The sequence below is a fragment of the Streptomyces bambusae genome, from assembly GCF_020532645.1.
GTDB lineage: Bacteria > Actinomycetota > Actinomycetes > Streptomycetales > Streptomycetaceae > Streptomyces > Streptomyces bambusae.
Genome location: NZ_JAJAUZ010000018.1, coordinates 1 through 55,434 on the forward strand (window position 1 = coordinate 1; position 55,434 = coordinate 55,434).

General features: G+C 72.7%; 52 protein-coding genes, 1 tRNA gene, 1 pseudogene and 1 riboswitch. Of the genes and pseudogenes, 26 read left to right on the forward strand and 28 right to left on the reverse strand.

Annotated features, from left to right (window positions below; genetic code table 11):
* Nucleotides 1–402: 402 nt before the first annotated feature.
* Nucleotides 403–672, reverse strand: a complete 270-nt coding sequence (locus LG634_RS14910) for a DUF4031 domain-containing protein (protein WP_226734272.1) — start codon at nt 670–672, stop codon at nt 403–405.
* 7 nt (nt 673–679) lie between these two features.
* Nucleotides 680–1,051 carry a DUF8819 family protein gene (locus tag LG634_RS14915; protein ID WP_226734273.1) on the reverse strand — a complete coding sequence of 124 codons (372 nt, stop codon included), beginning with the start codon at nt 1,049–1,051 and terminating at the stop codon, nt 680–682.
* A 191-nt stretch (nt 1,052–1,242) separates the two neighbouring features.
* Between LG634_RS14915 and murQ the strand changes: the two genes are divergently transcribed.
* Nucleotides 1,243–2,160 (forward strand): N-acetylmuramic acid 6-phosphate etherase, encoded by a 918-nt coding sequence (murQ, locus tag LG634_RS14920; RefSeq protein ID WP_226734274.1) that lies wholly within the window; start codon nt 1,243–1,245, stop codon nt 2,158–2,160.
* A gap of 448 nt (nt 2,161–2,608) precedes the next feature.
* Nucleotides 2,609–4,060: a PTS transporter subunit EIIC gene (locus LG634_RS14925; RefSeq protein ID WP_226734275.1), complete on the forward strand. Its 1,452-nt coding sequence runs from the start codon at nt 2,609–2,611 to the stop codon at nt 4,058–4,060.
* Here the strand turns inward: LG634_RS14925 and LG634_RS14930 are convergent, their stop codons facing one another.
* Together LG634_RS14930 and LG634_RS14935 are read right to left on the reverse strand one after the other, a co-directional pair.
* A complete protein-coding gene (locus LG634_RS14930) occupies nt 4,061–4,396 on the reverse strand; it encodes a thioredoxin family protein (protein WP_226734276.1) in 336 nt (111 codons plus the stop codon).
* Nucleotides 4,397–4,478: 82 nt separating this feature from the next.
* Nucleotides 4,479–5,921, reverse strand: coding sequence for a hypothetical protein (locus LG634_RS14935; RefSeq protein ID WP_226734277.1), 1,443 nt, complete (start codon nt 5,919–5,921; stop codon nt 4,479–4,481).
* A gap of 166 nt (nt 5,922–6,087) precedes the next feature.
* On the opposite strand from LG634_RS14935, the gene LG634_RS14940 reads away from it, so the two are divergent.
* Entirely contained in the window at nt 6,088–6,924 is an 837-nt protein-coding gene (locus tag LG634_RS14940; RefSeq protein ID WP_226734278.1) for a LuxR family transcriptional regulator, read from the forward strand.
* A 39-nt stretch (nt 6,925–6,963) separates the two neighbouring features.
* On the opposite strand, the gene LG634_RS14945 is transcribed toward LG634_RS14940, so the two are convergent.
* A complete protein-coding gene (locus LG634_RS14945) occupies nt 6,964–7,245 on the reverse strand; it encodes a hypothetical protein (RefSeq protein WP_308072498.1) in 282 nt (93 codons plus the stop codon).
* 129 nt (nt 7,246–7,374) lie between these two features.
* Here LG634_RS14945 and LG634_RS14950 point away from each other — a divergent pair, with 129 nt between their 5' ends.
* The gene (locus LG634_RS14950) at nt 7,375–8,403 is read left to right on the forward strand and encodes a helix-turn-helix domain-containing protein (RefSeq protein ID WP_308072500.1); all 1,029 of its coding nucleotides are present in this window, start codon (nt 7,375–7,377) and stop codon (nt 8,401–8,403) included.
* Nucleotides 8,404–8,463: 60 nt separating this feature from the next.
* Here the strand turns inward: LG634_RS14950 and LG634_RS14960 are convergent, their stop codons facing one another.
* The gene (locus LG634_RS14960) at nt 8,464–8,937 is read right to left on the reverse strand and encodes a carboxymuconolactone decarboxylase family protein (RefSeq protein WP_226734279.1); all 474 of its coding nucleotides are present in this window, start codon (nt 8,935–8,937) and stop codon (nt 8,464–8,466) included.
* A 153-nt stretch (nt 8,938–9,090) separates the two neighbouring features.
* On the opposite strand from LG634_RS14960, the gene LG634_RS14965 reads away from it, so the two are divergent.
* The 4 genes from LG634_RS14965 to LG634_RS14980 all read left to right on the forward strand — a co-directional run bounded on the left by LG634_RS14965 (nt 9,091) and on the right by LG634_RS14980 (nt 11,536).
* Nucleotides 9,091–9,543 (forward strand): GNAT family N-acetyltransferase, encoded by a 453-nt coding sequence (locus LG634_RS14965; protein WP_226734280.1) that lies wholly within the window; start codon nt 9,091–9,093, stop codon nt 9,541–9,543.
* 399 nt (nt 9,544–9,942) lie between these two features.
* Nucleotides 9,943–10,911: a hypothetical protein gene (locus tag LG634_RS14970; RefSeq protein WP_226734281.1), complete on the forward strand. Its 969-nt coding sequence runs from the start codon at nt 9,943–9,945 to the stop codon at nt 10,909–10,911.
* A complete protein-coding gene (locus tag LG634_RS14975; protein WP_226734282.1) occupies nt 10,908–11,129 on the forward strand; it encodes a hypothetical protein in 222 nt (73 codons plus the stop codon). Before LG634_RS14970 ends, LG634_RS14975 begins: the two co-directional genes overlap by 4 nt.
* Nucleotides 11,126–11,536: a type II toxin-antitoxin system VapC family toxin gene (locus LG634_RS14980; RefSeq protein WP_226734283.1), complete on the forward strand. Its 411-nt coding sequence runs from the start codon at nt 11,126–11,128 to the stop codon at nt 11,534–11,536. The genes LG634_RS14975 and LG634_RS14980 overlap by 4 nt, the downstream gene beginning before the upstream one ends.
* A gap of 298 nt (nt 11,537–11,834) precedes the next feature.
* Here the strand turns inward: LG634_RS14980 and groL are convergent, their stop codons facing one another.
* The 4 genes from groL to thrC form a co-directional block, all read right to left on the reverse strand.
* Nucleotides 11,835–13,454 carry a chaperonin GroEL gene (gene groL / locus LG634_RS14985; protein ID WP_226734284.1) on the reverse strand — a complete coding sequence of 540 codons (1,620 nt, stop codon included), beginning with the start codon at nt 13,452–13,454 and terminating at the stop codon, nt 11,835–11,837.
* Nucleotides 13,455–13,812: 358 nt separating this feature from the next.
* Nucleotides 13,813–14,019 (reverse strand): cold-shock protein, encoded by a 207-nt coding sequence (locus tag LG634_RS14990; protein ID WP_030009783.1) that lies wholly within the window; start codon nt 14,017–14,019, stop codon nt 13,813–13,815.
* A gap of 431 nt (nt 14,020–14,450) precedes the next feature.
* Nucleotides 14,451–14,729, reverse strand: a complete 279-nt coding sequence (locus tag LG634_RS14995) for a MoaD/ThiS family protein (RefSeq protein WP_226734285.1) — start codon at nt 14,727–14,729, stop codon at nt 14,451–14,453.
* 32 nt (nt 14,730–14,761) lie between these two features.
* On the reverse strand, nt 14,762–16,045 hold the full coding sequence (thrC, locus tag LG634_RS15000; RefSeq protein ID WP_226734286.1) for a threonine synthase: 1,284 nt from the start codon (nt 16,043–16,045) through the stop codon (nt 14,762–14,764).
* A gap of 17 nt (nt 16,046–16,062) precedes the next feature.
* A riboswitch (SAM riboswitch) is annotated at nt 16,063–16,210 on the reverse strand.
* Between the two features lie 173 nt (nt 16,211–16,383).
* Here thrC and LG634_RS15005 point away from each other — a divergent pair.
* Together LG634_RS15005 and LG634_RS15010 are read left to right on the forward strand one after the other, a co-directional pair.
* A complete protein-coding gene (locus LG634_RS15005) occupies nt 16,384–17,349 on the forward strand; it encodes a glucosyl-3-phosphoglycerate synthase (RefSeq protein WP_226734287.1) in 966 nt (321 codons plus the stop codon).
* 118 nt (nt 17,350–17,467) lie between these two features.
* Nucleotides 17,468–18,835, forward strand: coding sequence for an alpha,alpha-trehalose-phosphate synthase (UDP-forming) (locus LG634_RS15010; protein ID WP_226734288.1), 1,368 nt, complete (start codon nt 17,468–17,470; stop codon nt 18,833–18,835).
* A gap of 71 nt (nt 18,836–18,906) precedes the next feature.
* Here LG634_RS15010 and otsB read toward each other — a convergent pair whose 3' ends face one another.
* The 3 genes from otsB to LG634_RS15025 all read right to left on the reverse strand — a co-directional run bounded on the left by otsB (nt 18,907) and on the right by LG634_RS15025 (nt 21,658).
* Nucleotides 18,907–19,707, reverse strand: coding sequence for a trehalose-phosphatase (gene otsB, locus LG634_RS15015; protein WP_226734289.1), 801 nt, complete (start codon nt 19,705–19,707; stop codon nt 18,907–18,909).
* Between the two features lie 226 nt (nt 19,708–19,933).
* Entirely contained in the window at nt 19,934–20,170 is a 237-nt protein-coding gene (locus tag LG634_RS15020) for a DUF3263 domain-containing protein (RefSeq protein WP_226734290.1), read from the reverse strand.
* Between the two features lie 222 nt (nt 20,171–20,392).
* Nucleotides 20,393–21,658: an ABC transporter substrate-binding protein gene (locus tag LG634_RS15025; protein ID WP_443729013.1), complete on the reverse strand. Its 1,266-nt coding sequence runs from the start codon at nt 21,656–21,658 to the stop codon at nt 20,393–20,395.
* Nucleotides 21,659–21,880: 222 nt separating this feature from the next.
* On the opposite strand from LG634_RS15025, the gene LG634_RS15030 reads away from it, so the two are divergent.
* The 3 genes from LG634_RS15030 to LG634_RS15040 all read left to right on the forward strand — a co-directional run bounded on the left by LG634_RS15030 (nt 21,881) and on the right by LG634_RS15040 (nt 25,049).
* Nucleotides 21,881–22,813 (forward strand): ROK family protein, encoded by a 933-nt coding sequence (locus LG634_RS15030; RefSeq protein WP_226734384.1) that lies wholly within the window; start codon nt 21,881–21,883, stop codon nt 22,811–22,813.
* Nucleotides 22,813–23,964: an N-acetylglucosamine-6-phosphate deacetylase gene (gene nagA, locus LG634_RS15035; RefSeq protein ID WP_226734291.1), complete on the forward strand. Its 1,152-nt coding sequence runs from the start codon at nt 22,813–22,815 to the stop codon at nt 23,962–23,964. The genes LG634_RS15030 and nagA overlap by 1 nt, the downstream gene beginning before the upstream one ends.
* A 164-nt stretch (nt 23,965–24,128) precedes the next feature.
* Nucleotides 24,129–25,049: a 1-phosphofructokinase family hexose kinase gene (locus tag LG634_RS15040; protein WP_226734292.1), complete on the forward strand. Its 921-nt coding sequence runs from the start codon at nt 24,129–24,131 to the stop codon at nt 25,047–25,049.
* Nucleotides 25,050–25,068: 19 nt separating this feature from the next.
* Here LG634_RS15040 and LG634_RS15045 read toward each other — a convergent pair whose 3' ends face one another.
* Nucleotides 25,069–26,109, reverse strand: coding sequence for a CBM35 domain-containing protein (locus LG634_RS15045; protein WP_226734293.1), 1,041 nt, complete (start codon nt 26,107–26,109; stop codon nt 25,069–25,071).
* Nucleotides 26,110–26,177: 68 nt separating this feature from the next.
* A complete protein-coding gene (gene cdgB / locus LG634_RS15050; protein WP_226734294.1) occupies nt 26,178–27,893 on the reverse strand; it encodes a diguanylate cyclase CdgB in 1,716 nt (571 codons plus the stop codon).
* Between the two features lie 326 nt (nt 27,894–28,219).
* Here cdgB and LG634_RS15055 point away from each other — a divergent pair, with 326 nt between their 5' ends.
* Entirely contained in the window at nt 28,220–28,828 is a 609-nt protein-coding gene (locus LG634_RS15055) for a flavin reductase family protein (RefSeq protein WP_226734295.1), read from the forward strand.
* A 171-nt stretch (nt 28,829–28,999) separates the two neighbouring features.
* Here the strand turns inward: LG634_RS15055 and arfB are convergent, their stop codons facing one another.
* Entirely contained in the window at nt 29,000–29,425 is a 426-nt protein-coding gene (gene arfB / locus LG634_RS15060; protein ID WP_226734296.1) for an alternative ribosome rescue aminoacyl-tRNA hydrolase ArfB, read from the reverse strand.
* A 151-nt stretch (nt 29,426–29,576) separates the two neighbouring features.
* On the opposite strand from arfB, the gene LG634_RS15065 reads away from it, so the two are divergent.
* Both LG634_RS15065 and LG634_RS15070 read left to right on the forward strand, forming a co-directional pair.
* Nucleotides 29,577–30,152 carry a TerD family protein gene (locus LG634_RS15065; protein ID WP_226734297.1) on the forward strand — a complete coding sequence of 192 codons (576 nt, stop codon included), beginning with the start codon at nt 29,577–29,579 and terminating at the stop codon, nt 30,150–30,152.
* A gap of 139 nt (nt 30,153–30,291) precedes the next feature.
* Nucleotides 30,292–30,804 (forward strand): GNAT family N-acetyltransferase, encoded by a 513-nt coding sequence (locus LG634_RS15070; protein ID WP_226734298.1) that lies wholly within the window; start codon nt 30,292–30,294, stop codon nt 30,802–30,804.
* 23 nt (nt 30,805–30,827) lie between these two features.
* Here the strand turns inward: LG634_RS15070 and LG634_RS15075 are convergent, their stop codons facing one another.
* Together LG634_RS15075 and LG634_RS15080 are read right to left on the reverse strand one after the other, a co-directional pair.
* Complete coding sequence (locus LG634_RS15075) at nt 30,828–32,237, reverse strand: M1 family metallopeptidase (protein WP_226734385.1); 1,410 nt, start codon at nt 32,235–32,237, stop codon at nt 30,828–30,830.
* A 61-nt stretch (nt 32,238–32,298) separates the two neighbouring features.
* Nucleotides 32,299–32,841 (reverse strand): GlcG/HbpS family heme-binding protein, encoded by a 543-nt coding sequence (locus tag LG634_RS15080; RefSeq protein ID WP_226734299.1) that lies wholly within the window; start codon nt 32,839–32,841, stop codon nt 32,299–32,301.
* Nucleotides 32,842–33,244: 403 nt separating this feature from the next.
* Between LG634_RS15080 and LG634_RS15085 the strand changes: the two genes are divergently transcribed.
* The 3 genes from LG634_RS15085 to LG634_RS15095 all read left to right on the forward strand — a co-directional run bounded on the left by LG634_RS15085 (nt 33,245) and on the right by LG634_RS15095 (nt 35,639).
* Nucleotides 33,245–34,432 (forward strand): sensor histidine kinase, encoded by a 1,188-nt coding sequence (locus LG634_RS15085; RefSeq protein ID WP_226734300.1) that lies wholly within the window; start codon nt 33,245–33,247, stop codon nt 34,430–34,432.
* Nucleotides 34,429–35,052 carry a response regulator gene (locus LG634_RS15090; protein ID WP_226734301.1) on the forward strand — a complete coding sequence of 208 codons (624 nt, stop codon included), beginning with the start codon at nt 34,429–34,431 and terminating at the stop codon, nt 35,050–35,052. The genes LG634_RS15085 and LG634_RS15090 overlap by 4 nt, the downstream gene beginning before the upstream one ends.
* 83 nt (nt 35,053–35,135) lie before the next feature.
* On the forward strand, nt 35,136–35,639 hold the full coding sequence (locus tag LG634_RS15095) for a hypothetical protein (RefSeq protein WP_226734302.1): 504 nt from the start codon (nt 35,136–35,138) through the stop codon (nt 35,637–35,639).
* A 16-nt stretch (nt 35,640–35,655) separates the two neighbouring features.
* On the opposite strand, the gene LG634_RS15100 is transcribed toward LG634_RS15095, so the two are convergent.
* Entirely contained in the window at nt 35,656–36,318 is a 663-nt protein-coding gene (locus LG634_RS15100; protein ID WP_226734303.1) for a pentapeptide repeat-containing protein, read from the reverse strand.
* Nucleotides 36,319–36,429: 111 nt separating this feature from the next.
* Between LG634_RS15100 and LG634_RS15105 the strand changes: the two genes are divergently transcribed.
* The gene (locus LG634_RS15105; RefSeq protein WP_226734304.1) at nt 36,430–37,617 is read left to right on the forward strand and encodes an FAD-dependent oxidoreductase; all 1,188 of its coding nucleotides are present in this window, start codon (nt 36,430–36,432) and stop codon (nt 37,615–37,617) included.
* Nucleotides 37,618–37,738: 121 nt separating this feature from the next.
* Nucleotides 37,739–38,140: pseudogene (locus tag LG634_RS15110) on the forward strand (alcohol dehydrogenase catalytic domain-containing protein); the annotation flags it as partial.
* 137 nt (nt 38,141–38,277) lie between these two features.
* Here LG634_RS15110 and LG634_RS15115 read toward each other — a convergent pair.
* Nucleotides 38,278–39,174 carry an aminoglycoside phosphotransferase family protein gene (locus LG634_RS15115; protein WP_226734305.1) on the reverse strand — a complete coding sequence of 299 codons (897 nt, stop codon included), beginning with the start codon at nt 39,172–39,174 and terminating at the stop codon, nt 38,278–38,280.
* Nucleotides 39,175–39,307: 133 nt separating this feature from the next.
* A complete protein-coding gene (locus LG634_RS15120; RefSeq protein ID WP_226734306.1) occupies nt 39,308–39,979 on the reverse strand; it encodes a DsbA family protein in 672 nt (223 codons plus the stop codon).
* 256 nt (nt 39,980–40,235) lie between these two features.
* Here LG634_RS15120 and LG634_RS15125 point away from each other — a divergent pair, with 256 nt between their 5' ends.
* A complete protein-coding gene (locus tag LG634_RS15125; protein WP_226734307.1) occupies nt 40,236–41,660 on the forward strand; it encodes an NAD(P)/FAD-dependent oxidoreductase in 1,425 nt (474 codons plus the stop codon).
* Nucleotides 41,661–41,754: 94 nt separating this feature from the next.
* On the opposite strand, the gene LG634_RS15130 is transcribed toward LG634_RS15125, so the two are convergent.
* The 5 genes from LG634_RS15130 to LG634_RS15150 form a co-directional block, all read right to left on the reverse strand.
* Nucleotides 41,755–43,488, reverse strand: a complete 1,734-nt coding sequence (locus tag LG634_RS15130; RefSeq protein ID WP_226734308.1) for an FG-GAP repeat domain-containing protein — start codon at nt 43,486–43,488, stop codon at nt 41,755–41,757.
* A 210-nt stretch (nt 43,489–43,698) separates the two neighbouring features.
* Nucleotides 43,699–45,429 (reverse strand): FG-GAP repeat domain-containing protein, encoded by a 1,731-nt coding sequence (locus LG634_RS15135; protein WP_226734309.1) that lies wholly within the window; start codon nt 45,427–45,429, stop codon nt 43,699–43,701.
* Between the two features lie 102 nt (nt 45,430–45,531).
* A complete protein-coding gene (locus LG634_RS15140; RefSeq protein ID WP_226734310.1) occupies nt 45,532–47,259 on the reverse strand; it encodes an FG-GAP repeat domain-containing protein in 1,728 nt (575 codons plus the stop codon).
* Nucleotides 47,260–47,465: 206 nt separating this feature from the next.
* The gene (locus tag LG634_RS38210) at nt 47,466–49,172 is read right to left on the reverse strand and encodes an FG-GAP-like repeat-containing protein (protein ID WP_226734311.1); all 1,707 of its coding nucleotides are present in this window, start codon (nt 49,170–49,172) and stop codon (nt 47,466–47,468) included.
* 88 nt (nt 49,173–49,260) lie between these two features.
* Nucleotides 49,261–50,025, reverse strand: coding sequence for a GntR family transcriptional regulator (locus LG634_RS15150; RefSeq protein ID WP_226734312.1), 765 nt, complete (start codon nt 50,023–50,025; stop codon nt 49,261–49,263).
* Between the two features lie 135 nt (nt 50,026–50,160).
* On the opposite strand from LG634_RS15150, the gene LG634_RS15155 reads away from it, so the two are divergent.
* Nucleotides 50,161–50,706 carry a hypothetical protein gene (locus LG634_RS15155; protein WP_226734393.1) on the forward strand — a complete coding sequence of 182 codons (546 nt, stop codon included), beginning with the start codon at nt 50,161–50,163 and terminating at the stop codon, nt 50,704–50,706.
* Nucleotides 50,707–50,752: 46 nt separating this feature from the next.
* On the opposite strand, the gene LG634_RS15160 is transcribed toward LG634_RS15155, so the two are convergent.
* Nucleotides 50,753–50,826, reverse strand: a tRNA-Thr gene (locus tag LG634_RS15160).
* A gap of 182 nt (nt 50,827–51,008) precedes the next feature.
* Between LG634_RS15160 and LG634_RS15165 the strand changes: the two genes are divergently transcribed.
* The 3 genes from LG634_RS15165 (at nt 51,009) to LG634_RS15175 (ending at nt 53,592) form a co-directional block, all read left to right on the forward strand.
* Nucleotides 51,009–52,097 carry an ABC transporter ATP-binding protein gene (locus LG634_RS15165; RefSeq protein WP_226734313.1) on the forward strand — a complete coding sequence of 363 codons (1,089 nt, stop codon included), beginning with the start codon at nt 51,009–51,011 and terminating at the stop codon, nt 52,095–52,097.
* A 198-nt stretch (nt 52,098–52,295) separates the two neighbouring features.
* Nucleotides 52,296–52,709, forward strand: coding sequence for a hypothetical protein (locus LG634_RS15170; protein WP_226734314.1), 414 nt, complete (start codon nt 52,296–52,298; stop codon nt 52,707–52,709).
* A gap of 91 nt (nt 52,710–52,800) precedes the next feature.
* Nucleotides 52,801–53,592, forward strand: a complete 792-nt coding sequence (locus LG634_RS15175) for a nucleotidyltransferase family protein (protein WP_226734315.1) — start codon at nt 52,801–52,803, stop codon at nt 53,590–53,592.
* A 168-nt stretch (nt 53,593–53,760) separates the two neighbouring features.
* Here the strand turns inward: LG634_RS15175 and LG634_RS15180 are convergent, their stop codons facing one another.
* Nucleotides 53,761–55,323 carry a DoxX family protein gene (locus tag LG634_RS15180; protein ID WP_226734316.1) on the reverse strand — a complete coding sequence of 521 codons (1,563 nt, stop codon included), beginning with the start codon at nt 55,321–55,323 and terminating at the stop codon, nt 53,761–53,763.
* Between the last annotated feature and the right edge of the window lie 111 nt (nt 55,324–55,434).

The window sequence follows — 55,434 nt, forward strand, 5'->3', positions numbered from 1 at the left end:
CGGGGCTGTTCCCCCACCCCGCCCCTTCCCGAACCGGGGCTCCGCCCCGGACCCCGGTCCTCAAACGCCGGACGGGCTGAGAGATTCGGGGCTCCGCCCCAGACCCCGCGCCTCAATCGCCGGACGGGCTGAGAGATTCGGGGCTCCGCCCGGGACCCCGCGCCGCAAACGCCGGCGAGGCCGGAGTGGCCGCCTCCAGGCCGCGGGCAAAGTCCGGGCAGGGGAAAATCAAGCCCGTCCGGCGATTGAGGACCAGGGGTGTGGGGGCGGAGCCCCTGCAAAGGAGGCCCCTCAGCAGGCCGACCCCGCAAGGGGCGACATCGGAGCCCGTCCGGCGCTTGAGGACCGGGGTACGGGGCGGAGCCCCGGTCTTGGGCCCCGCCAAGTCCAAGCCCGGCCGGGCTACGGGGCTGCGCGCCGTTTGGGGCGGCGGAGGCCGGATTCCGTGAGGCGGCGTACGAGCTCCTTGCTGCCGACCTCGACCGCCCCCGCCGACACCGCATCCGCATACCGGTACGACGGCACGTCGTAGTGATCCCCGTCGAACGCCCGCTCCGGCGCCCCGATCAACGCCGCAAACGCATGCAGCTCCTCGAACGAAACATCACTGACCAGGTGCGACCACATCCGCCCGTGCCCCGGCCAATTCGGCGGATCGATGTACAGCGTCATCCGGCGATCACCGCCCGAACACCCCTCCCAGCGCCCCCACGGACGCCACCTTCACCCCCGCCTTCCCGCACACCCAATGCGGATCCGGCCCCAACTCCGGCTCCACATCCAGCGCATGCGGATCCCCGTGCGCACACACCGGGCACAGCGGCCAGCGCCCGTACTTCTCCAGCAGCGCGTCCTGGACGTCCTGGGCGATCAGCCCGGCCAGGTAGTCGACGCCCTCCGGCCACTGCTCCACCCACCACCGGCGGTGCACGACCGAATCCTCGACGAGCGTCACGACATCGGCATCGGCGACCTCGCCCGCTACGAGGTCGGCGAGTACCAGGGCACGGGCGGCATGCAGCGCCTTCTCCAACGGGGTCGCGTGGTCCATGGGCCCATTTTCACCCCGAGGGGCCATTGGGGCGAAGACCCCCCTTTCCCCGGTACGAGAGATCCGGTGCCCGTCTCGGCTTGTGGCGCGTTGACGCCCGGATCGGCCGGAAAATACGGTTCTGTGGTGCCCCCGGGGCGTACGGACACCACCCCCGGGGACGTGCCACGCCGCCTCACGTCAGGACGCGTATGTACACCGAACTCCGCGCTCAGCTCGACGCCCTCACCACCGAGGCGGTCCGGCCCGAACTCGCCGAGATCGACCGGTGGTCCACGCTGGACATCGCCCGCACCATGAACGCCGAGGACGCCGGGGTCCCGGCCGCCGTCGCCGCGCAGCTCCCGCAGATCGCCGCCGCGATCGACGCCGTCGCGGAACGGATGGCGGACGGGGGGCGGCTGCTCTACGCCGGGGCGGGCACGGCCGGACGGATGGGCGTGCTGGACGCGAGCGAGTGCCCGCCGACCTTCAACACCGACCCCGCGCAGGTCGTCGGGCTGATCGCCGGCGGGCCGGAGGCGATGGTCCGGGCGGTGGAGGGGGCGGAGGATTCGGCGGAACTGGCGGCGGCGGATCTGGCGGGGCTGGACCTGACCCCCGCCGACACGGTCGTCGGCATCTCGGCCTCCGGCCGTACGCCCTACGCCGTCGGGGCGGTCCGGTACGCGCGGGAGGCGGGGGCCCTCACCATCGGGCTCGCCTGCAACGCGGGCAGCGAGCTGGGGGCTGCCGCGGAGCACGGCATCGAGGTGGTCGTCGGGCCGGAGGTCCTGTCCGGCTCCACCCGGCTCAAGGCGGGCACGGCCCAGAAGCTCGTCCTGAACATGCTGTCCACCATCACGATGATCCGCCTCGGCAAGACGTACGGGAACCTGATGGTCGACGTCCGCGCCACGAACGAGAAGCTGCGCGCTCGTGCGCGGCGGATCGTCGCGCAGGCGACGGGCGCCTCGCCGGAGGCCGTCGAATCGGCCCTGGCCGCCGCCTCCGGCGAGGTGAAACCGGCGATCCTCATCCTCCTGGCGGGCGTCGACGCCCCCGAGGCGACCCGCCTCCTCTCCGCCGCCTCCGGCCACCTCCGCCAAGCCGTTCCCCCACGCCCCTGACTCAGCCGGGCCCCAACCCCCGGGGCTCGCCCCAGACCCCGCGCCTCAAACGCCGGCGCGGCTGGAGGTCGGACGGGCTGGGCGTCGCGGCGGAGCCAAAAACCCCGGGGCTCCGCCCCGCACCCCGCGCCTCAAACGCCGGCGAGGCTGGATTTTTCCCCCGCAGCGTCCAGCCCGCAGGCAAAGTCCCGGCCGGGCAAACTCCAGCCCGTCCGGCGCTTGAGGCGCGGGATCCGGGGCGGAGCCCCACAACCAGCCCCGCCGGCGTTTGAGGCGCAGGGTCAGGGGCGGAGCCCCACAACCAGCCCCGCCGGCGTTTGAGGGGCAGGGTCAGGGGCGGAGCCCCACAACCAGCCCCGCCGGCGTTTGAGGCGCGGGGAACGGGGCGGAGCCCCGAATCTTGAGCCGCGCCGTCCCCCCACCCGCACAAACACAAGGCACGGACCCCATGGACCCCCACCACGACACCGCCGCCGCGATCCTCCCCCTGGTCGGCGGAGCCGGAAACGTACAGGCAGTGGCCCACTGCATGACCCGCCTCCGCCTCACCCTCCACGACCGCACCCTCGTCCGGGACGACGCGCTCCGCGCCCTCCCCGCCGTCCTCGGCGTCGTCGAAGACGACACGTACCAGATCGTCCTCGGTCCGGGACGGGTCACCCACGTCACCCAAGCCTTCGAAGCCCTCCTCGCAGAGGAAGCCCACAGAACGACCGCCACCACCCTCGCCGCCCACGGCACCGCCCTCCGCCAAGCGCAGAAGACCAAGAACGCCACCCCCCTCAAGCTCCTCCTCCGCCGCATCGCGAACGTCTTCGTCCCCCTCATCCCCGCCCTCATCGGCTGCGGCATCATCGCCGGCCTCAACGGCCTCCTGATCAACTCCGGCGCACTCCCCGGCGTCGTCCCCGCCCTCGCCGCGATTGCCTCCGGCTTCATGTCGCTGATCGCCGTCTTCGTCGGCTACAACACCGCGAAGGAGTTCGGCGGCACGCCGGTGCTCGGCGGGGCGGTGGCCGCCGTGATCGTGTTCCCGGGGGTCGCGAAGATCGAGGCGTTCGGGCATCCGCTCGTTCCGGGGCAGGGCGGGGTGCTCGGGGCGCTCGCCGCCGCCCTGCTCGCCGTACAGGTCGAGAAGTGGTGCCGGCGCCGCGTCCCGGAGGCCCTGGACGTGCTGGTCACGCCGACGCTCACGGTCCTCGTATCCGGCCTGGCCACCCTGTACGGCCTGATGTACGTCGCCGGCGAGGTCTCCCGCGCCATCGGCTCGTTCGCGAACCGGCTCCTCGACACCGGCGGCGCCCCCGCCGGCCTGGTCCTCGGCGGGCTCTTCCTGCCGCTGGTGATGCTCGGCCTGCACCAGGCCCTGATCCCCATCCACGCCACGCTCATCGAGCAGCAGGGCCACACCGTCCTGCTCCCGATCCTCGCGATGGCCGGCGCCGGCCAGGTCGGCGCGGCCCTCGCCGTCTACGCCCGGCTCCCCCGCAACCCCTCGATCCGCCGCACGATCCGCTCGGCCCTCCCCCCGGGCCTGCTCGGTGTCGGCGAACCGCTGATCTACGGCGTCTCGCTCCCCCTCGGCCGCCCGTTCGTCACGGCGTGCGCGGGCGGCGCGGCGGGCGGCGCGTTCGTGGGCCTGTTCCACCAGCTCGGCACCTCGTTCGGCGCCACCGCCATCGGCCCGTCCGGCTGGGCGCTGTTCCCCCTCCTGAACGGCTCCGCCGGCCTCCTCACCACCACCGCCCTCTACGCCGGCGGCCTCCTCACCGGCTACGCAACGGGCTTCCTCGCCACCTACTTCTTCGGCTTCACCCCCCAGATGCTGTCCGACCTCAACCCGGCCGCCCCCACCAACCCCACGCCCGATCCGGACGAGCAGCAGCCCGTGCGTGCGTGATCACAGCGCCCCGTCCAGGAACGCCCGGACCCCCGCCTCGTCCACCGCCTCCGTCGTGCGGGCAACCTCCGTGCCGTCCTTCAGCAGCACGAAGGTGGGGGCGCCGAGGACGGCCATACGCTTCACGGTCTCCGGGCAGCGGACGATGTCGGTGCGGACGACCGCGACCCGGCCCGCATACGCGCGGGCCAGGTCGCGTACGACCGGCTCCAGGGTCTTGCAGGGGGCGGACCAGACGCCCCAGAAGAAGGCGAGGACCGGCTGACCGGGCAGGTGCGCCAGGACGAAGTCGAACTCCGCGTCCTCCTTCGGGTGGTGCACTCCGACTGCTGCCATGCGGCTCTCTCCTCCGTGTCACGGCCGACCGAACGACCGGCCGCCGCCCCCATCCTCCCCCGGCGAGGCCCCCGCCCACGGCTCAGCGGGTCGTCGGGTTCACCCGCACCGGCGCCTTGTCGTTCGCGAAGTTCTGGTCCTCGTTGTCGTCCGTGAACAGCCGCGTCGAAAACGAGCCGGAAACGTTCTTGAGCGTCCGGTCCAGCTTCAGCGTGAAGGTGTACGAGAACTCCTCGCGCGGCTTCACGTAGCTCCGGCCGCCCGGCGGGACCGCCGCGCACCAGTGGTACTTCACGGTGCCGTCCGCCCGCTTGACCACCGTGCACGCGGGGTCGGCCTTGACCACCGTGACGCCCTTCGGCAGCTTCAGAATCCCCTGGGCCTTCTGCGCCGAGAAGTACGCGGGGCCGTGGTTGCGCAGCTTGACCGTGGCCTTCACCGTGTCGCCGGCCTTGCCCCGCACGGTGGTCCCCACCGTGCCGAAGTCCGCCCCCGCGCCCGCCACGAAGAGCGACCCGGAGTAGTGGCTGTTGTAGGGGTTCACGTCCCGGCCGTGCTCACCGATCTGCTGCGGCGCGGCCACGGGCACCTGCGTGGCGGTCAGCTCGGGTCCGGCGCCCTGGCGGGCCTTGTGCGCGTCCTGACGCCAGATCCTGCGGTGTTCCGCGTTGTCCTCGTCCACCCTGATCTCGAAGTACTCCCAGGAACTGGTCCACTCGGCGACGCGCATCGCGACCGGGGTGGCCACCCTGTAGGTCTTGCCGGGCCGGAAGACGCCCTTGATGCGGCACTGGTAGGTGTTCACGGTGTCGACGTCGCTCGTCGGGCGGCCCCGCATCGAGCCGACGCGGTAGGAGCAGTTCCGGTGGTTTCCGCCCAGCTGGATGCCATACGTGGCCTCCGCCGTCAGGAGGACGTCGGTGACGGGCTCGGTGCCCTTGTTGGTGAAGGTGAACGGCAGCGGGATCTTCGCGCCGGGCTTCTGCTTCTCCTTGTGCTTGGGCATCGTCAGGGCGAGGTCGGGGCCGCCGGCCTCGACCGTCGTGGTGACGGGCTCCACGGTGCGCCCGGGTGCGGTGACCGACACCGTCACGGCGCCCTTGTCGCCGACCTTGGCGCCGGGCAGGGTCCACAGGGCGATCGTGGCCATCTGGCCGTCGGCGGTGCCCTCGCGGATCAGGCCGAACTCCGGCTTGCAGGTGATCTTGGTGCCGGTGGCCTTGCAGTAGCGCGAGTCGGGCTCGTCGAACTCCGCCCTGATGAAGCCGGCCACGCCCGCGAGGTCGGCGGTGACGGTGTACCCGCCACGGACCTCCGGACCCGGGTTGTTATAGCGGATCTCCAGCCTCCGCCAGCCGCCGAGACCCACGTTCACGGGCGACGAGGTGAGCTTGATGACCGGGTGGGCCGAAGAGGAAGCGGCGGCCGGGACGGCGGAGGCGGCCGGCTCGGCGGCCGAGACCGGCGCCGTCAGCGCAAGGGCCGCCAGACCGGCCACGGCCGGCAGGAGGAGACGAGTCTTCATGCCCGGTTCGACCGGTTCGGCCCACCGGACGTTGTACGTCCCGTGATCACGAAACGAAGACGACTAACGGACCGTCTGCTTCCGTCCACAGCACGGCATCAGCCCCGTTACGCAGGGGGGCCGAAGGCCCACCCCCGTGGAGCCTTCGGCCATCCTTGACCCGGACGTGACGAACATCCGGGGGATTCCGCAGATGCCGCAGCAGTGGGAAACGAGTGCCGCAGATCCGCAGCAGGCGCTGAGGGAAGCCGCCTGGCACCTCGGTGAGCTGGCGAACCGGCTCACGGCCGGAGCGGACTCTCTCGCCCGCGCCGACAAGATCCCGCAGCCGCCGTGCGACGACCCCGGGTTCAGCTACGTACACGGCAAGCCGGAAATACTCGCTGCCATGCAGGACCACCTGGACGCCGCGCAGACGGAGATCCTGACCGCCCAGCCGGAGGGCCCCCGCCCGGGCGCGGTCCTGCAAGCGGCTCTGGAGGCCGTCCGCGGGCGGATCTCCGCCGGTGTCGCGATGCGCACGCTCTACCAGCACAGCACCCGTTTCGACGAGGCCACCAAGGACTACGTCCGCACGGCCACGGCGTACGGCGCCCAGATCCGCACCCTGGACGAGTTCTTCGACCGCCTGATCATCGTGGACCGCAGGACCGCGTTCCTGCCGGCCAACGCCGACCGTTCGATCGCCGCCGTCGTCACCGAGCCCGCCGTCGTCCGCTTCCTCACCGACACGTTCGAACGGGCCTGGGACCGCGCGGCCCCGCACCCCTTCGTTCCCGTACGCGCCGCCGAAGCCGCCGCCGACGTGGTCCCGGCGATCCGGGAGGCCATCGTCAAACTCCTCGCCGAGGGCCGCTCCGATCGTGAGATAGCCCGCCGGCTGGGACTGAGCCTGCGGTCACTCCAGTCACACGTCTCCCACCTGAAAACGGAGTACGGCGCCGAACACCGCTTCCAACTGGGCTTCCTCATCGGCCGCGAGAGCGCGTCCCCCAGCCGGTGACCGCCGTCCCCGGCCACACCCCGACTCTGCCACCGGCCCTCACTCCCGTACCACTGCCGCGATGCCTCGGGTCGCCGCATTGCACACATCCCGGGGGTCTGCTGCGGTACGCCGCACCGCGCGCAGGGTGGCGGCGAGCTGGGCGGCGGTCGCGGGGTTGCACCGGCCGAGGTCGATGAGCGGACGCGGGTCGTTCCCGGCGCTCGACACCGGGTCCAGCCGTACGGATGGCAACGCGATGCCCGCCTCCACCAGCTCGGTCCGCAGCTCCCCCAGCACCTCTTCCGCCAGCCGCATCCTGGCCGCCCAGTCCGTACCCATGCGCCTCTCCTTTCACTCCGCACTCTGAGTAGTGCGTTCACGCACACAGCGTGGCGGGCGCGACTACGGTGGGGCAGTGCGGCGGGGGCAACAACCCCAGGTGTTGGATGCAGCGTTGGGAGATCCCGAATGCCGGAACCGCGCAAGATCGACCCCTCCCGGTCCCCACGGGCGTTCTACGGAGCCGAACTTCGGCACCACCGCGAGCGGGCAGGGCTCACCCAGCAGGAGTTGGGCGAGGCGCTGTACGTGAGCGGCTCGTTCATCGGCCAACTGGAGGCTGGCACCAGGCGAGTTCAGGAGGAGTACGCCCGCCGCTTGGACGAAGTGCTGGACGCGAACGGGTTCTTCGTCCGGAACCTGGCGGCCGGGCAGACCTCTCGCTACCCGGATCACTTCGCGGACGTGGTCGAGCGGGAGGGCGAGGCCAACGAGATCCACGAGTACGCCCCGATACTCGTGCCTGGACTGCTCCAGACCGCCGATTACGCCCGGGCCGTCTTCCGTACGGCCAATCCAACCTGGCCACCGGACAAGATTGCTGAGAATGTCGATGCTCGGCTTGCACGGGCCCGCATTCTCGACGGTGAGGGCGCGGCGCTGGTGTGGGTGGTCCTGGACGAGGCCGTCATCCGACGCCCAGTGGGCGGACATGCGGCCATGACGGCACAGTTGCGCCACATCGCAGACCTCAGCGTGCGCGGCCGGATCATCGTCCAGGTACTCCCCTACGCGGAGGGTGCACACGGCGCCATGCAGGGCTCGGTGAAGCTGATGTCCTTCCCCGACGCGCCGTCGCTCGCCTACGTTCAAAGCATCGAAACAGGCCGGCTGTTGGACGACCCGCTCACGGTGGCCCAGTGCCGCCACCTCTACGATCTTGCAAGGGCCGCAGCCAAGTCCCCTGAACTATCCCTGGCCATGCTCGAAGCGGCAGCGGAGGCACACGAGATGCACAACGACTACGACTTGAGCCAAGCCCACTGGCGCAAGGCCAGCTACAGCGGCGGCGACGGCGGCGACTGCGTGGAGGTCGCCACAGTCGAGGGTGTCGTGCCCGTCCGCGACTCCAAGCGCCGCGGTACCGGTCCGGTCGTCGTGTTCCGGGCCGCCGCGTGGGCGCCGTTCGTGCGGGCCGTCGGGGCCGGGGCGCTCTGACCGGAGGCCGGCCCGGGGCTTGAGCCCCGGGCGGGACCGGCCGCCGCACACCCCGCCGGCTCAGCCGAACTGACCCGGCTGGTAGTCGCCCGCCGGCTGGCGGACCATGACGTTCAGGCGGTTGAAGGCGTTGATCAGGGCTATCAGTGCGACGAGCGCGGCCAGCTGCTCCTCGTCGTAGTGCTTGGCCGCGTTCGCCCAGACCTCGTCCGGGACGCCGCCGGCCGCGTCCGCGATCCGGGTGCCCTCCTCGGCCAGCTCCAAGGCCGCGCGCTCGGCGTCGGTGAAGCACGTGGCCTCGCGCCAGACCGCAACCAGGCTCAGACGCAGCGCCGTCTCGCCCGCGGCGGTCGCGTCCTTGACGTGCATGTCGGTGCAGAAGCCGCAGCCGTTGATCTGGCTGGCCCGGATCTTCACCAGCTCCTGGACCGCGTGCGGCAGGGTCGAGGCCTCCACGGCCTTCCCGGCGGCGACGAGGTGCTTGCCCGCCTTGCCGGCGATGGCGCTGGCGTGGAGGTTCATGCGAGCTTCCATGGTGGTGAACTCCTCTGTCGTGGTCCGTGACTTCACCCCCTTGACCGGACAGCCCGCCCGCCCCTGACACATCCCGCGTGTGACGCCGGTCACTCTGCTGTCGGCCGGGATTCTCGGATGCGCTCCGCGCCCCCGGCTCGTAGCGTCGACCGCATGAGCTCCCCTTTCGTACCTGACGACTTCACCGTTCCCCTCAACCTCGTCACCCCCGCGTTCCGCCTGGAGCCCCTCGGGCCGGAACACAATGAGCGCGACCTCGCCGCCTGGACCGGCAGCATCGAGTACATCCGGTCCCTGCCGGACTTCGCGGGCCGCAACTGGCCGCCGGCGGAGGGGATGTCCGCCGAGGCGAACCGCGCCGACCTCGTCGAGCACGCGGACGACTTCGCGCAGCGCAAGGGCTTCACGTACAGCGTGATCGAGGGCGCGGACGAGGTCATCGGGTGCGTGTACGTGTATCCGGCGCGCGGGGGTTCGCATCACGCGGACGTGAGGACGTGGGTGCGGGCGGACCGGGCGGAGCTGGACGGCGTGCTGCGGTCGGCCGTCGTCGCCTGGCTCACCGACGACTGGCCGCTCGGTCCGCTGAAGCACTCCGCCGGCTGAGCCCTTCGGGGGCTCCGCCCCCGGACCCCCGCGCCTCAAACGCCGGCGGGGCTGGAGTTTGCCCCGCAGCATCCAGAGCTCGGGCCGGATGCTGCCCCGTCGGGGCTGAAGCTTGCCCCGGCAGGGCTGGGGGTACTTCGGCGGGGCCGGGGGTGCTTCGCCGCCCGAAGCTCAAGTAACGGCGGTCGAGCGCTTTGTGCTTGAAATGGGTGGTGGGCGGAGCCCACCACCACCCACCACCCTTTTCCACCACCCACCGCACCCGGTATGACAATCCGTGATCGGCTTGCAACGGAGAGCCATGACCCTCTAGCTTGCGGCTGGAAACGTGAAAGGCCCCCGCAGGTGCTGACAACACCGACGAGGGCCGTGCCACCGCGAGATCAAAAAGGGATCCCCGTGGATGATGCTCAGCTTAGGCCTGCCCCGCACCCCCTCGCCAAGCCCGGCTACGGCAAAATCGCCGCACCGGAGCAACGGCCGCGCACCGCTGACGACTTCGCCCGCCTCCCCGCCCGCGAGGCCGCCGTCGCCGCGTACATCGACCGCCTTCCCGACGGCTCCGACATCAGCGTCAAGACGCTCGCCGCGGTCCTCCCCCTCTGGGGCCAGTGCGCCCTCCGCACGGCCCTCAACCGCCTGACCACCGCGGGCCACTTGCACCGCGTCCGGCAGCAGCTCTCCGGCCAGGACACCCGCTGGGTGACCCGCACCTTCTTCTCCCGCACGGCCCGCGACGGCGCCTGGTGGACGACGTTCACCCGCCGCGAGCGCCCGGCCCCGGGCCCCGCGCCGGGCCGTCCAGACGGGGGCCCGGCAATCCCAGCCCCTCCGGCGCTTGAGGAGCAGGTCCGGACAGAGCCCGGTGCCCGGCGCCCGCCGGGTTGCACTTCTTGGGGCTCCGCCCCAAACCCCGCTCCTCAAACGCCGGAGGGGCTGGATGTGCCCCCGGCCTACGACCTCCTCTCCTCGCTCACCCGCACCGCCCCGGCCCTGGCCCTCTCCAAGGCCGACTGCACGGCCCTCGCCCCGCTCCTCGTGCCCTGGCTGGACCGCGGCCTCTCCCCCGACCGGATCCGCCTCACCCTCACCGCCGGCCTGCCGCCCGTCATCCACCACCCGGCGGCCCTCGTCCGCAAACGCCTGGAATCCAAACTCCCGGCCGCACCTCCGCCCCGGGCCGAGCCCACGCCGGATCCCCCGGTCCGCGCCGAATGCACGGAGTGCCAGGCCCCCGGCCCGCCCACCGCCTTCACGGACGGCCTCTGCCGCGCCTGCCGCCCCCGCCCCGTGGTCTTCACCCCACCCCTCACCCCGCCCGAGGTCCACGCCCACGCGGCCCTGTGCCGCCGTACGCTGGGAGCATGAGCACTTTGCGGGATGAACTGCATGCACTCATCGACCGGCTCCCCGACGAGCAAGTCGCCCCGATACTGGCCATCGTGCGGGAGAGCACCATGGCCGAGGACGGCACGGAGGAATGGCCACTCCCCGACTTCGTCGGCATGCTCCGCAGCGGCAAGGGCGACCTCGCCGAGCGGTCCGGGGACATCCTCCGCGAAGAGATCGGTCGCCCCGCCGAGTGATCATCTGGGACACCGGTCCGCTTCTCGCCGCTCTCGACGCCGACGACAAGCACCACGCTCGCTGCGTCGACCTCATGCGCCGGACCCCGCGACCGCTTCTCGTGCCGTACCCCGTCCTGACCGAGGTCTGCTACCTGCTGGAGCGCGAGCACGGCTCGCGTGCCGAGGCCGCGTTTCTGCGTTCGATCGGCGCCGGGCAGATCACCTTGGTCCCGCTCGCCCGCGCGGACATCGACAGGGCGGCGGAGCTGGTCGAGATCTACGCCGACTTCCCCCTCGGCGCCGTGGATGCATCCGTCATCGCCATCGCCGAACGGCTGGGCGCCGATGCCATTGCCACGCTCGACCGACGCCACTTCACGGTGGTGCGGCCCGCCCGGACCACGCCCTTCGCCCTGCTGCCGTAAGCCCCGCCGCGATCGTCGGCGGGGCTCAAGGATTCGGGGCTCCGCCCCGGACCCCGCGCCTCAAACGCCGGCGAGGCAGGAGATTGCCCCCGCCGCAGCCGAAGTCCGGGCCGTGGCAACATCAAGCCCGTCCAGGGGGCACCTCCCAGCCCCTGGGGCTGGGGGAGACTGAGGACCGGGGTACGGGGCGGAGCCCCGGGGCGAAGGCCCCCGGAAGCGCCCGAGGGCGGCACCCCCTCCGCGTTGCGGAAAGGGTGCCGCCCTCGGCAAGAACAGCCGATCAACCCACAGGGGTCGATCAGAAGTCCATGTCACCGCCCGGCATGCCACCGGGGGCGGCCGCAGCCTTCTCCGGCTTGTCGGCGATGACGGCCTCGGTGGTGAGGAACAGCGCGGCGATGGAGGCCGCGTTCTGCAGCGCGGAGCGCGTGACCTTCGCCGGGTCGATGATGCCCTCGGCGATCATGTCGACGTACTCACCGGTCGCGGCGTTCAGGCCGTGGCCGACGGGCAGGTTGCGCACCTTCTCCACGATGACGCCGCCCTCGAGGCCGGCGTTCACGGAGATCTGCTTCAGCGGGGCCTCGAGCGCCAGCTTGACGGCGGCGGCACCGGTGGCCTCGTCGCCCTCGAGCTCCAGCTTCTCGAACACCTGGGAGGCCTGCAGGAGGGCCACGCCACCACCGGCGACGATGCCCTCCTCGACGGCCGCCTTCGCGTTGCGAACGGCGTCCTCGATGCGGTGCTTGCGCTCCTTGAGCTCGACCTCGGTCGCGGCACCGGCCTTGATGACCGCCACGCCGCCCGCGAGCTTCGCCAGGCGCTCCTGGAGCTTCTCGCGGTCGTAGTCCGAGTCGGAGTTCTCGATCTCGGCACGGATCTGGTTCACGCGACCGGCAACCTGGTCGCTGTCACCGGCACCGTCGACGATCGTGGTCTCGTCCTTGGTGATGACGACCTTGCGGGCGCGGCCCAGCAGGTCCAGGCCCGCGTTCTCGAGCTTGAGGCCGACCTCCTCGGAGATGACCGTGCCACCGGTGAGGATGGCGATGTCGCCGAGCATGGCCTTGCGGCGGTCGCCGAAGCCCGGGGCCTTGACGGCAACGGACTTGAAGGTGCCGCGGATCTTGTTGACGACCAGGGTCGACAGGGCCTCGCCCTCGACGTCCTCGGCGATGATCAGCAGCGGCTTGCCGGACTGCATGACCTTCTCCAGCAGCGGAAGGAGGTCCTTCACGTTGCCGACCTTGGAGTTCACGATCAGGATGTACGGGTCCTCCAGCGAGGCCTCCATACGCTCCATGTCGGTGGCGAAGTACGCCGAGATGTAGCCCTTGTCGAAGCGCATGCCCTCGGTGAGCTCGAGCTCCAGACCGAAGGTCTGCGACTCCTCGACGGTGATGACGCCTTCCTTGCCGACCTTGTCCATGGCCTCGGCGATGAGCTCGCCGATCTGGGTGTCGGCGGCGGAGATGGAGGCCGTGGAGGCGATCTGCTCCTTGGTCTCGACGTCCTTCGCCTGCTCCAGCAGCGCGCCGGAGACGGCCTCGACGGCCTTCTCGATGCCGCGCTTCAGGGCCATCGGGTTGGCGCCGGCGGCCACGTTGCGCAGGCCCTCGCGGACCAGGGCCTGGGCCAGAACGGTCGCGGTGGTCGTACCGTCACCGGCGACGTCGTCCGTCTTCTTGGCGACTTCCTTGACCAGCTCGGCGCCGATCTTCTCGTACGGGTCCTCCAGCTCGATCTCCTTGGCGATGGACACACCATCGTTGGTGATCGTGGGGGCGCCCCACTTCTTCTCAAGGACGACGTTGCGACCCTTGGGGCCAAGGGTGACCTTGACGGCGTCGGCGAGCTGGTTCATGCCGCGCTCCAGGCCGCGCCGGGCCTCCTCGTCGAACGCGATGATCTTGGCCATTGAAGTGGTCCTCCCGGACTGGGGTGGATTGCTTCGGACCGCGCTGGCGCCCGCGACGGACGGCCTGCAAGCCCAGTGGTTCCTTGCCCCACCGGCCTGCGGGCCTCACCGACCCGGTCCTCGTCTTTATCACTCTCACCCGGAGAGTGCTAACGCCAATGATTAGCACTCGACCCCCCCGAGTGCAAGCGGCTCTCACGACTCGGCAGGCCCCGGCACCGGGTGCCGTATGCACGCACGCGGCACGGGCCGGCACCCGCGGAGAGGGGGTCGCCGGGCACGCACGAGGGGCCCGCATCCGGTGTGGATGCAGGCCCCTCGTGCGTGTACGCGTCGGTGGTCGGTCGATCGCCCGGGGTCAGCCGAGAGCGAGCTTGACCATGTCCGCCTGCGGACCCTTCTGGCCCTGCGAGATCTCGAACTCGACTCGCTGACCTTCTTCAAGGGTGCGGTACCCGTCCATCTGGATCGCGCTGTAGTGGACGAACACGTCCGCACCACCGTCGACCGCGATGAAGCCGTAGCCCTTCTCCGCGTTGAACCACTTGACGGTGCCCTGAGCCATGGCTAACTCCCCTGTTACTGGCCCTTGCAACAGGACCGCACTTCGCGGTCCCGGGTCAGAAAGTGCGCCGGAACGCTTCGACCGCGGCTGAATGTATCTGCCCGACCGCGGTCTGCAACAGGTCATTCCGACGAGAATTCAAGACACGTCAATACATCGACATCGGACGAAAACCACGGAGATTCCCGGGCAAGTCGGGCGGGACAAAACGCACCTCAAGTGGCAAAGGGCGCACGCACATTGGCCCGATGTCGCCGTTCGGCGGCCGCACTCACACACGAGAGGCACAAACAACGCCGGGGACTACCCCAACCCTACCGCGCCCAATCAAGCAGAATTGCCCCCTCCGCTTTTGCGGAAGGGGCAATTCAGAAGAAGCTTGAGCAACTTCCGTTACGGCTCGGCAGTGCGGTGCGGCTCGGCGGTACGGCTCAGCAGCCGCCGGCGACCGCCGGGATGATCGACACGCCCGCACCGTCCGGCGTGGCCGTCTCCAGCCCGCCCTCGAAGCGCACGTCGTCGTCGTTCACGTAGACGTTCACGAAGCGGCGCAGCTTGCCCTGGTCGTCCAGGACGCGGGCGGCGATGCCCGGGTGGCTGCTCTCCAGGGAGGCGATGACCTCGGCGAGGGTGGCGCCCTCGGCGGGCACCTCGGCCTGGCCGCCGGTGTAGGTGCGCAGGATGGTGGGGATGCGGACGTTGACGCTCATGGCTCTACTGCCTTCCGTAGTGCAGGGGATGGTCAGGCCAGGCCGGCGGCGCGGAACGCGTCCAGGCTCGGGCGGATGGTCGCGGTCTGGCCGGTGCCGGAGAGCGCTTCCAGGGTCTTGAGGCCGTCGCCGGTGTTGAGGACGACGGTGGTGAGGGACGGGTCGAGGTGACCCTCCTCGATCAGCTTCTTGGTGACGCCGACGGTCACGCCGCCCGCGGTCTCGGCGAAGATGCCCTCGGTCCGGGCGAGCAGCGAGATCGCATCCACGACCTGCTCGTCGGTGACGTCCTCCACGTAACCGCCGGTGCGGCGCGCGATGTCGAGGACGTACGGGCCGTCGGCCGGGTTGCCGATCGCGAGGGACTTGGCGATGGTGTTCGGCTTCTGCGGGCGGACCACCTCGTGGCCGGCCTTGAAGGCGGTGGAGACCGGGGAGCAGCCCTCGGCCTGGGCGCCGAAGATCTTGTACGGCTTGTCCTCGACGAGGCCCAGCTTGATCAGCTCCTGGAGACCCTTGTCGATCTTCGTGAGCTGGGAGCCGGAGGCGATCGGGATCACGATCTGGTCGGGCAGCTGCCAGCCGAGCTGCTCGCAGATCTCGTACGCCAGGGTCTTGGAACCCTCGCCGTAGTACGGGCGCAGGTTGACGTTGACGAAGCCCCAGCCCTCGCCCAGCGGGTCGCCGATCAGCTCGGAGCAGAAGCGGTTCACGTCGTCGTAGTTGCCCTCGATGCCGACGAGGTCGCCGCCGTAGACCGCGGCCATGACGACCTTGCCCTGCTCCAGGTCGTGCGGGATGAACACGCAGGACCGGAAGCCGGCGCGGGCGGCCGCGGCGCCGACGGCGCCGGCCAGGTTGCCGGTGGAGGAGCAGGAGAGGGTGGTGTAGCCGAACGCGCGGGCGGCCTCGACGGCGATGGCGACGACGCGGTCCTTGAAGGAGTGCGTCGGGTTGCCGGAGTCGTCCTTGACGTAGAGCTTGCCGGTGACGCCGAGTTCCTTGGCGAGGTTCTGCGCGTCGACGAGCTTGGTGAAGCCGGGGTTCAGGTTGGGCTTGGTCGCCACGTCCGCGGGGACGGGCAGCAGCGGGGCGTAGCGCCAGATGCTGTTCGGGCCGGCCTCGATCCGCTTGCGCAGGGCCTCCGGATCGCCCGTGGGCAGCTCGTACGCGACTTCGAGCGGGCCGAAACACTCGGCACAGGCGAAGATGGGGCCGAGGTCGAACCGCGTGCCGCATTCGCGACAGGAGAGGGCGGTGGCGGGACCGAGGTCGACGGAAGCGACCGGCGCGGGGGTAACAGTCTGTACAGCCATGATGGCGAGGCCCTTTCTCCTCATCTTCCCCATGGCGGACGTCGCCATGAGACGGAATTGGCACCTTCCCTAGCCGGGAGCCTCGCGGCGACGATGCGCACGAGACCGGCTGGAGGGTTGCCGGGGCTTCAACGGGCCGTGTCCCTCTGCCCCTCTGGATGAGCGGTATTCGATTGTGGTCGCGGCATTCGACCCCCGACATGCGATGGTCGTCCGCGTTGTTCAAGACTGTAACCGAAGGGGCGGGCTGCCGAGACGGCTGTCCGAACCGCGAGATGGATCACTTTTCGGCCGCTGTGACGGCCGGGACGAGAGTCAGGAACAGGGGAGTACCGCCCGTGCTGGATGAGGTGGAGCGCTGGCTGGCCGGCCGTTCCTGGTCGGCCGCCGACCGTCCGCTCGACGTGCTGCTCGCGGCGAAGCAGGCGTCGGGGACGACGGTCAGCGTGGTGCTGCCCGCGCTCGACGAGGAGGCCACGGTCGGCGAGATCGTCGACGTCATCCGGCGCGAGCTGGTCGAGGCGGTGCCGCTGGTCGACGAGCTGGTGGTGGTGGACTCCGGGTCCGCGGACCGGACCGCGGAGGTGGCGGCGAAGGCGGGCGCGCGGGTGGTGCACCGGGATGCGGTCCTGCCGCGGCTCCCGGCGCTGCCGGGCAAGGGCGAGGTGCTGTGGCGGTCGCTGCTGGCGACCACCGGTGACGTCGTGTGCTTCGTGGACGCGGACCTGCGTGACTTCTCGGCCGATTTCGTGTCCGGGATCGTCGGGCCGCTGCTGACGGATCCGGACCTCCAGTTCGTCAAGGCGATGTACGACCGGCCGCTGCGGCTGTCCGGGCTGCCGGAGGGCGACTCGCCGGGGCAGGGCGGCCGGGTGACGGAGCTGGTGGCGCGCCCGCTGCTGAACCTGCACTGGCCTCAGCTGGCGGGCTTCGTGCAGCCGCTCGGCGGCGAGTACGCGGCCCGCCGGTCCCTGCTGGAGCGGCTGCCGTTCCCGGTCGGGTACGGGGTGGAGCTGGGGCTGCTGGTGGACGCGCTGCACACGGTGGGGCTGGACGCGCTGGCGCAGGTGGACGTGGGCGTGCGGATCCACCGGCACCAGGACGGGCAGGCACTGGGCCGGATGGCGGCCGCGATCTACCGCACGGCGCAGGTGCGGCTCTCCCGCGGGCACCTGGTGCGGCCGGAGCTGACGCAGTTCGAGCGCGGTCCGGAGGGCTTCGTGCCGCGGACGTATCCGGTGGACACGGAGGAGCGGCCGCCGATGCGGGAGATCGAGGAGTACGGGCAGCGCCGGGTGGCGTAACGGTTCTGCGTACGGGGGTACGACCGTTCGGCGGGGCGCGTGGCCGGAGCCGTACGCCCCTTGGCGGAGCGCGCGCCGGAAACGTTTGAGCGGGAGCGGGCCGGGCTAGGTTCGCCGCATGCCTTCTCACGTGCTCGTCGCAGCGAACCGTGGCCCGCTCTCGTACGCCCTCTCCGACGACGGGGAGCTGACGGCCCGGCGCGGCGGGGGCGGTCTGGTCTCCGGCCTGTCGGCCGCCCTCGCGGGCCGGCCGGAGGCGTTGTGGGTGTGCGCCGCCCTCGGCGACGGCGACCGCGAGGCGGTCCGGCGCGGGGTGTCCGAGCCGGGGGTGCGGATGCTGGACGTCCCCGAGCAGGTCTACGCGGACGCGTACAACGGGATCGCGAATTCGGTGCTGTGGTTCGTCCACCACCATCTGTACGACATTCCGACCGAGCCGGTCTTCGATGCGGAGTTCCGGCGCCGCTGGCAGGCGTACGAGGCGTACAACCTGGCGTTCGCGGAGGCGCTGGCGGCGGAGGCGGCGCCGGGCGCGGCGGTGCTGGTGCAGGACTACCAGCTGGCGCTGGTGCCGGGGCTGCTGCGGGAGCGCCGGCCGGACCTGCGGATCGGGCACTTCACGCACACGCCGTGGGCGGATCCGGCGTACTTCCGGGTGCTGCCGGCGGAGGTCCGGGAGCGGCTGCTGTGGGGGATGCTCGGCGCGGACCGGCTGGGCTTCCACACGGAGGGCTGGGCGGAGCTGTTCCGCCGGTGCGCGGGCCCGGAGCGGCTGGGCCGCACCGCGGTGGCCGCGTACCCGCTGGGGGTGGACGGCGAGGAGCTGCGGCGGCTGGCGCACCGGCCGGAGGTCGACGACCGGCTGGCGGGGCTGCGGGCGGAGGTCGGCGGCCGGCGCACGGTGGTGCGGGTGGACCGGACGGAGCTGTCGAAGAACATCGTGCGGGGGCTGCTGGCGTACCGGGAGCTGCTGGTGGAGCGGCCGGAGTGGCGGGGCCGGGTGGTGCACCTGGCGTCGGCGTACCCGTCGCGGCAGGACCTGGCGGTGTACCGGGCGTACACGGAGCGGGTGGCGGAGCTGGCGCGGGAGATCAACGAGGAGTTCGGCACGGCGGACTGGCAGCCGGTGCTGGTGTCCGTGCAGGACGACTTCGCCCGCTCGCTGGCGGCGTACCGGATGGCGGACGTGGCGCTGGTGAACCCGGTGCGGGACGGCATGAACCTGGTGGCGAAGGAGATCCCGGTGGTGTCGGAGGCGGGCTGCGCGCTGGTGCTGTCGCGGGAGGCGGGGGCGTTCCCGGAACTGGGCGAGGACGCGTTCGCCGTGAACCCGTACGACGTCTCGGAAACGGCCGCCGCCCTCCACGCGGCCCTGTCCCTCCCGGACCCGGAACGCGCGGAACGCACCAAGCGCCTGGCGGCCGCGGCCACCGCGCTGCCGCCGGAGGCGTGGTTCCTGCGGCAGCTGGAGGACCTGCTGGGGTGAGGGGCGGCCTAGGGTCTGTCGTCAAACTCCTGCCTGCCCCGCGGGCGACGACAGGAGTTTGACGACAGACCCTAGCCGGCGGAGGGATCTGCCGTGGTGATGGCGGCTGCGAGGGCCGCGAGGAAGGCGACGACGGCGGCGGGGCCGTCGAGGACGAGGTCGGCGCGGGCGGCGAGTTCCGGGACTTCCGAGGAGCCGCTGCAGACGAGGAGGCCGGGGAGGCCGTCGGCGCGGAGCTTTTCGACGGCGGCGAACGCGGCGAGGTCGCCGAGGTCGTCGCCGGCGTAGAGGACGGCCCGGGCGCCGGTCTCGGCGAGGTAGCCGGCGAGGGCCACGCCCTTGTCCATGCCGGGGGGACGCAGCTCCAGGACGGCCCGGCCGGGCTCCAGGACGAGGCCGTGGCGGTGGGCGAGGTGGGCGAGGGGGTCGCGCAGGGCCTCGAAGGCGGCCTCAGGGTCCGCGGCGCGGCGGGTGTGCACGGCGATGGCCCGGCCCTTTTCCTCGATCCAGGTGCCGTGCCAGGCGCCTTCCGCGTCGAGGACGCCGGGGAGTTCCGCTCTGGCCGCGGCCACGCCGGGGGGTACGGCGGGGGCGTGCACGCGGCCGGTCTCGGCGTCCCAGCGCTCTGCGCCGTAGTGGCCGAGGACGGTGAGGTGCCGGAGTTCGGGGACTCCGGCGAAGCCGCCGTAGCGGACGGCGACCCCTGCCGGCCTGCCGGTGATCACGGCCACGGAGGCGACGCGGGGGGCGAGGGCGGTCAGGGCGGTCACGGCTCCCGGGTGGGCCCTGGCGCGCTCCGGGTCGGGGACGATCTCTGCGAGCGTGCCGTCGAAGTCGAGCGCGATCACCGTCTGGGCGGGTGCGGTGAGCATCGCGTCGAGCGCGTGCCGGCCGGCCGCGGTGCGGGGCTCGGGCAGGGTCCCGCTGTCGGGGGCTCCGCCCCCGGACCCCCGCGCCTCGATCTCCCCCAGACTCCGTCCGGGGGGACCCCCTGGCGGGGCTGGATTCCGCCCGGCGGGATCTTGCCCGGGCTCGTGTGTGGGCTGGTGCGGATCCGGGTGGTTCGGATGGCTCCCCATGGTGTGACCCTACTGGGAGTCAGCGGCGGGCGCGGCGGTCCTCTCGGATCCGGCGGAGGCGGTTGACGGTGCCGGGGGCGTGGGCCAGGGCCCTGGGGTCGTCCATGAGGGCGTTGAGCAGCTGGTAGTACCGCACGGGGGACATCCCCAGCCCCTCCCGTATCGCCCGCTCCTTGGCACCCGGGCCGGCCCAGGTACGCCCTTCGTAGGCGAGCACCGCCATCTCCCGCTCCGAGAGCCCCTCATCATCGGTCATCCGTCCAACATAACCGCGGCCCCCGACACCGCCGCGGCTCCAAGCCGGGGCTCCGCCCCGCACCCCGGTCCTCAAACGCCGGACGGGCTGGATTTTCCCCCTGCCCGTCCTTCACCTGCGGCTGCGGCTGCGGCTGCGGCTGGGCAGAATCCAGCCCCGCCGGCGATTGAGGCGCGGGGGTCCGGGGCGGAGCCCCTGCGGCTTTGAGCTGCCCCGGCGCGCTCAGCGGGTGTCGTTGCGGCGGGCCGTCTGGGCGATGGAATCCAGCGTGGTGTCCGGGTTGCCGGTCGGCTGGACCGCCTTGCCGATGTTCTGCTTGATGTCCTCGCTGACCTGCGCCCAGGACTTCTTGCCCACGGGGTACAGGCGCGAGCCGGGCAGTGCGTTCAGGAACGTCCGCAGGTCCGACCCGCCGCCCTTGGCGGACTGCATCGCCCGGTACCCGCTCGTCGTCACCGGCAGCAGGTCGTACGTGCTCGTGAACGCCGTCACGTTCTTCGCCTCGTACATGAAGTCGAGGAACTTGCCGCTCGCCTCGGGGTGCCCGCCGCTCTTGAAGGCCATGACCCAGTCGGCCACGCCCATCGTCGGCTGCTCGCGCCCGTCCTGCGTCGGCATCGGCACCATGCCGAACTTCACGCCCTTGGCGGCGGCCTGCTTCATCAGCGTGGGGTGCCCGTTCAGCATCCCGACCTCACCCCGCGCGAAGGCGTCGAACGCGTCCTGCCGGTTCAGCGTCCACGGCGCCGTGGCCCCCGTCAGGCCCGCGTCGACGAGGTGCTCCTTCACCCAGGTCAGCGTCTTCGTGTTCTCGGCGGAGTCGATGCTGTACGTCTCGTCGCTGTCGACGTAGCCGCCGCCCCCGGACAGCAGCCACATCATCGTCTCGGCCTGTGCCTCCTCGCGCCCCAGCGGCAGCGCGAACGGCGTCTTGGCCGTGCCCTTCAGCTTCTTGGCGGCGGCCTCCAGCTCGGCCCACGTGGTGGGCGCGGCGGTGACCCCCGCCTTGTCGAAGAGCTGCTTGTTGTAGAAGAGCAGGCGCGTGCTGGACACGAACGGCATGCCGTACTGGATCCGGCGGATCTTGCCGGCCTCGGCCAGCGGCTCCAGGAAGTCCGCCTCGGTGGTCACCGACAGCAGCTGGTCGGTGGAGTACAGCTTGTCCGCCGCCGCGTAGTCCGCGTACGCGCCGATCTGCGCGATGTCCGGCGCCTTCCCGGCCTTGTCCATCTCGGCGACCTTCGCGTCGACCTCCTCCCAGGAGTAGACGCTGACCTCGACCTTGATGCCGGGGTTGGCCGCGGTGAAGGCGGCGGCGAGCTCCTCCCAGTACTTCTTGGAGGAATTCGACGGATTGTCCCCGTAGTCGGCCGCCACGAGGCGCAGGGTCACCTCGTTGGACCCCGTGAGGCTTCCGCAACCGGTCAGGGTCGCCGTCATGCACAGCGCCGCTGCTGCGGCGGCCAGGTTCCGGTAGCGCGGCTTCACAGTGTTCCCACCCTTGTCTTCCCCGGTTCTCGTCCCGTTCGTCGACCGTAAGGTCTACACCACCTGGGCACTCCGCTTCCAAGTGAGGTGGCCTACAGGGGCGCTTACCGGCAGCGGCCTGCGCAGATCCGGGCGTCCGGATTTGTATGGCCGCTCAACAATCCCTTCCAGTGGACTAGACCTTTCCCCTCCCCACGCGCGAGACTGTCCCCCGTGAAACCCGTGAAACACGTCATCGCCCTCGATGTGGGCGGCACCGGGATGAAGGCCGCCCTGGTCGGGGCGGACGGCACGCTGCTCCACGAGGCGCGCCGGGCCACCGGCCGCGAGCGCGGCCCCGATGCCGTCGTCGAGTCGATCCTGGCCTTCGCCGCCGACCTGCACGCCCTCGGGCGGGAGCGGTACGGGCAGCCGGCGTCCGCCGCGGGCGTCGCCGTGCCCGGCATCGTCGACGCCGAGACCGGCACCGCCGTGTACGCGGCCAACCTCGGCTGGCGTGACGTACCGCTGCGCGCGATGCTCAGCGACCGCCTCGACGGGATCCCGGTGGCCCTCGGCCACGACGTCCGCACCGGCGGCCTGGCCGAAGGCCGGATCGGGGCCGGCCGGGGCGCCGACCGCTTCCTGTTCGTCCCCCTGGGCACCGGCATCGCCGGCGCCATCGGCATCGCCGGCGCCATCGAGGCCGGCGCGCACGGCTACGCGGGCGAGATCGGCCACATCGTGGTCCGCCCCGGCGGCCCCGCCTGCGGCTGCGGCCAGCACGGCTGCCTGGAGACCCTCGCGTCGGCGGCCGCCGTGACCCGTGCCTGGGCCACCGCGAGCGGCGACCCGGACGCGGACGCCGCGGACTGCGCGAAGGCCGTCGAGTCCGGCGACCCGCGCGCGCTGGCCGTCTGGTCCGAGGCCATCGGCGCGCTCGCGGACGGGCTGGTGACCGCCCTCACCCTGCTGGACCCGCGCACCCTGATCATCGGTGGCGGCCTGGCGGAGGCCGGGGAAACCTTGTTCACACCCCTACGGGCGGCCGTCAAGGAGCGCGTGACGTTCCAGCGGCTGCCGAACATCGTGCCGGCGGCCCTCGGGGACACCGCCGGCTGCCTGGGCGCGGGCCTGCTCGCCTGGGATCTACTCGCCACGGAGGTATCCGCCTGATGTCCGGAAGCGCACACAGCACCGTCCTGTCCGGCGCCAGGGTGGTGCTGCCGACCGGAACCGTGGAGCACGGCCGCGTCATCGTCGACGGGTCCCGGATCGCCGGCGCGGCCGGGGCGGACGCGCCGGTGGTCGACCTGTCCGGGCACTGGGTGGTGCCGGGCTTCGTCGACATGCACAACCACGGCGGCGGCGGCGCGTCCTTCACCTCCGGGACCGCCGAGGACGTCCTGACCGGCGTGCGCACCCACCGCGAGCACGGCACCACCACCCTGGTCGCCTCCACCGTCACCGAGGACCTGGCCGAGCTGGCCCGCCGCGCCTCGCTGCTCGCCGAACTGGCCCAGCAGGGCGACATCGCGGGCATCCACTTCGAGGGCCCGTTCATCTCCCCGTGCCGCAAGGGCGCCCACACCGAGGGCCTGCTGCGCGACCCCGATCCGGCCGAGGTCCGCAAGCTGATCGACGCCGCCCACGGCCAGGCCCGGATGGTGACCCTGGCCACCGAGCTGCCCGGCGGGCTGGACTCCGTACGGCTGCTCGCCGAGCACGGGGTGATCGCGGCCATCGGGCACACCGACGCCAGCTACGAGCAGACCCGCGCGGCCATCGACGCCGGCGCCACCGTCGCCACCCACCTCTACAACGCGATGCCCGCCCTCGCCCACCGCGAGCCCGGCCCGATCGCGGCGCTGCTGGAGGACGAGCGGGTCACCGTCGAGCTGATCAACGACGGCACCCACCTGCACCCCGCGATGCTGGAGCTGGCGTTCCGGCACGCCGGCGCCCACCGGGTCGCGCTCATCACCGACGCCATGGACGCGGCCGGGTTCGGCGACGGGACCTACCACCTGGGGCCGCTGGCCGTCGAGGTCAAGGACAGCGTGGCCCGGCTGGTCGAGGGCGGCTCCATCGCCGGCTCCACCCTCACCCTGGACACCGCGTTCCGGCGCTCGGTGACCATCGACGGGCTGCCGGTGGAGTCCGTCGTCCAGGCCATCTCCGCCAACCCGGCCAAGCTGCTCGGCCTCTACGACGAGGTCGGCTCGCTGGAGCCCGGCAAGTACGCCGACCTGGTCGTCCTCGACGCGGAGTTCCACCTCAAGGGCGTGATGCGCCGCGGCGAGTGGATCGTCGACCCGCGCGGCTGACGCACCGCGGCCCCGGACCGGCCCCGACCCGCCGAAGGGCTGGTCAAACCGTCCCGAACGGGCAGGCGGGCGGCCCTGGACTGGGCCGCCCGCCTTCTGTTTGGCATGATCCCGGCACCGAACACGAAATTCCGATTGCCCCAGCGGGACCCGGGAGTGCGCCGATGATCCTGACCGTGACGCTGAACACCGCACTGGACGTCACGTACCACGTGCCGCGGATGCGCGCCCACGCCTCGCACCGGGTGTCCGACGTCATCGAACGGCCCGGCGGCAAGGGCGTGAACGTGGCCCGGGTGCTGGCCGCGCTCGGCCACGAGGTCACCGCCACCGGCTTCGCGGGCGGCCCGGTCGGCGCGGTGCTCCGCAGCTCGCTGGCCGGCTCCCCCGGGGTCCGCGACGCGCTGGTGCCGTGCGCGGGCAACACCCGGCGCACCCTCGCCGTCGTCGACGAAACCACCGGCGACACCACCCAGTTCAACGAGGCCGGGCCGGTCGTCACCGCCGCCGAGTGGGCCGCGTTCCAGGCCCGCTACGAGGAGCTGCTGGCGGGCGGGGTCCGGGCCGTCGCCCTGTGCGGCAGCCTGCCGCCCGGCGTCCCGGTCGGCGCGTACGCCACCCTGATCCGGACCGCCCGGGCGGCCGGGGCGGCGGTGCTGCTGGACACCAGCGGGGAGCCGCTGCGCCGCGGGGTCGCGGCGCGCCCCGACATCGTGAAGCCGAACGCCGCCGAGCTGGCCCAACTGACCGGCTCCCGCGAACCGTTGCCCGCCACCCTGGCCGCCCGCCGCCGCGGCGCCCACGCGGTCGTCACCTCCCTCGGCCCGGCCGGCCTCCTGGCCGCCACCCCCCACGGCATCTGGCAGGCCGCACCGCCCGCCCCGATGTCCGGCAATCCCACCGGCGCCGGCGACTCGGCGGTGGCCGCCCTCCTCTCGGGCCTGGCCCACGACCAGGACTGGCCCACCCGCCTCACCCACGCGGTCGCCCTGTCGGCGGCAACAGTAAAGGCCCCCGCGGCGGGCGAATTCGACGCGGGGACCTATGAACTGCTGCGCGAGACGGTCAGGGTGACGGCGGGTTAGCCCGGCCCTGACCCCGGGATCAGGACTTGACTTCGCCCTTGATCAGGCGGAGCTGGTCGATGATCGCCTCGCACTTGTTGTTCGACTCACAGGACAGCTTCAGGGCGTTGGTGCCCTTGGAGAGCTTGATGTAGGAGTAGCTGTAGGTCCAGCCCTTCTCCCACTCGCCGTCGCCGGCCTTGGAGAAGTTCTTGAGGCTGATCGCCCGGTCCTGGCGCTCGCCGTTGATGGTGAGCGTGCCGTCGCCGTCCTTGCCGGGCACGCCGTAGTTCACGAGGAACGTGTACGTCCCGGTCTCCGGCACGTCCACGGTCCACGTGATCGCCGCACCGACCTGGTTGAAGCCGCCCACGTACTGGCCGCCGGCGCCCTTCGCGCCCGGCACGTGGTTCTGCGGGGTGGCGCCGCCGCTCAGCACGATGCCCGGGCCGGCCGCCGCGTCCGCGACCGGGATCTCGGAACTCTTGACCGGCTTCTTCGTCGGGTCGTTCTTGCCGGGGGTGGGCTGGGCTCCGGTGGACTGGCCGACGGGGGTGTTGGACGAGGTGTCCTTGCCCTTGTCCTTGTCCTTGTTCTGGTCCGAGATGAGGGCCACACCGATGCCGATGACGACCGCGCCGACCACGGCGATCGCACCGATCAGCAGGCCGCGGCGGTTCGAGCCGCGGGCCGGCGGGGCCGGCTGGGCGGGCGGGGCGTAGGACTGCTGGCCGCCGTACGTCTGCTGCGGCGGGACCCCGTAGCCGCCGGCCGCCTGTATGGCCTCGGGGGCCTGGTAGTGCGGCTGCGGCTGGTGCCCGGGCTGCGGGTGCGGCTGCTGCTGCGGCACGTGGCCGCGCTGGCCGCCGTACGTCCGCTCGCCGACCGTCCGCACCTGGTTGTACGAGGTCCTGGGGACGCCCGGCTGACCGCCGCCCTGACCCGGGTAGCCGTAACCGCCGCCCTGCGTGGGCGGGGTGGCACCGGCCGCCTGGCCGTCCGCGTAGAGGTAACCGAACGGGTCGTCGTCTTCTGGCGTGTTCGCGCCGTTGTTCGGGCCGTTGTTCGCGGGCGTCGTCATCGCAGGTCACTCCTTTCGACCCCGGGGAGCCTACCTCGAACAGGCGCTCCCCCGGGCTCCGGATGACCTCAGCCGGCCCTGCGGTGCGCCTTGGAACGCGACCTTTTCTCGATGTACATCCGCTGGTCGGCCGAGCGGAGCACCTCGTCGGCGGACATTCCGCAGCTGGCCCATCCGATGCCGAAACTCGCTCCGACCCGCACCGCACGGCCGTCGACCCGGATCGGCGGGATGATCGCGTTGCGCAGCCGGACCGCGAGGTCGGCGGCGTCCGCGGCACCGAGCCCGTCGGCGAGGACGACGAATTCGTCACCACCCAGCCGGGCGACGGTGTCACCGTCGCGCACCCCCGTCGTCAACCGGCGCGCGACCTCGATCAGCACGGCGTCACCGGTGTGGTGTCCGAACCGGTCGTTGATCGACTTGAAGCCGTCCAGGTCGCAGAAGAGGACGGCCAGCCCCTTGGTGCCGTCGTCGATGTCCGTGGCCGGCGCCACCGTGTGCACGTGGTGGTCGAAGGCCCCGCCGCCGGGCCCGCCCGGCCCGCCGCCCGCCGGGTCGAAAGGGTCCGCGTAGCCCCCGGCCGGGTAGCCGTCCACCGGGTAGCCGTCGGCCGTCATTCCGTGGCCGCCGGGCCCGTGCCCGCCCGCGTCCGCGCCCTCGTAGGCCGCGTCCAGGGCCTCCACGGCCGTCGCCCGCACGGACTGCGGCCGCCGGCACAGCCGGGCCGCGAGCCGGGAGCGCAGCTCGGCGCTGTTGGGCAGGCCGGTCAATGAGTCGTGGCTGGCGCGGTGCGCGAGCTGCAGCTCGTGCCGCTTGCGCTCCTCGATGTCCTCGACGTGCGTGAGCAGGAACCGCGGCCCGTCGGCGGCGTCCGCGACCACCGAGTTCCGCAGCGAGACCCACACGTACGTGCCGTCCCGGCGGCCCAGCCGCAGCTCGGCGCGGCCGCCCTCGGCGGAGGTCCGCAGCAGGGTCCCGATGTCCTCGGGGTGGACCAGGTCGGAGAACGAGTAGCGGCGCAGCACCGAGGCGGGGCGGCCGAGCAGCCGGCACAGCGCGTCGTTCGTGCGCAGCAGCCGGCCGTGCTGGTCGCCGCCCATCTCGGCGATCGCCATGCCGCTGGGCGCGTACTCGAAGGCCTGCCGGAAGGACTCCTCGCTGGCCCGCAGCGCCTGCTGCTCGCGTTCCAGCCGGACCAGGGCGCGCTGCATGTTCGCGCGCAGGCGCGCGTTGCTGATCGCAATGGCAGCCTGGAATGCGTACATCTGGAGGGCTTCGCGGCCCCAGGCCCCTGGTCGGCGCCCGTTGCGCGGCTTGTCGACCGAGATGACGCCCAGCAGCTCGCCGCCGGTGGCGTACATGGGGGCGTAGAGGCGGTCCTCGGGGTGCCACTCGTCCTCGAACCGCGGATCGGGGCCCTCGGTGTGCCACTGCGGTACGTCGTCCTCCAGCAGCACCCAGCCCTCGGTGTGCGGGATGAACCGCAGGCCGCCCCAGGACTCGCCCATGGCCAGGCGCCGGTCCCAGGAGGTGCGGGAGCCGACCCGGCCGGTGATCAGCGCTTCGGCGGCGGGGTTGCCCGCGAAGGCGGCGACGACGAGGTCACCGTCGGGGCGGACGAGGTTGACACAGGCGAGCTCGTAGCCGAGGCCCACGACAATGCCGTCCACGACGGTCTGCAGAGTGTCCGCCAGGCTGCGGGCCGTGTTGAGTTCGGCCACCACCTGGTGCAGCTGCCGCAGGGTCGCAAGACGGACGTACGGCTCCGACTCGGTCTCCATTGCTCGCTCTCCCCGAGACCTCGACAGCAACTCCAGGTTTGTCATCGTCGTTTCGTTGCGGTGTCCATTCCACTGAATCACAGTGAGCTGTTCCGCCGGTACACAGGGTCAACAAATCTTGCCCTCTGTGACTCAAGTCACATGAGATGAATTATCCGGGGGCTGGCGGGCTGCCGGTCGCCGGGGCTCGCCGGCGCGAGGCTGGGAGCGCTCCCCCTCGTTCTCAGGAGCAAAAGATACGCGGCCGGGTAGGCCGCCGGCCCTAGGCCGCGGCTCGGTCCCGGGCCCGATGCGCCGCACGGGAGGGCGAGACTAGCGTTCCGGACGTGCTGAAGACGAGACCCCTGACGGCCCCTTCCGCCGGACCCGCGGCCACCGGCAGCCCTCATGCTGAGGGGGTGAGCAATGACGAGTTCCGCGCCGCGATGTCCCGGCTCGCGGCGGGCGTGGTCCTGGTCACCGCCCAGGAGCCGCCGCTGGACGAGCCCGTCGGCATGACGGCCACCGCGTTCATGTCGGTGTCCCTGGACCCGCCGCTGGTGCTGGTCGGCCTGCGCGAGGGGTCCCGGATGGACGACCTGCTGGCGGAGCAGCCGCTGTGGGCGGTGTCGGTGCTGGCGGAGAGTCAGCGGCACGTGGCCGCGCGGTTCGCCATGAAGGGCCGGATCAGCGACCGGCTGCTGTTCGCCGACGTACCGCACGAGCGCGGGTCCCTGACGGGGGCGCCGCTGGTCTCCGGGGCGCTGGCCACGCTGGAGTGCCGTACGGAGTCCCGGGTCGAGGCCGGGGACCACACACTGGTGATCGGCCGGGTGCTGGCGGCGGGACTGCCGCCGGTGGCGGGGACGGGGGCTGCGGTTGTGGACGATCCGCTGCTGTACTTCCGCGGGCGGTACCGGCACCTGGGGGGCGCTTCCGGCCCCGCCGGCGCTTGAGGCGCGGGGTCCGGGGCGGAGCCCGGAGGGGTGACCCTGCTCGGCAGACCGACCCGGCGGGGCAAAATCCAGCCCCGCCGGCGTTTGAGGCGCGGGGTCCGGGGCGGAGCCCCGAGGCTTTGAGCCCAGCCGACCCAAGGGCCGCGGCCCGTGACGGCGCGTCCGGTGCCGTCACCAATCGCGCCCGGAGCGCCCCCGCTTCGTGTCGGAGCGGGCCTTCTTCTCGCGCAGCCGCCGCTCGTTGATCCCGCGCGGGATCTTCGTGGCCCGGCGCGGCTTGGGCGGCGGCGCGGTCGCCTCGGCGAGCAGCGCGGCCAGCCGCACGGCGGCCATCTCGCGGTTGCGCCACTGAGAGCGGTGCTCCGAAGCGCGAACGGTGATCACCCCGCCGACCAGCCTCCCGGCCAGCCGCTCCAGCGCCCGGTCCTTCCACACCTCCGGCAGCGCCTTCGTCGCGCCGAGGTCGAAGCTCAGCTCGGCCTTCGAGTCGGACGTGTTGACGTGCTGCCCGCCCGGCCCCGACGAACGCGAGAAACGCCAGACGAGCTCGGCCTCCGGAAGGACGACCGAACCGCGGATGACATAGGGACCAGGCATGCCCCTATGATCCCGGCCCGCCGCGCCCCCGTCACGCCGATTTCGCGACCCTGGAACCCGCCGGGCCTCTCCCCGCGTTATGACAGACAGCGGTAGCTTGACCATGGCCGGGAACCCAAGGCCACGGACGACGAAAAAGGGGACTTCTCCAATGGCGGTAAGCCTGTCCAAGGGCGGTAACGTCTCGCTCACGAAGGAGGCCCCGGGCCTCAGCGCCGTCACGGTCGGCCTCGGCTGGGACGTCCGCACGACCACCGGTGTGGACTTCGACCTGGACGCCTCGGCCATCGCGGTCAACGCAATGGGCAAGGTCGTGTCCGACGGCCACTTCGTCTTCTTCAACAACAAGTCCACCCCGGACCAGACCATCGTGCACACCGGTGACAACCGCACCGGCGAGGGCGCGGGCGACGACGAGGCCATCAACGTCAACCTGGCCGGCCTCCCCGCCGACGTCGACAAGATCGTCTTCCCGGTCTCCATCTACGACGCAGACTCCCGCGGCCAGAACTTCGGCCAGGTCCGCAACGCGTACATCCGCGTCGTGAACCAGGCCGGCGGCACCGAGATCGCCCGCTACGACCTCTCCGAGGACGCCGCCACCGAGACCGCCATGGTCTTCGGCGAGCTGTACCGCAACGGCGCGGAGTGGAAGTTCCGCGCGGTCGGCCAGGGCTACGCCTCCGGCCTGACGGGCATCGCCCAGGACTTCGGCGTCAACGTCTGACCGTCCGACCCGGCTCCGGACGCGCTCCGTCCGGGGTGGCCGGACCCGTTCCGGCCGTACCCCGGACGTACGCGGACACCCCCTGCGGCGGCATGCCGCGGGGGGTGCGGCGTACCCGGGCCGGGATAGGTTTCGGCGCATGATCCTCGAACCGCTGCCGCGGGCGGACGGCGCGCTGCCCGGGCCCGTCCTCACCGAGGTCGCCGCGCTGTACGCCGCCAACCGGGAGTTCTTCGAGCTCAGCGGGGACTTCCCGGACCCCGCGCACATCACCCTCGGGCAGGTGGCCGCGGCCCTCGCCGACGAACTCGCCGCACCTGGCTCCGAAGTGCTGCTCGCCCGGTCCGAAGGCCGCCTCGTCGGCCTCGCCGCCACCCTGGCGCACCACCCGTCCGGTACCGACCCCGACCCGTGGATCGGCCTGCTGCTCGTCGACGCGGCCGTCCACCGGCAGGGCCACGGACGGCGGCTGGCCGGCCTGCTGGAAGACGGCTTCCGCACCGCCGGGCGCACCGGCGTACGGCTGGCCGTACTCGACGACAACCCGCGCGGGCTGGCGTTCTGGACCGCGCAGGGCTACCGGCTGCTGCGGCGCTCGCAGGACCTGGCGCTCGGCCGCCCCTGCCGGGTGCTGCGGAAACCCCTGGTCTGACGGGCCGACCCGGAAGACGGGCCCTACTCCTCCGCCGGCTTGCCCTCCCCGTACAGCCACTCGTCCCACACGTCCGTGAGGTCGTGGCCGGTGGACTCCTCGGCGAACTCGGTGAAGTCGTCCGTGCTCGCGGTGGCGTGCCGGTACTCGGCGGCCCAGCCCTTCACCATCCTGAAGAACTCCTCGTCGCCGACCTCCTGGCGGATCCGGTGCAGCACCATCGCGCCGCGGGTGTACACCGGCGGCTCGGAGATGTTCTCGGCGCCGGGCGGCTCCGCGGGCGGGAACGCCCAGAAGTCCTCGTCCGCATCGTGCACGGTCTCCGTGTCGCCCTCGTAGTAGGCGTCGAAGGTCTCCTGGGCGGTGAGGCCCTGGTGGTCCTCGGTCCACAGCCACTGCGCGTACGTGGCGAAGCTCTCGTTGAGCCACATGTCCTGCCAGGTCGCCGGCGACACCGAGTTGCCGAACCACTGGTGGGCCAGCTCGTGGACGATCAGCTCCTCGCTGGGGGCGCTGGAGTACACCGGCCGGGTCTGGGTCTCCAGCGCGTACCCGAGGGTGTCGCGGGGCACGACGATCGAACCGGCGGATCCGAAGGGGTAGCGGCCGAACTTCTTCGCACCCCAGTCGACGACCTCCGGCACCTTCGCCAGCACCGGCCGGCTCGCCTTCGCCTCGGCGGGGGCCACCGCCGAGTACAGCGGCACGCCGCCGGGGCTGCGGCCGGTGGAGATCTCGAACCGGCCGATGGCGAGGGTGGCCAGGTAGGTGGCCATCGGGTCACCGCCGCGCCACCGGAAGGTGGTGCCGCCGGGGTGCACGACACGGGAGGCCAGGCTGCCGTTGGAGACGGCCTCGTAGCCGGCCGGGACGGTGATCCGGACGTCGTGGACGGCCTTGTCGGACGGATGGTGGTTGCCGGGGAACCAGGCCATGGAGCCGACCGGTTCGCCGACGGCGACGGCGCCGTCGGCGGTCGGGATCCAGCCCTCCTTCGACCCGTCGGGGTCCGTGAGGGTCTTCGGGCTGCCGGAGTAGCGGACGACGGTGCGGAAGACGGCGCCCTTCTCCACCTCGTCGGGCGGCCGGACCGTCAGCTCCTGGCCGACCCGGTTGAAGCGGGCGCCCTTGCCGCCGACGGTCACCGAGTCCACGGTCAGGCCGGCGAGGTCGAGGTTGAACGCGCTGAGGTCCTGGGTGGCGGTCGCGGTGATCTCGGCGGTGCCGGTCAGCTCGCGGGTGCGGGGCTCGTAGTCCAGGACGAGGCCGTAGCGGCTGACGTCGTAGCCGCCGTTCCCCGCCTTCGGGAAGTACGGGTCGCGCAGCCCGGACGCACCCGGGCGCCCCTGCACCGCACCGCCGGTGCAGGCGCTCAGGGCGGTGAGCGCGAGCACGGCAGCGGCTGCGGCGGCAGGGGCGCGGCGGGGGGTCATACGGGTGCGGTCCACGCATTTGATCCTAAGCGGGTCCGCGGCGCGGGCACGGGGCCGTGGATCAGTTCTGGACGGCCTCGACGCCGGCCTTGGCGAACTTCTCGTCCAGGTCGCCGCTGGGGGCGCCGGCCACGCCGATGCCGGCGATCGGGGCGCCCTTGACCTGCACGGGGGCGCCGCCGCCGAGGAAGAGGGTGCCGGGGATGTCCTTCAGGTTCGGGGCCTGGGCGAGGCGGCCCGCGAGCACGGAGGTCGGGGCGTTCCAGGACACGGCGGTGAACGCCTTGCGCTCGGCGGACTCGTACGACTGCGGGCCGGCGCCGTCGCCGCGGAGGGTGACGACGGTGTTGCCGTTGCGGTCGACCACGGCGACGCTGACCCGCTGGTTCTCGGCCTCGGCGGCGTCCAGCGCGGCCTGGGCGGCGCGGGTGGCGGCCTCGATCGACAGGTGCGTCGAGGTGACGTACGTGCCGTTGTCGTCCTTCTTCGCGAGGACCTGCGAGGGGGCGGCCGGGGCGGCGCTGGCCTGCATCGCACCGAAGGTGCCGGCGGCGAGGGCGGTGGCGAGGGCGGCACCGGTGAGTACGCGGGTACGGGTCTTCATGGCGGGGATCTCCTTGCGTTGTCCTTGGGGCGGCCTGCCCTTCCATCGTGGGCCTGGGCCCTCTCCATCCCCGTCGTCGTACCGGCTCGCTCCCCTCCGCCGTTCCGGCTGACCCGGGGGTCAGCCGATCGGCTGATGCGCCCGCCTGTGCCCCCGTGTTCCCTTGACCCCGGGGCTCCGCCCCGGCCCCCCGCGCCTCAATCGCCGGCGAGGCTGGTTTTCGGGGCTCCGCCCCGGACCCCGGCCCTCAATCGCCGGACGGGCTGGATTTTCCCCCGGCAGGTACCGGTGGCTGACCGCCGGCGGGGGAAAATCCAGCCCCGCCGGCGTTTGAGGCGCGGGGGTCCGGGGGCGGAGCCCCCGGTTTTTGGCTCAGGCCGGTCGCGGCCGGGAAGGTGGAGAGATGGCCCCCGCAGCAGGAGACGGCACCAGGACCCTGGCGACGGTGGCCCACACCGCGTTCTTCCTCCTTCTGGCCGCCTCCCTGACACGGTTCCTGCTCCGCCACCCCGGCGAACCCCGCACCCCCTGGATCCTCGCCCTCAGCCTCACCCTCGCCGTGCTCTACGTCCTCGGCCCGGCCCTCGGCGCCGCCCCCACCCGCCCCCGCCTCGCCTGGTTCGGCCTCGTCCTGGCCACCTGGATGGTGCTCGTGCTGCTCGCACCGAGCTTCGCCTGGTGCGCCGTACCCCTGTTCTTCACCGCCCTGCGCACCCTGCCCGCCCGCGCCGCGATCGTCCTCGTCGCCCTGCTCACCGCGTTCGTCGTCGTCGCCCAGCTCCGCCTGGCCACCTCGTTCGACCCGAACCTGCTGCTCGCCCCGCCCGCCGTCGCCGCCCTCGCCACCGCCGTCTTCGTCCACATGGAGCGCCAGGCACAGGCCCAGCGGGACCTGATCGACGACCTGATCCGCACCCGCCGCGAGCTGGCCGCCACCGAGCGGCGCGAAGGCACCCTCGCCGAACGGCAGCGGCTGTCCATGGAGATCCACGACACCCTCGCGCAGGGCCTCTCCAGCCAGCAGATGCTGCTGCAGGCCGCCGACCGCACCTGGGACACCGACCCGGCGACCGCCCGCGCACACGTCCGCACCGCCACCGGGATCGCCGCCCGCGGCCTCGCCGAGGCCCGCCGGCTCGTCCACGACCTCGCGCCGCCGCAGCTCGACGGCGGGGCGGGGCTCGCCGAGGCGCTGAAGGCACTGGACGCGGGCCCGGAGGTCACCGTCCGGTTCCACCTGGAGGGCACGCCGGTGCCGCTGCCCGGCCGTACGGAGTCCGCGCTGCTGCGCATCGCCCAGGGCGCGCTGGCGAACGTACGGGAGCACGCGGAGGCCCGTAACGCCGCCCTGACCCTGTCCTTCCTCGGCGACCAGGTCGTCCTGGACATCGCCGACGACGGCCGCGGCTTCACCGCCCCGCCGTCCGGTACGCCGTCCCCCGGCGCGCCCGGGCGCGGGCACGGGCTGCCGGCGGTACGGGCGCGGGTCGCGGCGCTGGGCGGCACCCTGGCGGTGGAGTCCGCGCCGGGCGAGGGCACCGTACTGTCCGTCTCGATCCCCGTCACCCCGGTTCCGGAGGACCCGTCATGACCACGAAGATCCTGCTGTGCGACGACCACGCGGTGGTACGGGCCGGGCTGCTGGCCCTGCTCGGCAGCGCGCCCGGCTTCGAGGTGGTCGGCGAGGCCGGCAGCGGCGAGGAGGCAGTGGCGCTGGCAGCGAAGCTGCGGCCGGACGTGGTCCTCATGGACCTCCAGCTGGGCCCGGGCATCGACGGCGTCGAGGCGACGCGGCGGATCACGGCGGGGGCGGACTCACCGCACGTGCTGGTGCTGACGACGTACGACACCGATGCGGACATCACCCGGGCGATCGGGGCCGGCGCCACCGGGTACCTCCTGAAGGCGGAGCGGCCCGAGGAGCTCTTCTCCGCGATCCAGGACGCGGCGCAGGGGCGGACGGCGCTGTCGGCGCCGGTCGCCAGCCGGGTGATGGCGCACATGCGGGGGGCGCGGCCCACGCTCACCGATCGCGAGCTGGACATCCTCGGGCAGCTGGCGCACGGTCTGGGCAACCGGGAGATCGCCCGGGCGCTGTTCATCAGCGAGGCGACGGTCAAGACGCACCTGGGGCGGATCTACGACAAGCTCGGCGTCGACACCCGTGCGGGTGCGGTCTCCGTGGCCAAGGAACAGCGCCTCCTCCCCTGACGGGGCTCCGCCCCGAAGCTTCGCGGCCGGCCGGCGACAGGGCGGAGCCCCGGGGCGGGGAGGGGCCGTGTCACCATGAAGGCGTGCTTGACATCGGCTACTCGCTCTCCCGCCGCTTCCCCGACCCCCCGCAGACGGACTACCGCACCGCGGACGTCCACACCCTCCGGCACGACCTGTTCTGCGGCGACGTCTACCTCGCGGACACCAAGGAAGACCGCGAGGTGTCCACAGCCTGGGGATGGGTGCCCGTACTGGACTTCGCATGGGCCCTGTGCGACATCGTCGAACGCCTCGACCAGGACCCGCGGGGCAGCCGGTCGGCCGAGCGGCAGTACGCCGAGCTGGACTTCACCGAGTCGACGGACTGCATCCTGTTCGAGCGGCGCTTCGGGTGGGTGGACATCGAGGCGGACTGGATGGACGCGGAGGAGCCCCCGCTGACCTTCAGCCACCGCCTGCTGCGGCGCGAAGCACGGGACTTCCTGCACGACCTGATCGCGGACCTCACCGACATGCACGAGGGCCTGGCCGACAACCCCACCATCTGGACCCTCCAGTCCCGCTTCCCCCGGATTCCGGCCTGACCCCTCCGGGACGCTCCTACGGCTCGACCCGCAGGCCCAGGTGCTCGGCCAACGCCGGTGCCAGGTCGATGAGTTGGAGCGGGGTGACGGTCGCACCGGAGAGGCGGTCGAGCCCGGCCGAGACCTCCAGCGGAGCCGCTCCGCGGAGGTCGACGTCGAGCAGGCGGGCCGCCGTCAGATCCGCACGGACCAGCGCGCAGTCGACGAACGCGACACGGGTCAGTTCCGCCGCCCCGAAGTCCACGTCCGACAGGACGCACCCTTCGAACACGACGTCCCGGAGCCGCGCCGCCCGGAAGTTCGCGTAGTCGATCTTCCCGCCGCGGAAGAGCACCCGCTCCAGCACCGCCCCGTGCAGCTGGACGCCGCCCAGCCTCGCCTCGTGCACCTCGACGTCCCGCAGCAGCGCCCCGCCCAGCTCCGCGCCCACGCCCCGGACCCCGTCCAGCACGGAGTCCAGCACCCGCGCCGCCGGCAGCCGCACCCCGTCCAGCCCGCACCGCACCAGCCGGCAGTCCAGGAACCGCGCCCCGCCCCCGTCCTGCCCCGCCAGGTCGAGCCCCGCGAACTCCAGCCCGTCGTAATCCCCGTCGCGTTCCAGCGCCCCGCCGTCGTACGCGGGCAGTGCCGACGGCAGCCGCACCTCCGGCCGCTGCGGTGCCCATCCGTTCCGTGCCATTCCCCCATGGTGAGGGCCGCCACCGACAATTTCCGGCAGCCGTGTCACATCCGCACCCCCGCCATCCGTCCTCCCCGTGTCAGAGACGCCACGGCACAGGAGACCCGGATCATGGACCAGCTCACCGTCATCGGAGGCGGCTTCGCAGGGCTCGTCGCGGCCATCAGCGCGGCCGAGGCCGGCGCGAAGGTCACCGTGTACGAGTCGCACCACACCCTCGGCGGCCGCGCCCGCACCGCCGACGGCCCGTACCGCACCAACGAGGGCCCGCACGCCCTCTACAACGGCGGCCCGCACTGGGGCTGGCTCACCGCCCGCGACCTCGTCGGCCCGCTCGCGCCGGTGTCCGCGGTCGACAGCACCCGGCTGCGCGTCCACAGCGGCGGCAGGCTGCGGATGCTGCCGCCGCTCGCCCTGTTCCGGCTGGCCCGCCGCCCGCTCGCCGACGCGCCCGTCGACCGGGACTTCCACGGCTGGGCCGCCGGCATCGTCGGCGAGGACGCCGCGCGGGCCGTCGCCACCTCCCTCGCCGTCGCGCTCTACCACCACGACGTCGGCTCGCTGTCGGCCGCGTTCGTGCAGGAACGGCTGCGGCGGGTCGCCAAGTTCCCCCCGGAGGCCCGCTTCCCGCGCGGCGGCTGGCAGTCGGTCATCGACCGGATGGCCGCCCGGGCCCGCGAACTCGGCGTGACCGTCGAGACCGGCGCCCGGATCACCGAGGTGCCCGCCGGCCGCGGCCCGGTGGTCGTCGCCACCTCCCTCGCCGCCGCCCGCACCCTGCTCGGCGACCCGTCGCTGACCTGGGAGAGCGGCCGTACGGTCCTCCTCGACCTGGCCATGCGCAGCCGCCGCGGCGACCTGTACGCGCTGTCCGACCTGGACGAGCCGGCCTGGATCGAGCGGTTCACCACCCAGGACAAGGGCCTCGCCCCGGCCGGCGAGGAACTGGTCCAGGCGCAGCTGCCGATCGGCCCCGACCAGGCCAAGGCCGTCGGCATCGCGCGCGCCGAACGCCTCCTCGACCTCGGCTTCCGGGGCTGGCGCGAGCGCACCACCTGGCGGCGGGAGGCGGTGGCCACCGGACGGACCGGGGCCGTGGACCTGCCGGGCACCACCTGGCGGGACCGCCCCGCGGTGCACCGCGGCGACGGCGTCTACCTGGCGGGCGACCAGGTGGCCGCGCCGGGCGTGCTGTGCGAGGTGTCGTTCAACAGCGCCATCGAGGCGGTCGCACTGGCCATGCGCGCGGCGCGGCGGACGGGCTTACGGCGGACGGACCTTGACCTCAAGTCAGCTTGAGGTGTTTGTCTCTCCCTCGTACCGGACCGGTTCCCCCGTCGCGGGGGTGTGGGGGAACCGGCCCACCCCGGCCCGGGTCCCGACCCGGTCCCGGCCCGGTCCCGACCCGAGGGAGACAGCCATGCACGCCGTACGCCTCCACGCCTTCGGCCCCGCCGAGAACCTCACGTACGAGCAGGCCGAGACGCCCGTGCCGGGCCCCGGGCAGGTGCGGATCGCCGTGACCGCGGCCGGCGTGCACCTGCTCGACACCAGCCTGCGGGCCGGTGTGCAGGGCGGCCCGCAGGCCCTGCCGGAGCTGCCCACGGTGCCCGGCCGGGAGGTCGCCGGTACGGTCGACGCGCTCGGGCCGGGCACCGATCCGGCCTGGCTGGGCCGCCGGGTGGTCGTCCACCGGCGCATGGTGCCCGGGGGGTACGCCGAGCACGCCGTCACCGACGCCGACCGGCTGCACCCGGAGCCCGACGGCCTCGACGAGGCGGCCGCGGTCGCGATGATCGGCACCGGGCGCACCACCATGGGCCCCAGCCTCGCCGGCGTTTGAGGCGCGGGGGCCCGGGCGCAGAGCCCCCGAAACCCCCGACCCTGCGGGGCCATTTCCCCACCCCGCCCCTTCCCGAACCGGGGCAGAGCCCCGGTTCGGGAAGGGGCGGCGCGGGGTCAGAGGAGGAGCGCGGCGATGGTGAGCTGGCGGTCGGACAGCTCGGCACCGTAGCCGTCCGGCCCGCCCTCGTCGTCCTCCAGGTCCCACAGGCAGTTCTGCAGCACCCGCCCCAGCGTCCAGGCGCGGGCCCGCTCGCGGTCCAGGTCCAGGACGTCCGTCATCAGGTCGAAGCGCCACCGGACCTCGTCGGCGGCGAACCGGTTGGCGAGCGCGGGCAGCAGCTCGAAGCCCGGGTCGCCGACGAGCGGCTTCGGGTCGATGGCCAGCCACGGCGCACGGTCGCCGGCCAGCACGTTGTCCTCGTGCAGGTCCCAGTGGAGCAGCCGGTCACCGGGCTCGCCCGCCACCTCGGCCAGTGCCGCGGCGCAGTCCCGCAGCAGGCCGGCCGGACCGTCGGGCAGCCCGCGCACGGCTTCCGGTACGGCGTCCAGCAGGTCGGCGGCGATGTCGCCGAGGCGGCGCAGCCCGGGCGGGGCCGGGACCGCCGTCAGCTCGGCCAGCAGCTCGGCGAGCACCCGTACGGACTGCCGGGAGTCGGGGAGGGAGGAGAGCGGGCGGGTCGCGTCGAGACGTTCCAAGAGCAGTGTTCCCGTTTCGGGCTCGTGCTCCAGAAGGCGAACACTGCTCCGGCCGGCCCAGGCGCGCAGGGCGATCGGCTCGCCCGCGGTCTCCTCGTCGAGGAGCTGGAGCTTGAGTGCGGCCGGGGTGCCGTCGGCACGGTCGACCGGCAGGACCAGGGCGCACACCCCGTGCCGGGAGGGGCCGGCCGGGCGGAGGTCCCAGGCGGCGAGGAACCTCTCCGCGCGGGCAGGCAGTTCCTCGATGAAGGCCCGCCCGGCGGCCCCGTTGTACTCGCCCTGCGCCTCGGCCAGCCCCTGCGGAATCTCGATCACCGCTCCAGCGTAGGCCGCCGCCCACCGCCACCGACCGGCTTCGGCCACCGGCGAGGCCCCCGACGGCCGCCCCCGCCCCGCAGCCGGAGCCGGAGCCGCACCCGCACCCCGCCCCCGCGGCCCGGCGCCCGCCTCACCCGATCCCCGCCCCCTTCAGCGTCGCCGCGAACGCCTCGCGGTCGAACATCGACCGGTCCTCGGCCCCGATCTGCCTGCCGTCGACGAGCACCGCCGGCGTGCCCTGGACGCCCGTCTCCTCGAATGCCCGCTCCACGCGGTCCACCCACTCCCGGTACGTGCCCTCCCGCACCGCCCCGTCGAAGGCCGGGCCGCGCAGGCCGGGCACCTCGTCGGCGACGGCGAGCAGGTGCTCGTCCGTGAACGCCCCCTTGGGCCGACTGGCGAACACGGCCGCCTGGTACTCGGCGAACCTGCCCCGCTCGGCCGCCGCCCGCAGCGCGTTCACGGCCTTCACCGAACCGCTGCCGCCCTGGTCGAGGAAGGAGGCCAGCACGTACTCGATCTTCACCTGTCCGGCCGCGGCCGCCTTCAGCAGTGCCTCGCCGCCCTCCTTCTCGAAGAGGGCGCAGTACCCGCAGTGCGGGTCCACCAGCACCTGTGCGGTCCGCGGGGCCGCCGGGTCGCCCACGACCACGCCCGTCCCGACCACCTCGGCCGGCAGCTTCGCGAGTTCCGCCGCCCTCGGACTGGTCCGTACGGCGGTCGCGGCCGTCCCGCCGCCGTCGCCGCCGTCCGCCGAGCCGCAGGCCGCCGCGGAGGCGCCGAGCAGCACGGCCGCGGCCACCGCCACCGCGGTCCGCCGCGCCCGACCCGCGCGGCCGGCCCGACCCGCGCGGCCCACCGTACAAACGCCCCTCGCCACCATCAGAACAGAACCCCTCAATAGGCACACCCATGCCAAATAGACCCTAAACGGTCAGCAAGTGCAGGCTCCCCGGCCGTACGGCCTTCGATTCGAGCCCATGGACCTGCAACCACCCCACCCCGAACACACTCCCGATCTCTGGACACGTATACGGAGCGCGGTGTACCACTCCCCCATGACGCGCACGACGATCACCACCGCCCAGACCGCCGGCACGGTCAACGGCGGCATCTCCTTCTGGTACGCCCAGGACGGCACCCCGCCGCCGCGCGAGCCGCTGCCCGGCGACACCACCGCGGACGTCTGCATCGTCGGCGGCGGCTACACCGGCCTGTGGACGGCGTACTACCTCAAGCAGGCCGCCCCGTTCCTGCGCGTCACCGTCCTGGAGCAGAAGTTCTGCGGCTACGGAGCCTCCGGCCGCAACGGCGGCTGGCTCTACAACGGCATCGCCGGCCGCAACCGGTACGCGAAGCTGCACGGCCACGACGCCGCCGCCCGCCTCCAGCAGGCCATGAACGCCACCGTCACCGAGGTCGTCGACACCGCCGCCAAGGAAGGCATCGACGCCGACATCCACCAGGGCGGCGTCCTCGAAGTCGCCTACACCCCCGCCCAGCTGACCCGCCTCAAGGCCTTCCACGAGGCCGAGACCGCCTTCGGCGAGACCGACCGGCTGCTGCTCGGCGCCCGCGAGACCGCCGACCGGATCCGCGTCACCGGCGCCGTCGGCGGCGCCTGGACCCCACACGGCGCCCGCATCCACCCCGTGAAGCTCGCCAAGGGACTGGCCGCAGCCTGCGAGGCGCTCGGCGTCCGCATCCACGAGTCGACCCCCGTCACCGAGATCACCCGGGGCCGCGCCACCACCCCGTACGGCACCGTCCGCGCCCCCTACGTGCTGCGCTGCACCGAGGGCTTCACCGCCGGCCTCAAGGGCCACAAGCGGGCCTGGCTCCCCATGAACTCCTCGATGATCGTCACCGACCCGATCCCCGCCTCCGTCTGGGCCGAACTCGGCTGGGAGGGCCGCGAAACCCTCGGTGACATGGCCCACGCCTACATGTACGCCCAGCGCACCGCCGACGACCGCATCGCCATCGGCGGCCGCGGCGTCCCCTACCGGTTCGGCTCCCGCACCGACAACGACGGCACCACCCAGCCCGCCACCGTCGAAGCCCTGCGCGACATCCTCGTCCGCTTCTTCCCGCAGCTCGCCGGCACCCGCATCGCGCACGCCTGGTCCGGCGTCCTCGGCGTGCCCCGCGACTGGTGCGCCACCGTCACCCTCGACCGCAGCACCGGCCTCGGCTGGGCCGGCGGCTACGTCGGCAGCGGCGTCGCCACCGCCAACCTCGCCGCCCGCACCCTGCGCGACCTCGTCCAACAGGACTCCGGCCAGGGCGGCGCCACCGACCTCACCACCCTCCCCTGGGTCAACCACAAGGTCCGCAACTGGGAGCCCGAACCCTTCCGCTGGCTCGGCGTCCACGCCCTGTACGCCGCCTACCGCGAGGCCGACCGCCGGGAGGCCGCCGCCCACAGCGCCACCACCACCCCGCTGGCCCGCCTCGCCGACCGGATCTCGGGACGGCACTGACCCCACACCCGCACCGCACCCGCACCCGCCTGAAACACCGGCGGGGACGGCAGCCGAAGCCCCGTCCCCGCCGGTCCCGCACCCGTGCCCACGCCTACAGCAGCGTGTCGTACCCCTTCACCGCACCCGCATTGTCGGTCGGCAGCAGCGCCTTCACCGGCGGCGCGAACGGCGCACCCGCCTTGCCCGTGCCCCGGTACAGCCACACCACGCCGGCCTTGTCCTGCGCCAGCAGGTCCGCCCGCCCGTCGTCCGTCAGGTCACCCGGACCCGACAGCGACCGGTAGACACCCCAGCCCGCACCGATGCGGGTACGGGGACGGAACGGGTCGGTCAGGTCCCCGGTGCCGGCGCGCAGCCACAGCACCCCGGCCCGGTCCCGCGCCACCACGTCCGCGTTCCCGTCCCCCGTCACGTCGGACACGCCGACGATCCGGTCGTACCGCTCCCAGCCGCCGTCCAGCGTGGTCCGGTCGCCGAACTGCCACGTCACGCCGTGCCGGCCCTCGTACACGTACAGGTTCCCCTCCGGGTCGCGGGCCAGCAGGTCCGCCGTCCGGTCACCCGTCACGTCGGAGGCGCCGACCAGCATGTCGTACGCGTTCCAGCCGCCCGAGACGCGGGTCCGCGGCAGGAAGCCGCCCTCGCGGCGGTCCAGCCCGTGGAACCACAGCACGCCCGACCGGTCCCGGGTGACCATCCCGGCCCCGCGGTAGCGGCCCGTCACCGGGGACAGGCTCGCCAGCCGGTCGTACTGCCCGAAGCCCTCGCCGACCAGGCCCATCAGCTTCCGGTCGAACGGCTCCGCCGCATCGCCCGTCCCCCGGTGCTCCCACAGCCGGCCGTCCTTGCCCCGCGCGAACATGCGGTGCCGGTCGCGCACCGGACGGGTGCTGTCCACCGCGAACGTGGCCGCGGCCGACGGGTTGCCCGGCTCCGCGTTCCACACCCGGAGGGTGGCCGTCTCCCGGATCTTCCAGGCCGCCGCGTCCTTCGGCGCCGTCAGCCGGTACGACACCGTCACCTTGTCCGGCTGGTTCACCTTGCACACGATGCTCGGGCCGTACGCCGTCACCCCGCCGTGGTACGTGACGCACTTCGCCGGGCCCGTCACGTCCAGGGCACCGATCCCGATCCCCGGCTCGCGCCCGTCCCAGGGCCGCTGCCCCTTGGCCGGCGCGAAGGAGATCTCCAGCTCGGCCGGGTCCACCACGTTCATCTTCACCGTGTGCCGGACCGAGCCGCCCGCCTTCAGCACCGGCGCGTTCAGGTCCACGACGTTCCGCGCCACGTGCTCGGCCGTCTTCACCGTCACGGTCCGCGCCGCGTGCCGGGCGTCCTCGGGCCGGGCCGCCGCCGTCTGCGCCTGCCGGACGGCCCGCTCCAGGTTGCCGCCCTCCGGCACGAGCACCACACCGAAGTGCACCGTCGCCCCGTCCGCGGCACCCGCCGCCGTACGCACCCGCGGGGCCCGCGCCTCCCAGCCGCGGTAGTCGCACAGGAAGACCCCCGGCACGCCCGCCTTCGGGGAGCAGCCGCGGACCGCCTCGGCCGTCATGCCGGCCGGCAGCCCGCCCGACCAGGCCCCGCCCGTCAGCGGCTTCGCGCTCAGGGCGTACACGAACGTGCCCTTCGGGGTGTCCGGGCCGTCACCGGTCAGCCCCAGCGGCTTCAGGTCCGCGGCCTTTCCGCCCGGCCGGACCGTCCAGTTCTCCAGCCGGTCGAAGCCCATCTCCGCGGCCGCCGGCCCGGCGGCCGCAGCCTGCCCGGTCAGCACCCCGGCGGCGAGCAGCGCCACCGACCCCCCGAAAGCCACCGTCCTGCGCATGCGCATACGCCTTTACCCCCTGGAAGAAACGAGCGGCACGATGCTGCCGCGACAGCGCCGGACAGTCACCCCCAGCGCCCGCGGACCGTACCAATGCGGGCCCCGCCGATGATCGACGGAGCCCGCATCTGCCTCATCTACCCCCGCGGAACGGCCGATTCGGGTCTCCCCGACCGGCCGCACAGGGGTTTCGCCCAAAGGCTCGGACGCCTACAGCAGCGTGTCGAACGACCCGATCGTCGACTGGTCCCACCAGCGCCCGATCCGCGACTGCGTGCCGAACGGCGCCGACGGGTCGCCCGTGCCCTCGTACAGCCACAGCACGCCCGCCGTGTCCTGCGTGACCAGGTCCGCCCGGCCGTCGTCCGTCAGGTCACCGGGACCCGCAAGCGACCGCAGCCCCGCACCGTCCAGGTCCGTCTGCACCCGCGGCGCGAACGGCTTCGCCGCCGAGCCCGTACCCGCGTACAGCCACAGTGCACCCTTCGCGTCCCGCGCCAGCAGGTCCGCCTTCCCGTCGGCCGTCACATCGCCCAGCCCGGTCAGCTCGTCGAAGATCTTCCAGCCGGCGCCGATCCTCGTCCGCGCCGCGAACGGCGCGGCCGCCTTGCCGGTGCCCGCGTACAGCCACAGCACGCCGGCCTTGTCCCGGGCCAGCAGGTCCGCCCGCCCGTCACCCGTCACGTCCGACACTCCGGCCAGCTCGTCGTAGATCTCCCAGCCCTTGCCGACCTTCGTCCGCGAGCCCAGCGGCGACAGGAGGCCCGCCTGCGGCGCGTACCGCCACAGCACCCCCGCCTTGTCCCGGGCCACGACCACCCCGCCGGTCCCCCGGCCGGTCAGCGGCGCCGTCTTCGCCATCAGGCCGTACTGGCCCCACTCGGAGCCCACCAGCTCCGCATGCCCCTGGAACGGGTCCGCAGCCTTGCCGGTCCCCGTCATCGCGCGCAGCCAGCCGTCCGCCGCACGCCCCAGCAGCCGGTGCCGGTCGTACACCGGATACGGGCTCACCACCCGGAACGTCGCCGCCTTCACCGGGTTCGACTCGCTGATCGGCGACGTGTACACCAGGTACTCGGCCTTCGCCGACATCTTCCACGCCTTCATCGACGCGGCCGCCCGCAGCGTGTACCCGACCGTCACCTCCCCCGGCTTCAGCACGTCGCACTCCAGCGCCGGCAGCGCCGAAGCCGCCGCGGGCGCACAGCGCGCCGACGGACCGCCGGTCACCTCGGTGACCTCCACGCCCCGCTCGTCCCAGTCCCACTCGCGCTGCCCCGCCGCCGGCGCGAACGTCACCCGCAGCTTCGCCGCGTCCACCGCGTGCAGCTTCACCGCCTGCGCCACCGACCCGCCGGCCTGCACCGCGGGCGCCGCCGGCTCCATCGTGTTCTGCGCGACCCGCGCCGGCGTCTTCACCGTCACCGTCGCCGCCGCATGCGTGCCGTCCTCCGGACGGGCCCCGGCCGACTGCGCCTCCGCGATCCCCGCGGCCACACTGCCACCGGCCGGCACGTACACCACGCCGTAGTACAGCTGCGTGCCGTGCGCAGCCCCCGCCAGCGCCTTCAGCGACGGCGACGGCACGTGCCCCAGCCCCTTCGCCGGGCACGTGAACACCCCCGCCACCCCGGCCCGCGGCTTGCACTCCCGGCCCGACAGGTCGCCCAGCAGCATCCCCGCCGGCGCCCCGCCTGCCGTCCACGCCCCGCCGGTCAGCGGCTTGCGGCTCACCGCGTACACGAACGTGCCGTCCGGATCGCCGCTCTCCAGCGTCCCCTGCGGGTGCAGGAACGCGTTCTCCTCCGGCTGGATCACGCTGTCGGCCACCGGATAGAAGGCGTACGCCGACCCCGGCGCCGCAACCGCCACCTGGGCCAGTGCCCCCGAGGCCAGCACCGCCGCCGAAGCGCCCAGCGCCACACCTGCACGTATCCGCATCACATATCCCCCGTACTCCCAAGTAACAGCAGCTGCACGCTACATGCGGAGGGCCCCGGCACCTGCTGCCGGGGCCCTCCCCACCTCACACGCCCGAACCCGCTACAGCAGCGAGCCGTACACGTTCCAACCGCCGCCGATCTTCACCCGCGGCGCGAACGGCGCAGCCGCCTGCCCCGTCCCCTTCAGCAGGTGCAGCACCCCGGACGCGTCCCGCGCCACCAGGTCCACCTTCAGGTCCGAGTCCAGGTCGCCGACCAGGCTGAACGCGGTGTAGCCCTTCCAGTCGGCCGCCGCACCGATCTGCACCCGCGGCGCGAACGGCTTCGCCGCCACGCCCGTGCCCGCGTACAGCCACTGCGCACCGTCCTTGTCACGCGCCAGCAGGTCCGCCCGGCCGTCACCCGTCAGGTCCGCACCGCCGGTCAGCACGTCGAACACCTTCCAGCCCGCGCCGATCTTCACGCGCGGCGCGAACGGCTTCTTCGGCACGCCCGTGCCCGCGTACAGCCACTGCGTGCCGTTGGTGTCCCGCGCCAGCAGGTCCGGCTTCCCGTCACCGGTCACATCACCGGCACCGGTCAGCGCGTCGTACACGTTCCAGCCGGCCCCGACCTTCAGCGGCTCCCACAGGCCGCCCTCGCCGTCCAGCGCGAAGTTCCACAGCACACCGCCGGCGTCCCGGGCCACCACGCCACCGCCCGCCATCTGCACCTTCACCGGCGACAGCTTCGCGGTCAGCGTGTACTTCTTCCACGCGTCGCCGAAGTCCTCGCCCTTCTCGAAGACGCGCTTCCCGTCCCCCGTCCCCGCATGCAGGAACAGCCGGCCGTCCTTGTTCCGCGCCAGCAGCGAGTAGCGCTCCTTCACCGGGAACGGGCTCTTCACCCCGAACTCCACCTTCAGCTGCGGCCCTTCGGCCCAGCCCGACGTGTAGACGTCGTACCCGGCCATCGCACCCAGCTTCCAAGCCGGCGTGGTCTCCGCCGCCTTGAGCGTGTACGACACCGACACCTCACGGCCACCGCGCGCCGCCACATCGCAGGAAATGCCGCTGTCCCACGTCAACTCACCCGGCGTGAAGGTGCAGTTGGAGGCACCCGCACCCGGCTTCACCGACGTGATCTCGACGTTCAGCTCGCCCTTGTCCCACTGCCGCTGACCGCGACCCGCACCGAAGCCCACCCGCAGCTTGCCCGCGTCCCGCGCCTGCACCGTCACCGACTGCGTCACCGTGCCGCCCGCGGGCAGCTCCGGCGTCTTCAGCCCCAGCACGTTCTTCTTCACGTGGTCCGCGGTCAGCACCGTCACCGAGTGCGGCTCCACCAGACCCTTCACCGGCGCACTCTGCGCCAGCTGCGCCTTCTTCACCGCCGCCTTCAGATCCGCACCGCGCGGCGCGTACGCCACCCCGAAGTGCAGCTTCGTCAGGTTCTTCACCGCATCGGACGCCACCACGGCCGGCCCCACGAAACCGGTGTCCTCACCGGTCCTGCACAGGAACACGCCCTTCACCGTCGGCGACGCCTGGCACATGTCGTCCAGCCGCGCCGACATCCCCGCCGGCAGGCCCCCGCCCGCCCAGGACGCGTCGGTCAGCGGCGCCTTGGACATCGCGAACACCAGCGTGCCGTTCGGCATCCCGTCCACCGTGTCCGGCCGCAGCACCACCGCCGACGACTCGCCCGGCGGCACCACGTGGTCCTTGAACGAGAAGGCGTACGACTCCGCCCCGGCCGCGAACGCGGGCACCGAACCGGCGGCCACCAGCGCCACCGCACCCCCGAACACCCCGAGACGCACCGCGCCCCGCCCCGTCTTTCCTCGCATCTCGTGCATTTCGCGCAACTCGCGCTCCACTACGTGAAGGCGGCATAGTGCTGCCGCGGCAACGTCATGTTCCCCGCATGACGTGCGCGGACCGTATAACACGGGCGTTTGTTACAGAGTAACGGCCCCCGCCCACAAGGGACGGAGGCCGCTTTTCACTCACTCACACCACAAGTGACGCCACAACTGACGCGACAAGTGACGCCTCAGAAGAGCAGGTTGTACGCCTGCCAGCCCGGGCCCACCTTCACCCGCGCCGCATACGGCTTCGCCGCCACACCGGTACCCGCGTACCACCACAGCACGCCCGCCTTGTCCCGGGCCACCACGTCCGCCTTGCCGTCCGCGTTCAGGTCACCCGGCGCCACCAGCTGGTTGTAGATGTCCCAGCCGCTGCCGACCTGCGCCCGCGCACCGAACGGCTTCGCCGCAACACCCGTGCCCGCGTACAGCCACAGCCTGCCCGCCGTGTCCCGGCCCAGCAGGTCCGCCTTGCCGTCACCGGTCAGGTCCACCCCGCCGGCCAGCGCCGCGTACGTGTTCCAGCCCGCGCCCAGCTTCACCTTCGCACCGAACGGGGCCGTGGAGACCCCCGTACCCGGGTACAGCCACATCGTGCCCGCGGTGTCCCGCGCCAGCAGATCAGCCTTCTTGTCCCCGGTCAGGTCCGAGGCACCGGTCAGCGAGTTGAAAGCGTTCCAGCCCGCACCGACCCTCAGCCGGTCCTTGTAGATCCCACCGTGCCCGGCCATCCGGTAGAACCACAGCACGCCGTCCTTGGTCCGGGCCACCGCACCCGGACCGGTGCTCTGCACGGTCACGGGACCCAGCCGGGTCAGCGCCGAGTACTGGTTCCAGTTCAGGCTGGAGCCCACCAGCTCGACGTCCGCGAACGGCTTCGACGCCTTGCCGGTGCCGCGGTAGTCGTACAGCTCGCCATCGGCCTTGCGGCCCACGAGCCGGTACCGCTCGGTCACGGCCGGACCGCCGGTGACGGAGAAGTCCGACACCTTCTCCGGGTTGCCCGTGCCGAAGTCGTACACCTCGTACGTCGCGGTGTTCCGCAGCTTCCACGCCGGCGAGGCCGCGTCCGCCTTCAGCTTGTACGTGATCGTGTAGTCGCCCGGCTTCTTCACCGTGCAGCGGATCTCGCCGGCCTCGCCGAGCGAGTGGTCGCACTCGGTCGCGTCCACACCGGCGCTCGACTCGACGCCGTCCGCCTCGACCTTCAGCTCGCCCTCGTCCCAACCGCGGAAGCCCGGCGCCGGGGTCAGGTACATCGACAGCCGGCCCTTGTCGACCGCGTGCAGCTTCATCGTGTGCGACACCGTGCCACCGGCCGGCAGCGCCGGCGTCGACAGCACCATGGTGTTCTTCGCGACGTGCGCCTTCGTCTTGGCGGTGACCGTCGCGTGCGCCCGGCGCGAGGTGATCGGCTTCGCCCCCGCCGTCTGCGCCTCCTTGACACCCGCGTCGATGCTGGCACCCCGGGGCACGTACACGAGGCTGTAGTACGCCGTCGCCATGTCCGCCGTGGTCGAGGCGGCCGAGATCTCCGGCGCGGGGTTGCTCCACCCCTTCAGGTCACACAGGTACACCCCGGCGACACCGGCCTTCGCCGTGCACCCGTCCGTCGGGTCGACCTTCATCCCCGCCGGCACGCCGCCGTACCAGGTCCCCCCGGTCAGCGCCTTCTTGGAGATCGCGTAGACGTACGTCCCGTCCGGCTCCCCGGTGTGCTCACCACCGGTCGAACCGGGCGACAACCACACCCACCCCTCCCCCGGCGCAACCACCTTGTCGGTCACCGGATCGAAGTAGAACGTCGGATCCCCCGCCGCCGCAGCCGTCCCGGCCGCCACTCCCGTCGCCACCAACACGGCCGCAACCCCGGCCCCCACAAACTTCCGCACGACTTCCCCCATCACTCCGAACGATCGGCGGACGCTAACACGCGCCCCACCCGTACCGATCAGTAGGGGTCCCGGCCCGACACGGTCCCTACGCGTCGAACTCGTACTCCAGGACGTACGACCCGGCGTCGAGCGTCATCTCGTTGACCTCGACCACCCGGCCGCCCTCCGCGAAAGCGGTCCGCACGACCACGACGACCGGCGTCCCCGCGCCCAGCCGCAGCCGCTCCGCCTCCTCCGCCGACGGCATCCGCGACCGGATCTCCTCCCGGAACCGCACCGGCCCGAAACCCAGCTCCGCCAGCCGCGCATACGTCCCACCCGGCCCGGTGTCGGCCTCCGTGACCGGCGTCCCCGCCACGATGTCGCCCGGCAGCCACGACACCGCCGTCATCACCGGCTTCCCGTCCAGCACGAACCGCCGGCTCCGCACCCACACCGCCGCCCCGACCGCCACACCCAGCACGGACGCGACCGGCTCCCCGGCGGCCTCTTCCCACACCTCGACCTGATCGACGACGAGCTCCCGCTCCCCCGCCTCATCAGCCCACACCGACCGCCCGGCCCCCCACCGCTCCTGCGCGAGCCGCTGGATACCGCGGCGGCGCGTGGGGCTGTGCCACAGCCCGCGCACGAATACACCGGCACCCTTGCGCGCCTCGGCGAGCCCTTCGTGCTGCAGGACGCCCAAAGCCGCCCGGGCCGTCATCCGCGCCACGCCATGAGCGGCCATCAGGTCGTTCTCTCCCGGCAAACGGTCGCCGGGGCCGTACCGGCCGGACTGAATACCGGCCCTCAACTCATCGGCGATCCGCACGTACTTCGCCTGCCGCCCACCGCCCGCGCTGTCCACCGGGCCACCTTAGGACCGGCGCACCCACGGCACCCAAAAGTCGGAGATGTATAGAGAACGCTTGACCCGCGCCGAACCACGCCGCTTCACTGAAGATGTACCTAGAGAAGTGGCACGGCCCTAGGAGGCCCACCCATGCCCAGGGACCACACCGGCATGTCCCCCGCCCCCCACCTGACCCTCCCGGCTCCCGACCCGGACCCCACCCCCGGCTGCGACATCTGCGCCGCCCTCGCCCGGGAACGCGCGGCCGCCCGCGCCAACGGCGACCCCTCCCGCGCCACCGACTGCAACGTCGAACTCCGCCACCACCCCCGCCGGCACCCCCTCAGCGCCCGCCACCTCTTCGGCCCCGCCTTCACCCCCGCCTGCCACACCCTCCGGACCGCCCACCCCGACCTCACCGCCGACCTCGCGGAACGAGCCGTCACCGAAGCGATCAAGTTCGTCGCGACCTGCGCCCGCAACACCGGTCTGGCGATGTCGGCCCCACCCCTGATCGCCGCCGCCTGGCACGCCCTCCGCCGCCACCCCGCCGCGTACGAAGCCCTCTGCGCCCACTTCGGCCCGTACATCCACGCGTTCCCCCTCACCCCCCACCACCACGCCCGCACCCGAGCCCTCGTCCACGCCACCGGCTTCCGCCCGGACCCGGAACTGTGGCGACGGCCGGCCGACTGAACGCGGGCATGCAAAAGGCCCCGGGTGAATCACCCGGGGCCCTCAGAGCCGCCTGTCGGAATCGAACCGACGACCTCAAGATTACAAGTCAAGCGCTCTAGCCAACTGAGCTAAGGCGGCACGCCCGTGCAGTGTACCCAGGGTCGGGCGGGGCGGTGCTCCGTATTACGACGTGACCCGGGAGGCTGACAGAACCGGAATCGGCAGGTAGCGTGCCGGGAAGTCCATCCTCATGGACTAGACCAACCTTCCTTTACAACGGATCGTCCGGCACGTTCCTGCCGGTGAAGGGACGCATCACCATGGCTTCTGTCACTTTTGACAAGGCGACCCGCCTGTACCCGGGGTCGGACAAGCCCGCCGTCGACGCGCTCGACCTGAGCATCGAGCACGGGGAGTTCCTCGTCCTCGTCGGCCCGTCCGGCTGCGGCAAGTCGACCTCGCTGCGCATGCTCGCGGGTCTGGAGGACGTGAACGGCGGTGCCATCCGGATCGGCGACCGCGACGTCACGAACCTGCCGCCCAAGGACCGGGACATCGCGATGGTGTTCCAGAACTACGCGCTGTACCCGCACATGTCCGTCGCCGACAACATGGGCTTCGCGCTCAAGATCGCCGGTGTCGACAAGGCCACCATCCGCCAGAAGGTGGAGGAGGCGGCCAAGATCCTCGACCTCACCCAGTACCTGGACCGCAAGCCGAAGGCCCTCTCCGGCGGCCAGCGCCAGCGCGTCGCGATGGGCCGCGCGATCGTCCGGCAGCCGCAGGTGTTCCTCATGGACGAGCCGCTGTCCAACCTGGACGCCAAGCTCCGCGTGTCCACCCGTACCCAGATCGCGGGCCTGCAGCGCCGTCTCGGGATCACGACCGTCTACGTCACCCACGACCAGGTCGAGGCCATGACGATGGGCGACCGGGTGGCGGTGCTCAAGGACGGTCTGCTCCAGCAGGTCGACACCCCGCGCAACATGTACGACCGCCCGGCGAACCTGTTCGTCGCCGGCTTCATCGGCTCCCCGGCCATGAACCTGGTCGAGGTCCCGATCGCCGACGGCGGCGTGAAGCTGGGCGACGAGCTGGTGCCGGTGTCCCGCGAGGCGCTGTCGGCCGCCGCCGACAAGGGCGACCGCACGGTGACCCTGGGCGTCCGCCCGGAGCACTTCGACCTCGTCGAGGAGGGCGGCCTGGCCGTCACCGTCAACGTCGTGGAGGAGCTCGGCGCCGACGGATACGTGTACGGCACCGCCCAGGTCGGCGGAGAGTCCCAGGACCTCGTGGTCCGCGTGAACGGCCGTCAGGTCCCGGAGAAGGGCGCGACCCTGCACGTGGTCCCGCGCACCGGCGAGCTGCACGTGTTCTCGACGACCTCCGGCGAGCGCCTCGCCGACTGACCCGGAGCCGGTCCCGGCGACCGGTCGTGCACACTGGCCCCCACCCGCACGGGTGGGGGCCAGTGTGACAAATACCCCGGCACAACGGGCATTTCGAGCTGCGTGCGTCAACACCTCATTCGAAAAACCACGTCGAACCATCCCTCGACAGGGTGACTAAATGTCGCCAAATCTTCACCGAGCGCTACTCTCGCCCTCGTGACCCACACTGCCCGCCGTATCGGCCGATCTCTCGCCCTGGTCCTGCCCGTCGTCCTGGTCCTCTCCGGGACCCTCGCGGTCACCATGGTCCCCTGGGCGGACACCTCCTCCTCCCAGGTCCTCACCGCCTCCGCGGAGAACGTCTCCGTGCCCGCCAAGGCCCGCGCCCCGCACGAGGTGCTGCGCGACAAGCTGCTCGGCGAACTGCAGGCGAAGAAGGACCCGGGCGTCGTCCTGACCCACCTCCAGCAGCAGGTGGACAAGCGCCCGTCGCTGGCCGGCTACTGCGGCCAGATCGCCAAGGCGATCGGCGCTAAGGCCGCCGAGATGTACGGGCCGACGAAGGCGCAGACGTACGCCCGTCCCGCCTGCGACACCTCGTACGCGTCGGGCGTGGCCTCCTTCGGCTGACCCGTGGGCGGACCGGCCGGGCCCGCCGACGGGCGCGGCCGATCCGCCGACCCCCCGACCCGCCGTGCTGCACCCGGCATAGGCTGCGCGCATGACGCCCATGCCCCCTGCCGACAGCACCTCAGCCAGCACGGCAGACACCTCAGCAGTCTCCGCGGCCGCGTTCCCGGCCGCCCCCACCCAGGCCGTGGTCCTGGCGGGCGGCCAGGGTTCGCGGCTGCGTCCGTACACCGACGACCGGCCCAAGCCGATGGTGGAGATCCCCGGGACCGGGGTGCCGATCATCGGGCACCAGCTGGCCTGGCTGGCGGCCGAGGGCGTCACGGACGCCGTCGTCTCCTGCGGCCACCTCGCCGAGGTCCTCCAGGACTGGCTGGCGAAGGCCGAACTCCCGCTGCGCGTCACGACGGTGGTCGAGACCGAGCCGCTGGGCCGCGGCGGCGGCCTGAAGTACGCGGCCGCCCACCTGCCGCACCCGGAGCGCCCCTGGTACGCGACGAACGGCGACATCTGGACCCGGTTCTCGCTGCGCGAGATGGCGGCCTTCCACGAGGAGCGCGGCGCGACCGCGACGCTGGCGCTGGCGCGGCCGCGGATCCCGTGGGGTGCGGTGGAGACCAACGAGTTCGGGCACGTCCTGGACTTCATCGAGTCGCCGCCGTCGCCGTATCTGATCAACGCCGGTGTGTACGTGTTCTCCGCGGAGTTCGCGTCGCTGCTGCCGGATCTGGGCGACCACGAGCGGACGACGTTCCCGCGGCTGGCCCGCGAACGCCGGCTGGCCGGATTCCCGCTGCCGCAGGGGGCCTACTGGCGGGCGATCGACACGGCGAAGGACCTCACCGAGGCCGCGAAGGAGCTGGCGGCCCAGAAGGCCCTCTGAGGCCCTCCTCGGGCGCCCCGGGCAGGCCGCCGGGCCGGGCCGGGGAGCCGGTGGACACGAGAAACCGGTGGACACGACGAAGGGGCCCGGCGCGCTGGATGCGCGCCGGGCCCCTTCCGTGTGCGTACGTACGGCCTCCCGTACGCCGGGCCGACCGGGCCGGGCGGGTCAGCCGAGGAGGCCGCCGACGAGGCCCGGCTCGCGGCCGCCGGGCTCGCCGGTGCCGCCCGTGCTGCCGCCTCCGGTGGTGCCGCCCGTGGAGGTGGGGCCGCCGGTGGTGGCGGGCGGGGGCTTGGGGGTGGTCTGGCGGGGGGTGGTGCTGCTGCCGCCGGTGCCGGTGCCGCGGGTGGCGGTCGGGGACTCGGCGCCGCGGGTGCCGCTGGGCCGGCTGGTGCCGGGGGTGGTCTCGCGGCGGGCGGTGGGCTCCTCGGCTGCGGTGGAGGCCGGCGTGGTGGGCCGGACGGCCTTCTTGACGGGCTTGCGGGTCTTGGCCGGCTCGTGCGGGAGCGGCTGTCCCGGCAGGTAGTTGCTGGGGGCGTCGCCCGGGCCGGGGACGGTGACCACGGTGGTGGAGCGGACGGCGCCGCCGAGGACGGAGCCGATGAGCAGGGTCAGGCCGACGACCACGGTGGCGATCATGGCGCCGCGGCGCAGCACCCGGCGGCGCAGCTCCCAGAGCGCGGAGCGCGGGCCGAGGGTGCGCCAGGCCTCGCCGGACAGGCGGGCGTCGATGGAGTAGACGGGGGCGCCCGCGATGATCAGCGGGCTCCAGGCGGCGAGGTAGATGATGTCGGGCGCGTCGTAGGCGGGGACGGTCTTCCAGCTGACGGTCATCAGCAGGGCCGCGGAGAGCAGCGCGCCGATGCAGCCGGCGAACCGCTGCCAGAGGCCGAAGACGGTCAGGACGCCGACGATGACCTGGAGGAAGGCGACGGTGAGGCCGGAGCCGACGGGGTGCGAGAGGGCGAAGTCGCGCAGCGGTTCGGCGAGCGCCCAGGGGTGCAGGGTGTGCAGCCAGGTGACCATGGAGCCGCGCTCGCCGCCGTCGAAGTAGACGGGGTCGCAGAGCTTGCCCATGCCGGCGTAGATGGAGATGAAGCCGAGGAAGACGCGCAGCGGGAGCAGGACGACGCCGAGGTTCATGCGGCGGCCGGGGTAGTAGCCCTGGCGGTCGGTGTCGCGGTCCCGGTCGCCGGGGCGGCGCAGGCCGGCGTCGTCGGCGGCTCCGGCGGCGCCGAGTTCGTCGGGGCCGGGGCCGCCGTAGCCGGTGTGGCGGGGGTCGTGGTCCCGCAGCGGGGCGATGAGTTGGGTGTCGTCGTCGTGGCGCCGGGTGCGCTGGCCGACGACGGTGGGGGTGGGCATGGTGTCGTCGGTCAGGTCGATGCGCGGGATGACCTGGGTGGTGCCGCCGTCGTCGGCGTAGGGGTGGCCGTGGCCGGCCTCGCGGACGGCCTGGAGGAGTCCGCCGGTGGCGGCTCCGTCGGACTTGCCGCTCCACACCACGGGGGCGCGGCGCCGGCTCCGCACCGAGGCCCCGGCCACGGCAGCGGCGCCGCTCAGCGCGGGGACCCGGAGCGGACCGGCGGGGGGCACGGGCCGTCGGGGGGCGGCGGCGAGCTGCACGCGGAAGCTGGCGTGGTTCACGATGACCTGCGCCGGGTCGCACGGCACCTTCACCATGCTCAGCGCGGGCTGGTCGTCGAACCTGGGCGTTCTGGTGTCCACACTCATCTAACCGAGTGATGGGTGTTTAGGACACTGCCTTGACAGGGGGGATGTGTCCGAGACCCGTCAAGATCCGGCCACTCGCATGGCCGCCCGCCGTTCGAACGGACTCCCGCG

Excerpts from the sequence above, each read along its gene's own strand:
- LG634_RS15020 (WP_226734290.1), bottom strand. The coding sequence starts at position 20,170 with ATGACCGATGATGAGGGGCTCTCGGAGCGGGAGATGGCGGTGCTCGCC.
- arfB (WP_226734296.1), bottom strand. The coding sequence starts at position 29,425 with ATGCCTGGTCCCTATGTCATCCGCGGTTCGGTCGTCCTTCCGGAGGCC.
- LG634_RS15105 (WP_226734304.1), top strand. The coding sequence starts at position 36,430 with ATGGACCAGCTCACCGTCATCGGAGGCGGCTTCGCAGGGCTCGTCGCG.
- LG634_RS15165 (WP_226734313.1), top strand. The coding sequence starts at position 51,009 with ATGGCTTCTGTCACTTTTGACAAGGCGACCCGCCTGTACCCGGGGTCG.
- cdgB (WP_226734294.1), bottom strand. The coding sequence starts at position 27,893 with ATGGAGACCGAGTCGGAGCCGTACGTCCGTCTTGCGACCCTGCGGCAG.
- LG634_RS15140 (WP_226734310.1), bottom strand. The coding sequence starts at position 47,259 with ATGCGAGGAAAGACGGGGCGGGGCGCGGTGCGTCTCGGGGTGTTCGGG.
- LG634_RS14975 (WP_226734282.1), top strand. The coding sequence starts at position 10,908 with ATGAGCACTTTGCGGGATGAACTGCATGCACTCATCGACCGGCTCCCC.
- LG634_RS15090 (WP_226734301.1), top strand. The coding sequence starts at position 34,429 with ATGACCACGAAGATCCTGCTGTGCGACGACCACGCGGTGGTACGGGCC.
- LG634_RS15135 (WP_226734309.1), bottom strand. The coding sequence starts at position 45,429 with ATGCGGATACGTGCAGGTGTGGCGCTGGGCGCTTCGGCGGCGGTGCTG.
- otsB (WP_226734289.1), bottom strand. The coding sequence starts at position 19,707 with ATGCTCACCGCACCCGCCCAGACGGTGATCGCGCTCGACTTCGACGGC.
- LG634_RS15175 (WP_226734315.1), top strand. The coding sequence starts at position 52,801 with ATGACGCCCATGCCCCCTGCCGACAGCACCTCAGCCAGCACGGCAGAC.
- nagA (WP_226734291.1), top strand. The coding sequence starts at position 22,813 with ATGTCCGGAAGCGCACACAGCACCGTCCTGTCCGGCGCCAGGGTGGTG.
- LG634_RS14950 (WP_308072500.1), top strand. The coding sequence starts at position 7,375 with ATGCCGGAACCGCGCAAGATCGACCCCTCCCGGTCCCCACGGGCGTTC.
- LG634_RS14965 (WP_226734280.1), top strand. The coding sequence starts at position 9,091 with ATGAGCTCCCCTTTCGTACCTGACGACTTCACCGTTCCCCTCAACCTC.
- LG634_RS15180 (WP_226734316.1), bottom strand. The coding sequence starts at position 55,323 with ATGAGTGTGGACACCAGAACGCCCAGGTTCGACGACCAGCCCGCGCTG.
- LG634_RS14910 (WP_226734272.1), bottom strand. The coding sequence starts at position 672 with ATGACGCTGTACATCGATCCGCCGAATTGGCCGGGGCACGGGCGGATG.
- LG634_RS15070 (WP_226734298.1), top strand. The coding sequence starts at position 30,292 with ATGATCCTCGAACCGCTGCCGCGGGCGGACGGCGCGCTGCCCGGGCCC.
- LG634_RS14995 (WP_226734285.1), bottom strand. The coding sequence starts at position 14,729 with ATGAGCGTCAACGTCCGCATCCCCACCATCCTGCGCACCTACACCGGC.
- LG634_RS15085 (WP_226734300.1), top strand. The coding sequence starts at position 33,245 with ATGGCCCCCGCAGCAGGAGACGGCACCAGGACCCTGGCGACGGTGGCC.
- LG634_RS15045 (WP_226734293.1), bottom strand. The coding sequence starts at position 26,109 with ATGACGACGCCCGCGAACAACGGCCCGAACAACGGCGCGAACACGCCA.
- LG634_RS14990 (WP_030009783.1), bottom strand. The coding sequence starts at position 14,019 with ATGGCTCAGGGCACCGTCAAGTGGTTCAACGCGGAGAAGGGCTACGGC.
- LG634_RS14930 (WP_226734276.1), bottom strand. The coding sequence starts at position 4,396 with ATGGCAGCAGTCGGAGTGCACCACCCGAAGGAGGACGCGGAGTTCGAC.
- LG634_RS15125 (WP_226734307.1), top strand. The coding sequence starts at position 40,236 with ATGACGCGCACGACGATCACCACCGCCCAGACCGCCGGCACGGTCAAC.
- LG634_RS15130 (WP_226734308.1), bottom strand. The coding sequence starts at position 43,488 with ATGCGCAGGACGGTGGCTTTCGGGGGGTCGGTGGCGCTGCTCGCCGCC.
- LG634_RS14935 (WP_226734277.1), bottom strand. The coding sequence starts at position 5,921 with ATGAAGACTCGTCTCCTCCTGCCGGCCGTGGCCGGTCTGGCGGCCCTT.
- LG634_RS15075 (WP_226734385.1), bottom strand. The coding sequence starts at position 32,237 with ATGACCCCCCGCCGCGCCCCTGCCGCCGCAGCCGCTGCCGTGCTCGCG.
- LG634_RS15155 (WP_226734393.1), top strand. The coding sequence starts at position 50,161 with ATGCCCAGGGACCACACCGGCATGTCCCCCGCCCCCCACCTGACCCTC.
- LG634_RS15100 (WP_226734303.1), bottom strand. The coding sequence starts at position 36,318 with ATGGCACGGAACGGATGGGCACCGCAGCGGCCGGAGGTGCGGCTGCCG.
- LG634_RS14925 (WP_226734275.1), top strand. The coding sequence starts at position 2,609 with ATGGACCCCCACCACGACACCGCCGCCGCGATCCTCCCCCTGGTCGGC.
- LG634_RS15065 (WP_226734297.1), top strand. The coding sequence starts at position 29,577 with ATGGCGGTAAGCCTGTCCAAGGGCGGTAACGTCTCGCTCACGAAGGAG.
- LG634_RS15080 (WP_226734299.1), bottom strand. The coding sequence starts at position 32,841 with ATGAAGACCCGTACCCGCGTACTCACCGGTGCCGCCCTCGCCACCGCC.
- murQ (WP_226734274.1), top strand. The coding sequence starts at position 1,243 with ATGTACACCGAACTCCGCGCTCAGCTCGACGCCCTCACCACCGAGGCG.
- thrC (WP_226734286.1), bottom strand. The coding sequence starts at position 16,045 with ATGGCTGTACAGACTGTTACCCCCGCGCCGGTCGCTTCCGTCGACCTC.
- LG634_RS15010 (WP_226734288.1), top strand. The coding sequence starts at position 17,468 with ATGCCTTCTCACGTGCTCGTCGCAGCGAACCGTGGCCCGCTCTCGTAC.
- LG634_RS15040 (WP_226734292.1), top strand. The coding sequence starts at position 24,129 with ATGATCCTGACCGTGACGCTGAACACCGCACTGGACGTCACGTACCAC.
- groL (WP_226734284.1), bottom strand. The coding sequence starts at position 13,454 with ATGGCCAAGATCATCGCGTTCGACGAGGAGGCCCGGCGCGGCCTGGAG.
- LG634_RS14960 (WP_226734279.1), bottom strand. The coding sequence starts at position 8,937 with ATGGAAGCTCGCATGAACCTCCACGCCAGCGCCATCGCCGGCAAGGCG.
- LG634_RS14915 (WP_226734273.1), bottom strand. The coding sequence starts at position 1,051 with ATGGACCACGCGACCCCGTTGGAGAAGGCGCTGCATGCCGCCCGTGCC.
- LG634_RS14945 (WP_308072498.1), bottom strand. The coding sequence starts at position 7,245 with ATGGGTACGGACTGGGCGGCCAGGATGCGGCTGGCGGAAGAGGTGCTG.